Source organism: Streptomyces sp. NPDC048419 (genome assembly GCF_043200415.1).
Lineage (GTDB): Bacteria > Actinomycetota > Actinomycetes > Streptomycetales > Streptomycetaceae > Streptomyces.
Genome location: NZ_JBICXT010000039.1, coordinates 1 through 53545, shown reverse-complemented (window position 1 = coordinate 53545; position 53545 = coordinate 1). Strand labels below are relative to the sequence as shown.

At 68.2% G+C, this 53545-nt stretch carries 52 protein-coding genes and 10 pseudogenes; 25 read left to right on the top strand and 37 right to left on the bottom strand.

The window, feature by feature from the left end:
• Positions 1-351 precede the first annotated feature (351 nt).
• On the top strand, positions 352-1206 hold the full coding sequence (locus tag ACGFYN_RS43205) for an alpha/beta hydrolase (RefSeq protein ID WP_393871497.1): 855 nt from the start codon (positions 352-354) through the stop codon (positions 1204-1206).
• A 270-nt stretch (positions 1207-1476) separates the two neighbouring features.
• On the opposite strand, the gene ACGFYN_RS43200 is transcribed toward ACGFYN_RS43205, so the two are convergent.
• Both ACGFYN_RS43200 and ACGFYN_RS43195 read right to left on the bottom strand, forming a co-directional pair.
• Complete coding sequence (locus tag ACGFYN_RS43200) at positions 1477-1944, bottom strand: ricin-type beta-trefoil lectin domain protein (protein ID WP_393871496.1); 468 nt, start codon at positions 1942-1944, stop codon at positions 1477-1479.
• A 215-nt stretch (positions 1945-2159) separates the two neighbouring features.
• Entirely contained in the window at positions 2160-2357 is a 198-nt protein-coding gene (locus tag ACGFYN_RS43195; protein ID WP_393871495.1) for a hypothetical protein, read from the bottom strand.
• Between the two features lie 433 nt (positions 2358-2790).
• On the opposite strand from ACGFYN_RS43195, the gene ACGFYN_RS43190 reads away from it, so the two are divergent.
• Positions 2791-3642 (top strand): class I SAM-dependent methyltransferase, encoded by an 852-nt coding sequence (locus ACGFYN_RS43190; protein WP_393871494.1) that lies wholly within the window; start codon positions 2791-2793, stop codon positions 3640-3642.
• Positions 3643-3850: 208 nt separating this feature from the next.
• Here ACGFYN_RS43190 and ACGFYN_RS43185 read toward each other — a convergent pair whose 3' ends face one another.
• From ACGFYN_RS43185 to ACGFYN_RS43175, 3 genes and pseudogenes are all read right to left on the bottom strand, one after another.
• Complete coding sequence (locus ACGFYN_RS43185; protein WP_393871493.1) at positions 3851-4234, bottom strand: hypothetical protein; 384 nt, start codon at positions 4232-4234, stop codon at positions 3851-3853.
• Positions 4231-4437 carry a hypothetical protein gene (locus ACGFYN_RS43180; RefSeq protein ID WP_393871492.1) on the bottom strand — a complete coding sequence of 69 codons (207 nt, stop codon included), beginning with the start codon at positions 4435-4437 and terminating at the stop codon, positions 4231-4233. Before ACGFYN_RS43180 ends, ACGFYN_RS43185 begins: the two co-directional genes overlap by 4 nt.
• A 962-nt stretch (positions 4438-5399) precedes the next feature.
• A pseudogene (locus ACGFYN_RS43175) lies at positions 5400-5825 on the bottom strand (RNA-guided endonuclease TnpB family protein); the annotation flags it as partial.
• A 149-nt stretch (positions 5826-5974) separates the two neighbouring features.
• Here ACGFYN_RS43175 and ACGFYN_RS43170 point away from each other — a divergent pair.
• Positions 5975-6508, top strand: coding sequence for a TerD family protein (locus ACGFYN_RS43170; RefSeq protein ID WP_393871491.1), 534 nt, complete (start codon positions 5975-5977; stop codon positions 6506-6508).
• Between the two features lie 327 nt (positions 6509-6835).
• On the opposite strand, the pseudogene ACGFYN_RS43165 reads toward ACGFYN_RS43170, so the two are convergent.
• From ACGFYN_RS43165 to ACGFYN_RS43155, 3 genes and pseudogenes are all read right to left on the bottom strand, one after another.
• Positions 6836-7041, bottom strand: a pseudogene (locus ACGFYN_RS43165) (SDR family NAD(P)-dependent oxidoreductase); the annotation flags it as partial.
• 78 nt (positions 7042-7119) lie between these two features.
• Positions 7120-7878 carry an SDR family NAD(P)-dependent oxidoreductase gene (locus ACGFYN_RS43160; RefSeq protein WP_393871490.1) on the bottom strand — a complete coding sequence of 253 codons (759 nt, stop codon included), beginning with the start codon at positions 7876-7878 and terminating at the stop codon, positions 7120-7122.
• A gap of 122 nt (positions 7879-8000) precedes the next feature.
• Positions 8001-8267 carry an Atu4866 domain-containing protein gene (locus ACGFYN_RS43155; RefSeq protein ID WP_393871489.1) on the bottom strand — a complete coding sequence of 89 codons (267 nt, stop codon included), beginning with the start codon at positions 8265-8267 and terminating at the stop codon, positions 8001-8003.
• Between the two features lie 140 nt (positions 8268-8407).
• Here ACGFYN_RS43155 and ACGFYN_RS43150 point away from each other — a divergent pair, with 140 nt between their 5' ends.
• The gene (locus ACGFYN_RS43150; protein WP_393871488.1) at positions 8408-9256 is read left to right on the top strand and encodes a helix-turn-helix transcriptional regulator; all 849 of its coding nucleotides are present in this window, start codon (positions 8408-8410) and stop codon (positions 9254-9256) included.
• A gap of 52 nt (positions 9257-9308) precedes the next feature.
• On the opposite strand, the gene ACGFYN_RS43145 is transcribed toward ACGFYN_RS43150, so the two are convergent.
• Positions 9309-9680, bottom strand: a complete 372-nt coding sequence (locus ACGFYN_RS43145) for a restriction endonuclease (protein WP_393871499.1) — start codon at positions 9678-9680, stop codon at positions 9309-9311.
• On the opposite strand from ACGFYN_RS43145, the gene ACGFYN_RS43140 reads away from it, so the two are divergent.
• Positions 9668-10096, top strand: coding sequence for a hypothetical protein (locus ACGFYN_RS43140; RefSeq protein WP_393871487.1), 429 nt, complete (start codon positions 9668-9670; stop codon positions 10094-10096). The genes ACGFYN_RS43145 and ACGFYN_RS43140 overlap by 13 nt on opposite strands.
• Positions 10097-10153: 57 nt before the next feature.
• Here ACGFYN_RS43140 and ACGFYN_RS43135 read toward each other — a convergent pair.
• Both ACGFYN_RS43135 and ACGFYN_RS43130 read right to left on the bottom strand, forming a co-directional pair.
• Positions 10154-10544 (bottom strand): annotated as a pseudogene (locus ACGFYN_RS43135) (transposase family protein); the annotation flags it as partial.
• 86 nt (positions 10545-10630) lie between these two features.
• Positions 10631-11074 (bottom strand): hypothetical protein, encoded by a 444-nt coding sequence (locus tag ACGFYN_RS43130; RefSeq protein WP_393871500.1) that lies wholly within the window; start codon positions 11072-11074, stop codon positions 10631-10633.
• On the opposite strand from ACGFYN_RS43130, the gene ACGFYN_RS43125 reads away from it, so the two are divergent.
• On the top strand, positions 10968-11183 hold the full coding sequence (locus tag ACGFYN_RS43125) for a DUF3761 domain-containing protein (RefSeq protein ID WP_393871498.1): 216 nt from the start codon (positions 10968-10970) through the stop codon (positions 11181-11183). The two genes, ACGFYN_RS43130 and ACGFYN_RS43125, sit on opposite strands and share 107 nt — an antisense overlap.
• Before the next feature lie 720 nt (positions 11184-11903).
• Here the strand turns inward: ACGFYN_RS43125 and ACGFYN_RS43120 are convergent.
• The 7 genes from ACGFYN_RS43120 to ACGFYN_RS43090 all read right to left on the bottom strand — a co-directional run bounded on the left by ACGFYN_RS43120 (position 11904) and on the right by ACGFYN_RS43090 (position 20400).
• Positions 11904-12119 (bottom strand): hypothetical protein, encoded by a 216-nt coding sequence (locus ACGFYN_RS43120; protein WP_393871486.1) that lies wholly within the window; start codon positions 12117-12119, stop codon positions 11904-11906.
• A gap of 350 nt (positions 12120-12469) precedes the next feature.
• Positions 12470-15661: a tetratricopeptide repeat protein gene (locus tag ACGFYN_RS43115; protein WP_393871485.1), complete on the bottom strand. Its 3192-nt coding sequence runs from the start codon at positions 15659-15661 to the stop codon at positions 12470-12472.
• Between the two features lie 389 nt (positions 15662-16050).
• On the bottom strand, positions 16051-17685 hold the full coding sequence (locus ACGFYN_RS43110; RefSeq protein ID WP_393871484.1) for an SWIM zinc finger domain-containing protein: 1635 nt from the start codon (positions 17683-17685) through the stop codon (positions 16051-16053).
• A 545-nt stretch (positions 17686-18230) separates the two neighbouring features.
• Complete coding sequence (locus ACGFYN_RS43105) at positions 18231-18827, bottom strand: plastocyanin/azurin family copper-binding protein (protein WP_393871483.1); 597 nt, start codon at positions 18825-18827, stop codon at positions 18231-18233.
• 99 nt (positions 18828-18926) lie between these two features.
• Positions 18927-19445: a hypothetical protein gene (locus tag ACGFYN_RS43100; RefSeq protein ID WP_393871482.1), complete on the bottom strand. Its 519-nt coding sequence runs from the start codon at positions 19443-19445 to the stop codon at positions 18927-18929.
• Positions 19446-19564: 119 nt separating this feature from the next.
• Positions 19565-20140, bottom strand: a complete 576-nt coding sequence (locus ACGFYN_RS43095; RefSeq protein ID WP_393871481.1) for a hypothetical protein — start codon at positions 20138-20140, stop codon at positions 19565-19567.
• Between the two features lie 89 nt (positions 20141-20229).
• The gene (locus tag ACGFYN_RS43090; protein WP_393871480.1) at positions 20230-20400 is read right to left on the bottom strand and encodes a hypothetical protein; all 171 of its coding nucleotides are present in this window, start codon (positions 20398-20400) and stop codon (positions 20230-20232) included.
• Between the two features lie 719 nt (positions 20401-21119).
• Between ACGFYN_RS43090 and ACGFYN_RS43085 the strand changes: the two genes are divergently transcribed.
• The gene (locus tag ACGFYN_RS43085) at positions 21120-22085 is read left to right on the top strand and encodes an alpha/beta hydrolase family protein (protein WP_393871479.1); all 966 of its coding nucleotides are present in this window, start codon (positions 21120-21122) and stop codon (positions 22083-22085) included.
• 427 nt (positions 22086-22512) lie between these two features.
• Here the strand turns inward: ACGFYN_RS43085 and ACGFYN_RS43080 are convergent, their stop codons facing one another.
• A complete protein-coding gene (locus ACGFYN_RS43080) occupies positions 22513-23070 on the bottom strand; it encodes a TetR/AcrR family transcriptional regulator (RefSeq protein ID WP_393871478.1) in 558 nt (185 codons plus the stop codon).
• Positions 23071-23162: 92 nt separating this feature from the next.
• On the opposite strand from ACGFYN_RS43080, the gene ACGFYN_RS43075 reads away from it, so the two are divergent.
• Positions 23163-24212 carry a zinc-binding dehydrogenase gene (locus tag ACGFYN_RS43075; RefSeq protein ID WP_393871477.1) on the top strand — a complete coding sequence of 350 codons (1050 nt, stop codon included), beginning with the start codon at positions 23163-23165 and terminating at the stop codon, positions 24210-24212.
• Positions 24213-24241: 29 nt separating this feature from the next.
• A complete protein-coding gene (locus tag ACGFYN_RS43070) occupies positions 24242-24400 on the top strand; it encodes a hypothetical protein (protein WP_393871476.1) in 159 nt (52 codons plus the stop codon).
• Between the two features lie 193 nt (positions 24401-24593).
• Here ACGFYN_RS43070 and ACGFYN_RS43065 read toward each other — a convergent pair whose 3' ends face one another.
• Both ACGFYN_RS43065 and ACGFYN_RS43060 read right to left on the bottom strand, forming a co-directional pair.
• A complete protein-coding gene (locus ACGFYN_RS43065) occupies positions 24594-25874 on the bottom strand; it encodes a hypothetical protein (RefSeq protein WP_393871475.1) in 1281 nt (426 codons plus the stop codon).
• Positions 25875-26107: 233 nt separating this feature from the next.
• Positions 26108-26357, bottom strand: a pseudogene (locus ACGFYN_RS43060) (DoxX family protein); the annotation flags it as partial.
• A gap of 322 nt (positions 26358-26679) precedes the next feature.
• Between ACGFYN_RS43060 and ACGFYN_RS43055 the strand changes: the two are divergent.
• Positions 26680-27084, top strand: a pseudogene (locus tag ACGFYN_RS43055) (cyclic nucleotide-binding domain-containing protein); the annotation flags it as partial.
• Positions 27085-27630: 546 nt separating this feature from the next.
• Here ACGFYN_RS43055 and ACGFYN_RS43050 read toward each other — a convergent pair.
• Positions 27631-28058: pseudogene (locus ACGFYN_RS43050) on the bottom strand (IS701 family transposase); the annotation flags it as partial.
• 228 nt (positions 28059-28286) lie between these two features.
• Complete coding sequence (locus ACGFYN_RS43045; RefSeq protein WP_393871474.1) at positions 28287-28982, bottom strand: TetR/AcrR family transcriptional regulator; 696 nt, start codon at positions 28980-28982, stop codon at positions 28287-28289.
• 105 nt (positions 28983-29087) lie between these two features.
• Between ACGFYN_RS43045 and ACGFYN_RS43040 the strand changes: the two genes are divergently transcribed.
• The 4 genes from ACGFYN_RS43040 to ACGFYN_RS43025 all read left to right on the top strand — a co-directional run bounded on the left by ACGFYN_RS43040 (position 29088) and on the right by ACGFYN_RS43025 (position 33984).
• Complete coding sequence (locus ACGFYN_RS43040) at positions 29088-30464, top strand: serine hydrolase domain-containing protein (RefSeq protein WP_393871473.1); 1377 nt, start codon at positions 29088-29090, stop codon at positions 30462-30464.
• Between the two features lie 298 nt (positions 30465-30762).
• The gene (locus tag ACGFYN_RS43035; protein WP_393871472.1) at positions 30763-31509 is read left to right on the top strand and encodes a phosphotransferase family protein; all 747 of its coding nucleotides are present in this window, start codon (positions 30763-30765) and stop codon (positions 31507-31509) included.
• A gap of 898 nt (positions 31510-32407) precedes the next feature.
• Positions 32408-32755: a hypothetical protein gene (locus tag ACGFYN_RS43030; RefSeq protein WP_393871471.1), complete on the top strand. Its 348-nt coding sequence runs from the start codon at positions 32408-32410 to the stop codon at positions 32753-32755.
• Complete coding sequence (locus ACGFYN_RS43025; protein ID WP_393871470.1) at positions 32755-33984, top strand: hypothetical protein; 1230 nt, start codon at positions 32755-32757, stop codon at positions 33982-33984. Before ACGFYN_RS43030 ends, ACGFYN_RS43025 begins: the two co-directional genes overlap by 1 nt.
• Before the next feature lie 203 nt (positions 33985-34187).
• On the opposite strand, the gene ACGFYN_RS43020 is transcribed toward ACGFYN_RS43025, so the two are convergent.
• Together ACGFYN_RS43020 and ACGFYN_RS43015 are read right to left on the bottom strand one after the other, a co-directional pair.
• Positions 34188-34559, bottom strand: coding sequence for an ANTAR domain-containing protein (locus ACGFYN_RS43020; protein WP_393871469.1), 372 nt, complete (start codon positions 34557-34559; stop codon positions 34188-34190).
• Complete coding sequence (locus ACGFYN_RS43015; protein WP_393871468.1) at positions 34559-35002, bottom strand: STAS domain-containing protein; 444 nt, start codon at positions 35000-35002, stop codon at positions 34559-34561. The genes ACGFYN_RS43020 and ACGFYN_RS43015 overlap by 1 nt, the downstream gene beginning before the upstream one ends.
• Positions 35003-35129: 127 nt before the next feature.
• Between ACGFYN_RS43015 and ACGFYN_RS43010 the strand changes: the two genes are divergently transcribed.
• The gene (locus tag ACGFYN_RS43010; protein ID WP_393871467.1) at positions 35130-35465 is read left to right on the top strand and encodes a helix-turn-helix transcriptional regulator; all 336 of its coding nucleotides are present in this window, start codon (positions 35130-35132) and stop codon (positions 35463-35465) included.
• 396 nt (positions 35466-35861) lie between these two features.
• On the opposite strand, the gene ACGFYN_RS43005 is transcribed toward ACGFYN_RS43010, so the two are convergent.
• The 3 genes from ACGFYN_RS43005 to ACGFYN_RS42995 all read right to left on the bottom strand — a co-directional run bounded on the left by ACGFYN_RS43005 (position 35862) and on the right by ACGFYN_RS42995 (position 37293).
• Entirely contained in the window at positions 35862-36257 is a 396-nt protein-coding gene (locus ACGFYN_RS43005; protein ID WP_393871466.1) for a DUF2267 domain-containing protein, read from the bottom strand.
• A gap of 108 nt (positions 36258-36365) precedes the next feature.
• On the bottom strand, positions 36366-36761 hold the full coding sequence (locus ACGFYN_RS43000; protein ID WP_393871465.1) for a DUF2267 domain-containing protein: 396 nt from the start codon (positions 36759-36761) through the stop codon (positions 36366-36368).
• Between the two features lie 100 nt (positions 36762-36861).
• The gene (locus ACGFYN_RS42995; RefSeq protein WP_393871464.1) at positions 36862-37293 is read right to left on the bottom strand and encodes an Hsp20/alpha crystallin family protein; all 432 of its coding nucleotides are present in this window, start codon (positions 37291-37293) and stop codon (positions 36862-36864) included.
• A 127-nt stretch (positions 37294-37420) separates the two neighbouring features.
• On the opposite strand from ACGFYN_RS42995, the gene ACGFYN_RS42990 reads away from it, so the two are divergent.
• Both ACGFYN_RS42990 and ACGFYN_RS42985 read left to right on the top strand, forming a co-directional pair.
• Positions 37421-38074: a type III effector protein gene (locus tag ACGFYN_RS42990; RefSeq protein WP_393871463.1), complete on the top strand. Its 654-nt coding sequence runs from the start codon at positions 37421-37423 to the stop codon at positions 38072-38074.
• A 569-nt stretch (positions 38075-38643) separates the two neighbouring features.
• Positions 38644-38988, top strand: a complete 345-nt coding sequence (locus tag ACGFYN_RS42985) for a MerR family transcriptional regulator (protein ID WP_393871462.1) — start codon at positions 38644-38646, stop codon at positions 38986-38988.
• On the opposite strand, the gene ACGFYN_RS42980 is transcribed toward ACGFYN_RS42985, so the two are convergent.
• Complete coding sequence (locus ACGFYN_RS42980; protein WP_393871461.1) at positions 38989-39216, bottom strand: hypothetical protein; 228 nt, start codon at positions 39214-39216, stop codon at positions 38989-38991.
• Between the two features lie 234 nt (positions 39217-39450).
• On the opposite strand from ACGFYN_RS42980, the pseudogene ACGFYN_RS42975 reads away from it, so the two are divergent.
• Positions 39451-40117 (top strand): annotated as a pseudogene (locus ACGFYN_RS42975) (hypothetical protein).
• A 105-nt stretch (positions 40118-40222) separates the two neighbouring features.
• Here the strand turns inward: ACGFYN_RS42975 and ACGFYN_RS42970 are convergent.
• Positions 40223-40390 (bottom strand): hypothetical protein, encoded by a 168-nt coding sequence (locus tag ACGFYN_RS42970; RefSeq protein WP_393871460.1) that lies wholly within the window; start codon positions 40388-40390, stop codon positions 40223-40225.
• 161 nt (positions 40391-40551) lie between these two features.
• On the opposite strand from ACGFYN_RS42970, the pseudogene ACGFYN_RS42965 reads away from it, so the two are divergent.
• The 5 genes and pseudogenes from ACGFYN_RS42965 to ACGFYN_RS42945 form a co-directional block, all read left to right on the top strand.
• Positions 40552-40799, top strand: a pseudogene (locus tag ACGFYN_RS42965) (SDR family oxidoreductase); the annotation flags it as partial.
• Between the two features lie 525 nt (positions 40800-41324).
• A pseudogene (locus ACGFYN_RS42960) lies at positions 41325-41441 on the top strand (electron transfer flavoprotein subunit beta); the annotation flags it as partial.
• Between the two features lie 450 nt (positions 41442-41891).
• Positions 41892-42146, top strand: a complete 255-nt coding sequence (locus ACGFYN_RS42955; RefSeq protein WP_393871459.1) for a hypothetical protein — start codon at positions 41892-41894, stop codon at positions 42144-42146.
• Positions 42147-42849: 703 nt separating this feature from the next.
• Entirely contained in the window at positions 42850-43746 is an 897-nt protein-coding gene (locus ACGFYN_RS42950) for an aminoglycoside phosphotransferase family protein (RefSeq protein ID WP_393871458.1), read from the top strand.
• A 352-nt stretch (positions 43747-44098) separates the two neighbouring features.
• Positions 44099-44872: a TIGR03084 family metal-binding protein gene (locus ACGFYN_RS42945; protein ID WP_393871457.1), complete on the top strand. Its 774-nt coding sequence runs from the start codon at positions 44099-44101 to the stop codon at positions 44870-44872.
• A gap of 126 nt (positions 44873-44998) precedes the next feature.
• Here ACGFYN_RS42945 and ACGFYN_RS42940 read toward each other — a convergent pair whose 3' ends face one another.
• The 5 genes from ACGFYN_RS42940 to ACGFYN_RS42920 all read right to left on the bottom strand — a co-directional run bounded on the left by ACGFYN_RS42940 (position 44999) and on the right by ACGFYN_RS42920 (position 49893).
• Entirely contained in the window at positions 44999-45772 is a 774-nt protein-coding gene (locus ACGFYN_RS42940) for an ATP-binding cassette domain-containing protein (RefSeq protein WP_393871456.1), read from the bottom strand.
• Entirely contained in the window at positions 45769-46821 is a 1053-nt protein-coding gene (locus tag ACGFYN_RS42935) for an ABC transporter permease (RefSeq protein ID WP_393871455.1), read from the bottom strand. The genes ACGFYN_RS42940 and ACGFYN_RS42935 overlap by 4 nt, the downstream gene beginning before the upstream one ends.
• Positions 46818-47957 (bottom strand): sugar ABC transporter substrate-binding protein, encoded by a 1140-nt coding sequence (locus ACGFYN_RS42930; protein WP_393871454.1) that lies wholly within the window; start codon positions 47955-47957, stop codon positions 46818-46820. The genes ACGFYN_RS42935 and ACGFYN_RS42930 overlap by 4 nt, the downstream gene beginning before the upstream one ends.
• 186 nt (positions 47958-48143) lie before the next feature.
• On the bottom strand, positions 48144-49148 hold the full coding sequence (locus ACGFYN_RS42925) for a U32 family peptidase (RefSeq protein ID WP_393871453.1): 1005 nt from the start codon (positions 49146-49148) through the stop codon (positions 48144-48146).
• Between the two features lie 487 nt (positions 49149-49635).
• Positions 49636-49893 (bottom strand): hypothetical protein, encoded by a 258-nt coding sequence (locus ACGFYN_RS42920; RefSeq protein WP_393871452.1) that lies wholly within the window; start codon positions 49891-49893, stop codon positions 49636-49638.
• A gap of 130 nt (positions 49894-50023) precedes the next feature.
• On the opposite strand from ACGFYN_RS42920, the gene ACGFYN_RS42915 reads away from it, so the two are divergent.
• The gene (locus ACGFYN_RS42915; protein WP_393871451.1) at positions 50024-50515 is read left to right on the top strand and encodes a hypothetical protein; all 492 of its coding nucleotides are present in this window, start codon (positions 50024-50026) and stop codon (positions 50513-50515) included.
• Positions 50516-50674: 159 nt separating this feature from the next.
• Here the strand turns inward: ACGFYN_RS42915 and ACGFYN_RS42910 are convergent, their stop codons facing one another.
• Positions 50675-51112: an SSI family serine proteinase inhibitor gene (locus ACGFYN_RS42910; protein WP_393871450.1), complete on the bottom strand. Its 438-nt coding sequence runs from the start codon at positions 51110-51112 to the stop codon at positions 50675-50677.
• Positions 51113-51555: 443 nt separating this feature from the next.
• Between ACGFYN_RS42910 and ACGFYN_RS42905 the strand changes: the two genes are divergently transcribed.
• Positions 51556-51864 (top strand): hypothetical protein, encoded by a 309-nt coding sequence (locus ACGFYN_RS42905; protein WP_393871449.1) that lies wholly within the window; start codon positions 51556-51558, stop codon positions 51862-51864.
• Between the two features lie 1163 nt (positions 51865-53027).
• Here ACGFYN_RS42905 and ACGFYN_RS42900 read toward each other — a convergent pair.
• Positions 53028-53180: pseudogene (locus ACGFYN_RS42900) on the bottom strand (transposase); the annotation flags it as partial.
• Between the last annotated feature and the right edge of the window lie 365 nt (positions 53181-53545).

Sequence of the window (53545 nt, the reverse complement as noted above, 5' to 3'; positions counted from 1 at the left end):
AACGGTTCCAGCTTCGGGCCCCGACGGGGAACTGACGCACCAGCAGCAGAAGTCACACACCTACTAACGATCAACTACTGGCGCAGGACACTAGCGTCGTGCGGGCCGCGGGAACAGGCACAGCAGAAAACGGCTCACGTTCTACAGGCCGGGCTGGTCCGTCGCGACGCCACCCCAGCGTAACGAGCAGCAACCCCGTTTACGGGGTGGGGGAGTCACACGGCCACGCGCGCGATCACCGCTGTCCCCTGTTCGTCGGTGTGTCCAGGCTGCAGCAGGCAGGCTTCCAAGCATCGGTGGCAGTCATAAACCCCGTTGAGGCCGGTCGTGATCTCTCCTAGGTTGAGCCCCGTGTCGATCGAGGTGCCCTACCAGCCGCTTCCGGTTCAACAGTCAGACGTGCGGTATGCCCATGGCCCCGATTCCGCCGTGCAGTCAGGCGTACCGGCCGGCGAGACCATCGAGTTCGACTGGAGCGACAGCGCGATCTACCCGGGAACGTCACGGAAGTTCTGGGTGCATGTGCCCGCGCGATATGACCCCTCGGAGCCGGCGTCGCTGATGGTGTTCCAGGACGGATGGTGGTATCTGGACCCTGAAGGGGAGGTCCGCGGCGCGATCGTTCTGGACAATCTCGTCCACCGCGGTGACGTCCCGGTCATCATCGGCGTGTTCGTCGACCCGGGTGTCTTCCCGGACGCTGAGGATCCGAAGAACCGTAATACCGAGTACGACGCCTACGACGATCGGTACGTCAGCTTTCTCCTGACAGAGATCATTCCTGAGGTCACGAAGCGCTACTCGATTTCCGAGGATCCCGAGCGGTGGGGCATCTGTGGTGGCAGTAGTGGTGGGAACTGCTCCTTCACCGCGGCGTGGCTGCGCCCGGACAAATTCCGCCGGGTGGTCGGGTACTTGTCCAGTTTCACGCAGATACCAGGCGGCAACCCATACCCCGAACTCATCCCCCGTGTCCCTCGCAAGCCGCTGCGCATCTTCATGCAAGCGGGCCATCGTGACCTGCGCTGGAACGAGCCCGAGGCCAACTGGCTCGCCAACAACCTGCGCATCGCGGCCGCGCTCGCGGAGGCCGGCTACGACTTCCGTCTTGTCCTGGGCGATGGCGGCCACAGCCCCAACCACGGCGGTGTCCTGCTTCCTGATGCCCTCCGCTGGCTGTGGCGATCGGAGGATCACGCGGACTGACCGGTGGACTGAGGCGAGGCGACTTCGTAGAGGGCAGCTGCGCCGGATCGGGGCCCACAAGACGTTCGGGCCGCGACCAGAACGGTCGCGAACGAATTCAAGGTGGCCACAGCCACAGACCGTACCGCCCGCACGAGGCGCCGCAGGTATCCCGCGACAGCACTGCCACGACAAGACCGGGTGCGCCTGACGCAACGGCTCGGGCATCGGGAAGGCGTTTCCATGGCACCCGAGCCGTATGGCGTCGTCCCCCGGCGAGGTTCAGATCGCTCAGCCGATGGTCCACCGCTGATATGGGTCATTGCGGTCGCACACCGTCGTCCGGTAGAGGCCGCCGGGGGTTTGGTAGAGGCAGAGGCGGGTGGCGGTGTTCCGGAGCATGACGGCGCTTGCCGGAGCGGGTTGGATGACTTGCCACAGTTGGTTGTTGCCACCGTTGCACCCGATGGTGTAGACGTCGCCGGCCGTGTTGCTGTCGAGGCAGTGGCCCCATGTGTAGTTCTGGAGTGTCGAGGAGGTGTTGGTGGTGCCGGTCCACCGCCAGTACTGGCCGGAATAGCCGATCCCGCAGGGCTGGGACCACAGGTTGTAGTAGTAGTTCTCCTCGATGCACTCCTTTTCGTGGTAGTTCGCGAACCGATCGAGGCTGGTCGCTGCGGTCTCAGCAGAGGTGGCCGTTCCAGCCGTGGCCAGAGTCAGCGGCATGGCGAGGACCACGGCCGACCCGACGACCGCCATGGCGCGTCTGATTCTTGTTCCGAAAGTGGGCATGATGGATGCCTTTCAATCGTCGTCCGGCTCTCCTCTGAGCCGGCACCGGCTGGCTATGTACGTGACTCACGTCGTTTCGGCGTGCGGCTGGGCGTCGCACGTTCGCGCGAATACCGGATGTGTGTGACTTTGGGCGTCACCCTCACGTCGAAGCAGGCATGACGCCGGAAGGGGGGGGCCGCCTACTCGTAGCAGGGAGCCCCGCACAGCACAGTGACCGCCCCTCTCTCGCCGGCCATCGCGGAGGTGTGGTGGGTGACAGCTGTGGGCGTCGTGCTGGTCTCCCACGGCATGGGTGCGGCCATGGCCTGCGGTCCAAGGGCAGTGAAGGCCGCGGTGGCCACGAAGGTGACGGCCAGAGCGCGCTTGCGCAGATCCATCTGAACTCCTTTACGGTCAGGTGGGGTTCGGCCGCTGGACCCGTCCCGGAGCCCGAGGCCGGCTGTCAGTCTCACCGTGCGCCTCGCCCGCAGCCAAGGCCTTCGCCCGGGAGTCGGCACATCTCCCTACGATCGCCGCGATCGGCGGACCGTGTTCCGCGCAGGCTCGGCAACGGCCGTTGTGGCTCCCGCACTTGTCGACGTTGATCACGGGGCGTACCGCGAGGTGACGTCCGAAGTCGTCGACAAACCACTCCCGTTGTCGGCCCGGGTCCACGTCGTGTGGTCGCGTAGACGGGGCGACCGTTGATCTTCGTCTGGCAGTGGTTTCAGTGGTTGTCGTCGATCAGTGCGCGCATGACCGGCGCTGGCCGCGCCTGAAACTGGCTCCACTCATCAAGCCCTCTTGGAATCGATCATCTAGGCTGGCGCGGTGACTGATGAGCAGGAGCGGGTGCAGCCGTCGGGAGTGTGGGCCACGGCAGTGGGGGTGGCCCGAGTACGGGCGTTGGAGAGCGAGCGGGAGAACGCGCTGTTCCGCGACCCGCTGGCACAGGCCTTCGCCGCCGCCGGCGGCCTGTGGCCCTCCTCGCCGCCTCTGCCCGATGACGAGGCCGCCCGACGCCGCTGGCTGGCCGTGTCGTTCTCCATCGTCATCAGAACGAAGTTCCTCGACGACCTGTTGCAGCAGGCCTCCGAGTGCGGGGTCCGGCAGGTCGTGCTGCTCGGCGCAGGCATGGACAGCAGGGCCTTCCGGATCAACTGGCCCGAGGGCACCCGGCTGTTCGAGGTCGACACCGCAGCGCCACTGGACTTCAAGGCTTCGGTGCTGCGCCAGGAGCGGGCCGTCGCGCGCTGCGAGCGGATCACCGTCGCGGTGGATCTGCGTGAGGACTGGCCGGGCGCGCTGGCCGCCGCGGGGCACGACCCGGCCGCGCCGACCGTATGGATCGCCGAAGGGCTGCTGATCTATCTGCCCGAGGACGCGGTGGAGCTGTTGCTGGCGCGGATCAGCAGGCAGTCGGCGGCGGGCAGTTGGATGGGGTTGACGTTGGGCTCGCGCGGCGTGATCGAGCGCTTCGGCGCGGACGCCGTGCCGGGATCGGCGGCGTCCATGTGGGTCTCGGAGATGCCCGACGACCCGGTGGGCTGGCTGGCCGGGCACGGCTGGCAGGCCGAGAGCCACACCCTGCGCGAGCGCGCCGCCGCCTACGGCCGCCCGATCAGCACCCCGCCGCAGCGCGAGGAGCGGCCCGGCGGGCTGATCTCGGCGGTCCGCCGGTAGAGCGCCTCCCGGTTCCCTCGATGATCGATTTCAAGGGGGCCTGATGAGTGGAGCCAGCTCTCTGCGCAGCCGGCCAGTCATGCGCGCACTGACCGCCTACGACCACTGCAGTCCGCCCGAAGAGCGCCAGGGTAGACGGTGGTGTGGTCGACGATCCGTCGCCGTGAACGAGATGCTGCCGCAGTTGGACGAGCTGCTGTTCGCGGTGTCACGCGGCGCGCCAGGACTCCAGGCGCTGAGCGACGGTACGCAGGTCGGCCTCCTGCGAGCGGACATCCTGGGCGAGCGCGTACAGGTCGTCATCCTTGACCTGGAGCGGCTCGCCGGAGACCTGCATGTACTGGCTGGCGCAGGCCCACCCGACGACCAGGTTGTAGTCGGCGAAGGGGCGCAGCAGTAGCGAGGTGTGCAGGAAGGTCGCGGCTCGGGCCGCGGTTTCTTCGTAGTACAGGACACCGCGCTCCCGCTCGAACTGGTGCCGGCCGGCCATGAAGCCGAGGGCTCCCCAGTCCGTGATGGGCACGTTCAGAGGGGAGATCGCCGACTGGATCTGCAAGACCCAGCCGACATCGACCCGGATGATCGGGCTCACCGCTGTCCCGCGGGGAAGTGGGCTTCGATGCCGGGCAGCACCCGGGCGGCTTCCGCGGCTGCCCCGTCCACGAACGCGAGCCGGTCGGCTTCTTCGACCGTGACGTCGTGCACGTGCTGCTTCAGGCTCCGGCCGGCCAGCGTCGCCCTCGCGCGCAGCCGCGCCATCTCAGCCTCGGTGAATTCCACATTGAGTGCAGGCATAGCCAGACAGTACCGCAGCCGGTACCGAGTGCGGTACCTAACGAGGGGAGGCTGTGACGCGCCTCCCGTGCTCGACCTGGGCGGCGCCGTGTCCGCCGTCCCAGAAGCGGGGAGAAGGGCCGTCGAGATCGGCCTGGTGGAGGAGATCGGCGGCGCCGCGGCGGCCCGCCGGCACGCTATCCAACATGTGCCGGGGCCATCCGTCTCGAACCTGCCGCCCCACCAGACCTGTTACGACACTCGCACACAATCCGAGGGACGGGAAAGGCAGCCGCAACCCTCCCTCCCCATCGCAAGCGCCTCGCCGCTGCCCGCCCGACCCACGATTCCGTGACCGCCGGGGAGCAGGGACACGGACTGAGGCACGGACTCACGGGGGTACTGGTCACCCAGGGCCCGGCGCCCGGACGCCGACCGGGGAGCGGGACACAGCCGCCCGACGTTTCCCGGGTACGGGACTCGGCGTGGCGCAGTGCGTGCTGGAGGATCGATCAGGCGGACTCGAAGTGCTCCTCGCGAAAGACGATCGGCCGCGTGCTGGTCAAGCTGCCCGTCGTCGTGGAGGGGCAGCCTCGGAGGGTCGCACCCGCGGGCGAATGCAGCGCGGCTGCGTGGGAGGGGCCCTCGGCATTCGGACAGCAGAGAACTCACATCGGAGCGAGCCGCACCGGCCGAATGGGGAGCGAGCATGCCAGCGGTGATGGTGGAGTTGGAAGTTGAGGCTGGGTACTGGCGGCTTCTTGTGGCCGGGGGCTCGCCAAGGCCATTGCCCTCGCCATGGCACGAGAGGGCGCCAGCCTCGTCGAGGCGGAGATCCAGGAGACGACCCGCTGGCCGGCGCGGCCAAGGAGATCGAGGCGCTGGGCAGCCGGCGCCCGCTCGTCCGCGGCGACGTCTCCTCCGGCGAGCAGGTGGCGCGGATGTTCGCCAAGGTCGGCGAGCGGATCGGCAGCGTCCACATGCTCTTGCTCGTCGCTCGTGGTGGTGGCGTTCGCCCTGACACCCCAGTCGATCCCGATCACACGACCGGTCGCGGGCAGGTGCTCGCTCTCGACCGCGACGGCGAAGGAACCCCACCAGTGACCGACCGCATCCCGGTACACGCGCACGCTGGACGGCGCCTTTGGAATCTCGCGCGACCGCACCGGACGCACCACGATCCCGCCGGGGAGATGCAGCCGCCCGTTCTTGGGACGGAACCCGCGCCGGGTCTAGTTCAGGCAAGGCTGTGCCTCACCCTTCTTCTTGAAGGTCGGCATCCCGGCACGCTGGCGTACCGGCACACGCGCTGATATGTCCTCGCGCGCCTTGGCCCGGGACTTGGCGAAGTCGCGGATTACTTGCCGGCCGATCGCCGCTGCAGCGGAGGGCCGTCCGCCCCAGGGCATGTCGGCCGCGCATGGTGCTGGGGCCGATACCCCGGTCTCGACTCGGCCCGCCTCAAGAAGAATCGAGCTAAGGAGGCATCAAGAGCCAGGTCGCAGCACATACTTGGCCTTGCGGGGGTGTCTCGCGGTGCCTGACGGGGAGTGGCAGGGTGAGCAGTATCGGCGGGGGGCTGGACCGGGCCGAGGTGAAGCTCCGGTGGGACCCGAGTTCGTACGCGGAGCCGCCTCGGCATCTCGACATCATCGCCGCGACCTATTCGGTGGACGATCCCTATGGGCGTCCCGTGTACGTCGTCCACACCGAGAGCCGGTCGCCGGACGGCACGATCAACATGAGCCGGCACAGCGAGACCGGGATGGGCTTGGGGTTCGTCGAGGCGATGGTGCTGGAGTTCGACCGGATGTCGCCCGCTTACGGGCGCGTGGTGGTCGGAGTGGCGATCCACCAGGATGGCGGTCCCCGTACGTTTGCTGACCTGTCGAATGCCGGGGTGGTCGTCGTCGAGGGGTACAAGGAGCTGCTCGTAGACGATTTCGCGCAGGTCGCCGACGCGACTGCGGCGACGGTGGCAGAGTTCGGCAGAGATGCGTCCGGAGCGTGGCGCTTCCGCGCGATGGTCCGGGGGTTCGACGCCGACCCGGTGCTGTTTGCCGCGGAGATGGGCAGCACCCGGCAGCAGTGATGTCGAGACATCGCGGCCCCGCTGCCGAGTCACCGAGCGGGCAAGCGTCGACGGCACCCCGCGACCCAGGTGCCGCCTGCTGCGGACCATGCGCCGCCGCCGGCGGCAGACTCGGCCGATGACCCATCGGCCGGTGCCGGCGTGCCCGCGTCGCACGAGGCCCGCGAGCCATCCGCGCCCGAGCACACCAGCCCGTCCGACGACACGTGCCCTCTACAATGCAGTCTCAGGTGACGCTTGGTCCCGACCTGCCGGCCGAGCGTGCGTAACGCGGCGTCGGACGACCGAAGCCGCCCGTTCTGGACGGCGGCGATTTGGCTATTTCGCGAGTACGCCGGGAAACTCGGCTGGCACAGTCGTGATGTCGGGGCGTAGGTCGACGGCGACGACGCGGGCGCCGCGAGCGTGGAGGAGCGCCACGGTCTCCTTGCCTACGCCGCGCGGGCTCCGGTGACGAGGGCGGTCTTCCCAACGAACTCGTCGGATTGGGATGCCTTTTGAAGCCGTGTGCAGTGGTGCGGTGAACGGGCCAGGTGGGCCAGCTTGTTGACGCGCTCACGGTGGCGCGGCGCTCATGGCAGACCGTGGTGGACGGCGCGCGGCCGGGCTGTTCAGTGCGCGGTGAGCCCGCCGTCGACCACGAGTTCCGAGCCGGTGACGAACGAGGAGTCGTCGCAGGCCAGGAAGAGGATCGCGGGTGCGATCTCGTCGGCGCGGCCGGCTCGGCGCATCGGGGTGCGTTGGATGTCCGGCTGCTGGTCGCCCTGGTCGTCCAGGAGGTCCTGGATCATCGGCGTGGCGATCACCCCGGGATGCACCGAGTTGATCCGTACTCCCTGCCGGGCGTACTCGACCGCGGCGGTCTTGCTCAACAGGCGCACGGCCCCCTTGGACGCTTGGTAGGCCGCAGCCGCACCGCTTCCTACCAGGCCGAGCACCGACGACGTATTGATCACCGACGCGTTGCCGCTCGCACGCAGGAGCGGCATCGCCGCCTTCATACCGAGCCATGTGCCTTTCTGGTTCACGTCGATGACGCGGTCCCAGGCCTCTTCCCGCGTGTCCTCGATACCTGGCCAGTCCAGGATGCCGGCGAGGTTCACGAGCACGTCCAATGTTCCGAACCGGTCGCGTACGCCGTTGATCACTTCGTCCCACTCCCGCGCAGAGGAGACATCGAGGCGGGCAGCGACGACCTCCGCGCCGCGTGCCCCGATCCGGTGCTCCAGGTCCCGCAGGGGGCTCTCGGCGACATCGGTGATCACCAGCCGGGCGCCTTCGCGGGCGAAGAGTTCGGCGGTCGCTGTGCCAAGGCCGCCGGTCGCGCCAGTGATCAGAGCGACCTTGCCGTCAAGGCGTTGTCCTGTCATGGATATGGACCTTGATTCTCGTTGATGCCGGCTGATTGGCTGACTGCTGTGGCGGGGACTTCTTGGTCCGCCGACGGCGGATTCGCTTCCCGGTGACCGGGGCGGCCGCGGCCCGGCCCCCTCTACGACGACTTCCGCTCCCGGTAGAGCACGAGGTGCTCGTGATAGAGCACTCCGTCCCGGATGTCGCCGGTGGCGGTGAACCCGGTGTCGTCGACGTAGTCCAGGTGGCTGCCGGTCACCGTGTACCTGCCGGTGTACGCGCTGCGCCGCTCACCGCGGGCTTCGTCGTAGCGGCCGTCCGGCAGCAGCTCCTGACGGATGTGACCATCCGCGCTTACCCACATCCCGACCACGTCGACGTGCTTGCCCTCAACCATCCCGGCCATGGCGGACTCCTCTCCTCGAAACGGTGCGGTCCTTCCCGCTCCACCGAGTCTGGGCAGGTCAGCGGCCATCAACCAGGACGCGTGCTGCCTGGGTGCGGCACACCCAGGCAGCACACCGCGCCGCCGCCTAGCCTGAACACATGGACGACAACCACCTGGGAGACTTCCTGCGCACACGCCGCGCCGGCCTGCGGCCCGAGGACGTCGGCATGACGAGCTACGGGGCCCGCAGAGTCGCCGGACTGCGCCGCGAGGAGGTCGCCGTCCTGGCCGGAGTGAACGCCGACTACTACACCCGCCTGGAACAAGGCCGCGAGCGCAATCCCTCACCCCAGGTGGTCGACGCGCTCAGCCGCGCGCTGCGCCTCGACGCGGACGTCCGCGCGCACTTGTACCGGCTGGCCGGGGCCGCACCGAACGACCGGCCCTCCCCCCACGCCGCCGAGCGGGTCAGCCCGGCGCTGCGACAGCTGATGGACGGCTACCCGAACACTCCAGCGTTCGTCATGAGCCGGACCCTGGACGTCCTCGCCCTCAACGCCCTGGCCGATGCCCTCTACGCCCCGTTCAAGCCGGCGGACAACTTGGCCCGCATGACCTTCCTCGACCCCGCGGGGTGCAGCTTCTACATGGACTGGGACCGGGCGTCCCAAGCCACCGTCGCCAACCTTCGCGAGGCAACCGGATTCGACCCGGACAACCCACGGCTGCGCGAACTCGTGCGCACCCTCACTGAGGAGAGCGCGGACTTCACCCGCCTCTGGAACGCCCACACCGTGCGCGGCAAGACCCAGGACGCCAAACACCTCCTCCACCCGGACGTCGGCCACCTCACTCTCACCTATCAGGCTTTCGATGTACGCGAAGCGCCCGGCCAGCAACTCGTCATCTACCACGCCGAACCAGGCAGCCCCAGCGCCCAATCCCTCAATCTGCTCGGTTCCATCCACGCCACCCGGCGCCAGCACGACCCCCGACCACACCGCTAATCAGGCGACGGAACATGAAGATGGGCGGCAGCCCGGGCGGAAGGACGGCGATTCACCGTGGGCGCGGGGGGAGTGGTGCGCAGGTGGCGCTGGAGGGGCGGGGGCCGGTGGCCCAGGCGGCGAGGAGGCGCCGGTCGACCAGATGTAGACGCTGTTGATCCGCGATGGCGTGCGCGGGGGTGGTTACGAGGCCGATGGCGACCGGAACGGCGATGTCGGCGCCGTGCATCGGTCGGGTGGTGCCGTTGAGGATCTGCAGGTCCAAGGTGCCGACGGCGGCGTCGGCGTCGCCGTGGCGGCGGTGCTTGCACCGGATGACCCAGCGCCGGCCAAAGGGGTCAGTGGCGGTGACGACGGCGCCGAGGTGAGGCGCTGTGTCACGAAAGACCCCCGGTCGTTGGTCTGCCCTGTATGAAGCCTCGATCCATCAAGAACTGGCTGCGCGGAGGACTGCTCGTCCTGGCCATGCTGCAGACGGTCGTCTCGGTGTGGCAGTACGTCTTCCCCCGCTCGTTCTACGACGACTTCCCGACGGTGAACCTCGATCCCCCGTACAACGAACACCTGGTCTCCGATGTTGGCGGCCTCGGACTGGCGTTGACTGGCATGCTCTACTTCGCCGCCTGCGTGCTCGACAGCAAGGTCGTCATGTCGGCCCTCGTCGGCTACCTGATCTATGCCGCCACGCACTTCGCCTTCCACGTCCGGCACTTCGACCACTTCTCGCTCAGCGAGGCCTTCGGTGTGGGCACTGGGCTCGGCATCGAGGTGGCTCTTGCGCTCGTGCTCCTCTACGTCGGTTGGCGCTTGCACCGGGCGGAGTCCCTCTCAGGTGGCTAAAGGGTGTTGCACAAGGCCGTGATCATGCGGTCTTGAGCGGCAGGATGGCTTGCCGGGTCATGGGGCGAGGGCGAGTTTGTTCATGCGGGCGACGGCTTGGACCGCGTGGTGAAAGCCGTCTCCGCGCTGTCGGCGGGTGCGGAGGATCTTGTAGCTCTTCATGCGGGAGAAGACGTGCTCGACGCGTGCGCGGACTGCGCGGTGGGTTGCGTTGTCCTCTTCTTCGCCGTTCAGTAGTGCTCGTCGGGGCCGTTTGCGGTGCGGGACGGCCAGGCCAGAGTCGCGCCTGGCTCTGGCATTCGCGCTGTTGCCGGGCGCAGGCCGGGCCGTCGCCACGACAAGGCGGGTCTCGGCGTCCACGATGACCTGCACGTTTGCCGTCCACGGTCCACATCCGGTCAGAGGCATCGGCCGAGTAGGAAACCGGCTCGGGAGCGAGCAGCGGTCCCGGTGAACCTGGAGCGGGTCTTGGTAATGAGTCGTCAGAAGTAGACGCCCTGCGAAGGTCACGAATAGGTGACTCATGCACGTAAGTCACCACGTTTTCTTCACAACTGACGCTATGGTCAACGCTTCAACGACCTCTGGGGGACAGATGAGTAACCCGTACACGATGCCGCCACAGCCACCTGTCAGAACGGCCCCGAAATGGGCGCGGAAGCGGTACGTGCTGCCCGCGCTGGGACTCGCCTTCTGCATCGGAATCGGCGCAGGTGCCGGTGACCAGGGCAATGGCAACGATGCGAAACCGGCGGCCCACAGTGTGCAGCCGACCGCCACGGTTACGACGACGGCCACGGCCACCGAGACCGCGACGCCTGCCCCCGCGCCGACGGTGACGGCAACGAAGACGAAGACGGTCAAGGTGAAGGTGACCGTCACCGCGAAGGCGGCCGCCGCGGGTTCGGGCGGCAGTGGGGGTTCATCCGGCGGGTCGTCCGGAAGCGGGAGTTCAGGCTCTTCGGGCGGTTCCAGCAACGCCGGAAGCGGCGCGACAGCTCTCTGCAATGACGGCACGTACTCGTACGCCGCCCATCATCAGGGCGCATGCTCGCACCACGGAGGCGTAGCGGTCTTCTACCGCTAGAGTCTCGGCGACGTCCGCCCTGCGCGTGGCGCCGGGCGGCGGCCAGCCCAACGCGAAGTCGCGGTGACCCCGGTGGTTCGCCGTCGGGGCTCCCGCGGGGCCGGTGTCTGTGAGATGAGCCCTCGACGCTCAACCGGCGGTGGACACGGTCCATGCCCAAGGCCTACGAGCGACACCTGGTGCCGGTCTCGGTCCGTCCCTTCGCCGCCGACCAGGCTGCGCGGACGGCAGTGCTGCGGCCCCGTATGATCCTGGAACTCGCCGCCGGCGCAGGGACGTTGACTCCGGCCTGCTCACCGACGTATGGCCGGCGTCGGTGCGGATGACCGACCTCAGCGAGGTGATGGTCGCCGCCGGAAACGCCACAGGAGCCGGCGCCGTCTGGTGGCAGGCAGACACCTAGGAACTGCCTCTCGAGGACGAGGACTTCGACCTCGCCATGTGCCCCTTCGGGGTGATGTTCGTACCGACGATCCTGCCGCGTACAGCGAGGCGCGCAGGGTCCTGGCCCCCCGGGGGACGGTTCCTGTTCAACGATTCGCTTCCAGCGCATCCTGCGGAGGGTGGTCGAGGACCTTGACCGCTCCCCGGCTCTGTGCGGCGATCGTCTACCGGCTCGCCTTCGGCGTCGACATCATCGAGACCGGCACCGGCTGCTACCTCTCGCCCGCGCTGAAGACCGGCAGGATGCCAGCGCAACGGCCTGACCCGGCAGGCCGGTCAACCCTCGGCCGCCAGCTCGTCGACCGCGTCGAGCAGCGCCTCCACCAGCTGTTGATGACGTTGCCGTTCCACACGCCGTGACGGGCTGGACAGCACGATTTCCTTTGCCTCGCCCAGGGCAGTCGGGCCGGCGCCGAGCAGCTCTCGCGTGACGATGGTCGAGTCCATCACGGCCACGCAGCGCTCACTCAGCAACTGCTGCACAGCGTTCATCCCGGTATCCGAGCCGGCGCGGCGCCGCGTCCCAGCTTCTGCAGACTGTCGTTGACGGAGCGTCCACTCTTTCGGTGCCCCCTTTGCGCTGATGCCCCCTGGTCCTGCTCACCCGCGATCCAGCCCTCATGGGCCGCTGGGGCAACCGGCGTGCGATCACGATCGGCGCTTGGCTTGCCAGTTGGGTCGTGGTGGCGCTCAACGCGGCCTTGTTGGACAGTGTTTTCGCGGGCTGAGGCCCTTCGTCCGTTGCCCAGGAACATCGAAGGATTTTCATCGCCGCACACCTCAACGTCCGCCCGGTTGGGAGCCTTTAGATGTGGGTTCATCAGTGCTGAAGTGTTGGGCCTTCAGCTGTACTTCGCCGTTCGTGGGGATCGGGTTCCCCATGTAGTCCTGTGCCTTAGCAGTGCCTGCTGAGCCGCGTCCTCTAGGCGCTGGCTCAGTTGCTGGATCCGGATCAGGTCCGTGGGGAAGGACGTCTGGAGACCGCAGAGATCGTCCAGTGATTCGTGTATACGGCGAGGGGTGGGGGTGCAGGCCAGGAAGCGCTCCAGTTCCTCGGAGGCCCTGTCCCATTCCTGTGCGGCGCAGTGCACGATCATGAGGTTTCCCTTCACGTTCGCGGCGGTTGGGCCGTCCGCGGGTGCCTCGGCGCAGTACATCTGCGCCGCTGCGCGCAGATGATCGCGGTGTTCCGGGCTGTGCAGGAGGCGCAAGGCGATCCCGTAGTCGAAGCGGTACCAGGCGTTGTTCGGGTCGAGTTCGATGGCGCGGGTGTAGTCGGCGAGGGCGTCGCCGTAGCGGCGCATGGCGCAGTAGGTGTCGCCACGGTTTGCGGTCATCCAGGCGCTGTCGGGGTCGAGTTCGATGGCGCGGTCGTGGTCGGGCAGGGCGTCGTCGTAGCGGCCCAGGGCACGCAGGGCGAGCGCACGCACAGCGAAGGGGAAGGCTTGGTCCGGGATGAGTTCGATGGCGCGGGTGTAGTCGGCGAGGGCGTCGCCGTAGCGGTGTGTACTGCGATGGACACGGCCCCGCCCGAGGATGGCCGAGACTTCGTCCGGGTTGATGCCGATGGCGCGGTCGTAGTCGGCCAGAGCGTCGTCGTAACGGCCCATCTCGTGGTGGGTCCCGGCGCGGTTGGCGAGGTGCCAGGCCTTGTACGGTTCGAGGGCGACGGCGCGGTCGTGGTCGGCGAGGGCGTGGGAGAGCTGCCCCATGGCCTGGTGGATGCGCCCGCGCTGTGAGATGGCGTCGGCGTAGTCCGGTTTGAGCATCAAAGCGCGGTCGTAGTCGGCCAGGGAGTCGACGAGGCGCCCCGACGTCCTAAGCGTCTCGGCGCGGTCGACGACGTACCAGGCGTTGTCCGGTTCGAGGCCGATGGCGCGGTCGTGGTCGGTGAGGGCGTCGTCGTAGCGGCGCATGGTGCGGTACGTCTGGGCGCGGCTGCTGAAGGCCCAGGCGTTCTCGGGGGCGAGTTCGATGGCCCGGTTGTGGTCGGTGAGGGCGTCGTCGTAGCGGCGCATGGTGCGGTACGTCTCGGCGCGGCTGCTGAAGGCCCAGGCGTTCTCGGGGGCGAGTTCGATGGCCCGGTTGTGGTCGGCGAGGGCGTCGTCGTAGCGGCGCATGGCACGGTACGTCTCGGCGCGGCTGCTGAAGGCCCAGGCGTTCTCGGGGGCGAGTTCGATGGCCCGGTTGTGGTCGGCGAGGGCGTCGTCGTAGTGCCCCATCACCTGGTAGGTCAGCCCGCGGCTTTCGACGTACGAGGCATCGTCGGGTGCGAGTTCAACAGCCCGGGCGAGGCTGCCGAGCGCCTCGTTGTAGTACCCCAGAAGGCGGCTGGCCTCGCCATGGCCGTACAGCGCGCGGGTGAACCCGGCGTCCAGGGCCAGCGCCGACGCGTAGTCGCTCAGGGCCTCGGCGTAGCGGCGCGCGTTGCGATGTTCGCGGCCCCGCAGGGTGTACGCGAGCACGCGGCCTGTGTTCCCGAGCGCCGGGGCGGCCAGGAGGAGGGTCAGTGTGGTGACGAGGCCGGTGGCGTCCTGCTGGGACGCGGCGGTCAGCCTGTCGCCCGACCGCGTGAGGTTGTCGTCCGCACAGTCGCGGCCGGCGAGGGCGATCATCTGGGTCCAGCGCCGAAGAACCTCCCTGCCGTGGTCACATGCGAGTACGACATCGTGGAGCGCCTCGGCCAGAGCGGCTCCGGAACCGGCGCACAGGCGGTGATAGATCTCATTGAGCCGGTGCTCCCGCCAGGCGGCGTCGTCCCAGAACCCGCCTGGGGCCAGCGTGTCCTGCGCGGCCTGGCGTCGCTGCCCGTGGATGTCGGCGAGGAGGGTGTGCTGCTGCTGCCAGCGCGTGGGGGACTGAGTCCGCTGCAGGCGGAGCATCGGATCGCGCACGACGTCGTGGTAGCGGCAGCGGCCCGCCTGATACGTGACGAAAGGCAGGCTGCGCAGCCAGTTGTAGTGATCGACCGCCGCCGCGGGCACGACCGCGCGGTAGACGTCCTCGTCCAGCTGGAGCGGCAGCGCGCAGACCAGGGCGGCTTCTTGCTGGTCGGGCTCCTCCACCCGTCTCAAGAAGCGATCCACCGCCGTCTCGGACGGATCGGTGACCTCAGCCGGGTCCTGCGGCCCCCTCAGGGCGAGCATGTCGACCAGAACCGGCAGCCGGCCCGTCAGCTCGAGGACGACCCGGACGACCTCCTCGTCGGTCACACCGCGGCGGGCCAGCAGCTGCCGGGCCTCGTCCTCGGTGAACACTGCCAGCGGGACCTCGGCCACGAGGTCCAGGTGATCACCCCACCAGCGGGCGTCGAGCCGCCCCTGGCCGCAGAGCACCGCCAGGACGTTCATCGGGAGCCCTGGGTAGTCCTCGCCCACCAGGACGTCTCGCAGCCACTCGTCCAGCACCGGGGCGGTCCGCTCGTACACGTCGAAGAACAGCACGACCCATGGGCGACGTTCGGCCACCTCGGCCAAGTCCTCGAGAAAGACCGGCGTCAGTACCTTCACCGGGGACATCACCAGCTGGATGTCGGAGTGGCTGCGCAGCCGGGCACTGAGCGCGACGCGCACTCGGTCGGCGCTCTGCGCCAGCTGCTGCGGATCCATCGCACCAGCGATCGGGCCCAGCCCGGGCAGCAGCCCCAGCCCGGCCAGTCCGGCCTGGGCCGCCACCGTTGCGGCCGGTGACGCCGCAGGCGCCGACCCGTAGCCCGCGCCACCGCCCGCACCGTCGACTCCTCCTGGCAGGGGCGCCTCGGCTTCGTGACGGCGCTGCTGATAGGTGGCCAGCAGCTTCTCGAACCCCTTCAACGGCGCGCCCTGGTGCCTGAGCTGCGCGCTGATCGCCTCCATCGCCTCGACGACGCTGTGCACATCGTCGTCGAGACGGGTGGTCGCCGCGCCCAACTCCCGTGCCGCGTGGTCCCATTGCCGGACCAGCGACGTCTTGCCGACGCCTGCCTGTCCGTGGACGTGGAAGAGGTAGTCAAAGGCCTCGTTCCCGGGCTCCCGCGACAAGTTGTCGCGGAACATACCCAGTTCGCCGTGCCGACCGACGAAGCTGCTTCTCCGTCGGCGCCTGTTCACGTCCTGCCGCGACGGCTTCTTCTCCGGCACTGGCACCACCCCCGTCCCGACCATGATGCCGCTTCACTCGGAGCTCCGCGCACGCAGGTGAGTACTTCAGCGTGCGTTGATCGAGTCCCGTGGCTGCCGAACCGTCAGAAGCCAAGTCCGAGCTCGAGAGCCCGCCGTACTCGTCCGAAGCCTCAATCGCATGGCGGACCGCCCGAACGGGGTTGGAGAGCCGATGTAGTGTCGCGGTCCTTCGGCAGAGCATCGGCGAGGTGTTGTCCCCGCGAGCACCTGGCGGCTGGGCAACCGCCCTGCAGGTCACCGGCATCGGCTGAACGGGTCCGGTGTCACAGGCCGTTCTTATCAAGGATCTTCATCAGCTTGGGCCTGCGCTTGAGTTCGGTACGCAGTGCCGCAAGGTGGCGAGAGAATTGCTCGGGGTTGCCGAGCCGTTCGTGGCACTCGCGGATGCTGCGCAGCAGCCGGGCGACCTCGTGGTACGCCTGATCACCGGTCGACTGCTTCAGCGGCCCCAGTAGGCGCAGGTAGACGCCGAGCGCGTCGGCCGGGCGGTGGTCCCTCATCCGGTCGGCCAGGCTGAGCAGTTGGCGGTCGTCGGCATGTCCCGCGGCGGCCTCCCAGGCTGCGTCGACCTCGCCCTCGTCGAGCAGTACGTCGACGAGTATGCGGGCGGGATGCCCGAGCCCGGGGACGAAGCCGCCCCGGCTGCCGCTTGCCCGCAATAGCTCCAGTGCAGCCGCGCGCTCGTCCTCCCACCGGCCGCAGGCCCGCGCGGCTGACCGCAGAGACCGGTAAGAGGCCAGGGAGGCGTGGGACCGGAAGCGGCCGCGTCGCACGGTGAGGGCGTCGTCGAGCCGCCCGGTCTGCCCGTAGCGCGCGCAGACCCATTCCACCAGCTGGTAGTCCATGTCGCGTCGCTTCCCGGCGGCTTGGAGCCCGCGCTCGGCCCACTCCAGGGCGTCGTCGGCGCGGCCTGCCTCGTCCAGTTCTCGCGCGATCCGCAGGTGGGTGGAGCCGTCCGGGGCGAGATCGGCGGCGTAGGCGGCGATCAGTGCGTCCACGTCGCCCCGCGCCTTCAGCAGCCGTTCCCTCAGGCGTACCGCCTTGTCGGTGGGCTCGCTCCGCCATGCCTCGGCTGCCAGGTCCAGCGCCCGGGCCAGGCCCGCCGGGCCGAGCACGTCGCGGTAATCAACCGGATCGGCTGGTGTCACCTCCCCGAGGGGGCCCAGCAGGTGCCCGACGAGCCAGCGCGCTGTCGGCTCCGGATCCGGGCAAGCCGCCCGGCATGCCCGCAGGTGCACCGCCGCGAGATCATGCACGGGCGAGTCAAGTTCCAGAAGCTCCTCCGCCTCGTCCGCCAGTTCATAGACCTCGCCCATCCGCCACAGCGCCCACCGGGCCCCATCGACCGCCTCCGCGGTCCGGCCCGCCGCCATCAACGTGCGCAGGACCGATACCGCCTGCGTCACCTGCCGGGCGTAGGCGTCGACCTCGTCGGGATCGGCGTACCCGCCGCGGGCCAACGCCCCGGGATCGAGCAGCCCTTTGACTCGGTCACGGACCTGCGTACGGTCGGCCCGCGCGACCTCGGCCCGCAGCAGCAGGCGGTCGCGCAGGTGGGGGTCGGCAGCTACCTCCTCGTCCAGCAGCGCGAACAGGGCGTCCCGGTCCAGCGACTGAAGCCAGGGCGTGATCCAGTCCTGATCAGCGGGCCGCACGGCGCCGGGGGGCGGTGCCGGGATCGCGTCCGCGGACGGCTCCGGGGCGGCCGGGGCGGTCTGCCGCAGGGCCGCCAGGCCCACCGCGACGCAGTGTTTGCAGAAGTGGCCGCCGGCTCCGTACGGGCAGTCGCATGCCCCCGTCAACCCGGCCTGCCGCGTGATGACGAGCTCGACGTGGTACGTCTCCCGACCCGGCACAGTGGCGCGGAGCGTGCCGTCACCGATGTCCAGGTCGCTCACCGCACCCGCGTAATCCTCACCGCGACTGAACGACGTCGGCCCCGCCGCGGCCCTCAAGTCGCTCTCGTCGAAACTTAGTTGGATGTCCGTAATCCGCGCCACCCCTCCATTCAAACCGATTCCGGTACCCGGCGGTGCCGGCGTTGAGCATTGCCTGGGTTGTCCGCAGTCAGTTACCGGCGTCGCCTTTGGCTGTCAGGGGGCCCGGCTAGCCGGCCGAGGCCCGCCGCCTTCAAGCGCAATCTCAGTGGCCCGCGGGTGATCCTTCGATCGCCATCGCCGAGGGGAGGCGCGCGTGGATGGTTTTGCCTCTCCCATGGCCAGGAGTGAGGTTCACCTCGCGGACCACGAGGTGGACCGGCACGACGCGCCGGCGACCCCGGAGGCTCTGCGATCGCCGCGTCGTCACCGGACGAGCGGTCGGTTGATCGCCCAACTCGTGGAATTCTTCGACGCGATGGCAGGCGGTGAAGACCACTTGAAGTGACTGCCCAGGTCGAGATGCCACACCCGGGGCGGCGCGGCCACCGAGCACCGGGGCGTGGTCAATCCGTGGTTGGTTCGTCGTTCCGGGATGGGAAGGCGGCCGAGCGGGAGCCGACCAGCAGCAGGCACAGGACCGCCACACCCGCGATGACGCCGGTGAGGAGAAGGAGCGGGTTGAGGGGGCGGGTGGCGGAGGCGGCGTTCCGGGTGTCCAACGCGGGTTGTGCCGCCCGAGGTGCGGCGGAGGTGGAGGTGGTGGCCGTGGGGGAGGGGGACTGGTCGTCCTTCTTCGACGCTGCGGGCGCGGCGGCTTTGGCGGTGGGGCTCATGCGCATGGACGGAGGCTTTGCCGGGGCGGGTCGGGTCGCGGGCGCGGCGGATGTCGGGTGCTGGTGGGCGGTGTTGGTGGGGGCGGCGGCAGGTTCGACGACAAGCTGGGCCGTCATGTTCGGGTGCACGGTGCAGACGTAGCCGTACGTCTCGGCGGTCGCGAAGGTGTGGCTCCAGGTGCCACCCTTGTCGAGCATCGGGGAGTGGATCGACGCGGGGCCTGAGGTGGTCTTCACGTCGTGGGGTGCTTGGTCCTGGTTGGTCCAGGTGACGGTGTCCCCGGCGTTGATCGTCAGGACGCGGGGGCTGAACGCGTAGCCCGACATGAGGGCTTGGTGGGTGGTGGCCGCCTGGGCCGGGGGCGCGGGCAGGACGGGCGGCGGAGCCGGCCACGAACAAGGTGGCAAGCAGGGCGCGCGGGACGGTCAGGCGGGGCATGTGAACTCCGCGGCGACGAGCAGCCGGATGCGGGCTGCGGGGCGGGTGCGAGGCAGGGTGAAGCCGGTCGTGCGGCGCAGGGCGCGGTAGTGCACACCGAGGGTGCCGAGCACGAGCAGCCGGTCGGCGGTGCGGTCCACGACGCGGAGCGAGAACGTTGATTGGACGGGGGCGTCGCCCAGGGCGAGTTCACCGGCCACGCGCAGGCGGGCGCCGTCGTCCTTGGCCGTGATGGCCGTGCTGACGAAGGTGAGCGATTTGCCGCGCAGAAGTCGGCCGCCCAGCTCCAGGCTCAGTACGCAGTCCTCGGCGGCGGGCGTGACGGTGAGGGTGGCGTCGAGGGGGGTGAGACGGTGGCGCAGGATGGGCAGCGGGCCCAGGTGACCGGTGAGTTCGGTGATGCAGTGGTCGGGCGCGGCGGCGCTGTACGAGCCGAGCTCGGGCAGCCATTCGGGGCCCGGGCGGGGCGTGGGCAGGGTGGCGGTGGGAGGTGTTTCGGTGGTCATCTCGGCACCTCGGTGGGCGAACGAATTGACGGGCGGGGAGAATGAGGCGGGCGGTGGGCCGGCCGAAGGTGACTCGGCCGGCCCGCCGTGTCCTCTGAGGGCAGCGGGCCGGGTCTGGTTCAGGAGGAGTTGGTGACGTAGTCCTCGGTGGGGGCGAGCAGATGCTCGGCCCAGACGGTGTGCATCTTCACGTAGGCCTCGGGGTTGAGGATGTCCGTGACCTGCTGGCCCAGCGACTCCTGAAGGTGCGCGGAGTTGATGTGCTGGAGCAGCACGCTGAGGGTGTCGTCGGAGACGCTGCCGGCGCCGTTCACCGCGGAGGTGAGGATCGACTCCAGCCAGACGTTGTGCATCTTGATGTAGCTGTCGAGCTGGAGCGCGTCTTGGACCTGCTGGCCCGGGGACTCCTCCAGGTGCGCCTTGTCGATGTGCTGCAGGATCGGCAGCAGGACCTGCTGAACGCTGACGCACTGCTCGTCACCGCCGTCGTCCCCGCCGCTGGTGCCGCCGGTGCTGTCGCCCCCACTGGTCGACCCACTGGTCGACCCGCCGGTGGAACCGCTGGTCGAGCCGCCCGTGCTGCCGCCCGTGGTGCCGCCGGCGGACCCTCCGGTCGAGCCGCCCGCGGAGCCGCCGCTGGAACCGCCCGTGCTGCCGCCGCTGTCGTCGGCGACCACGGTGACGGACGCCGTCATGTCCGGGTGGACCGCGCAGTAGTACTCGTACGTACCGGTCTTGGTGAAGACCCTTGCAGGTCGGCGCCCGGCTCCTCGTTGCAGATGCGCTAGGGAATGGCGACCGTCTCGCCCTGTACCTCGACCTGAAACGGCAGCAGCGGCGTGTGCCTGGCACCCGGCACCACGGACAGGACATCACGCACGTCATCGGCGAGGCAGGACGGAAAGGCCGCCGCCAGAACATCCGCGGCGTTCGACGGATCCTGAGGCAACTGCACAAGGCGAGGACAAGCAGCGAACCTTGCGGCCCGTCCGCCTCCACCTCAGCGTTACGGGGCAAGCCTTAATCCGAGGCGTTTGGATTTCGTCCGGCTCGCTGCGTCTGGTACTCACCCCTACCTGCGTGCAAGCTGGTTCCCGCGCCATGGGCAGGACAGACCCTCCGGCGCAGGGTCAACGTGTTCGAGCACCGATTCGGTTCCCGCGTGACCTAGGCGATTACGGAGCGAGGGATTCAGTCCGCCGAAGCGCACGCCATGCGCACCGATACGTCTAACCCTTGTCGAAGGTGACAGTGGTGTGAGGGGGTGCTACGTCTTGTCCGCTGCCCCGAGCGGCTGCATCGGGTCGCGGATCAGCCGGGCCTGGCATGCACCGCTGCACGACGCGCCAACTCGTCTGCAGGACTGCGGCGCCGACGGCTGTGGAAGCCCGCGCCCGCTCCCAACTGCGAGCGTCCCGGCGCGCTGTGCCACCACTGATGCGTCGGGCTGTAGTCGCAACAGCAGGATGCCGAGCCGGCATTGGTCACGGAGGCGTGGTCTACCGAGTCCGAGGGCGCGCTACGAACTCGCAACCGGTTGACGAAGTGGAACGTCGCTCCGTATGTTAACCGGAACGATGTTCCGGATATTGCCAGGCGGAACAGCTACGCCCTCCTGCCCGCTGCCCACCTCACGTGGCCCCTGGTAGACCCAACCGAAAAGGCAAACGCATCATGAGTGTCTCGACCCGCACGCCGGCCCCTTCCAGCTCAACGACCCCCGTCTTCTCGGTCAGTCCGTTAGTGCTTCCGACTCCCGGCCGCGCCGTGGACCTGCAGCTGCGGGTTTCCGCACCCATGTCCGGTGACGATCTCCCGATCCTCCTTCTCTCGCACGGCCACGGCAACTCGAACGACCTCTCCTCGCTGAACGGCTACGCGCCGCTGGCCAACTTCTGGGCGGCCCATGGGTTTGTCGTGATCCAGCCCACCCATCTGAGCTCCAAGTCGCTGAGCCAGATCCTGGACCACGGCACTCCTGAAGCGCCTCTCTACTGGCGATCACGGGCCACGGACATGAAGCTGATCCTGGATCAACTCGATGACATCGAGGCCGCCGTGCCCCAACTCCTCGGTCGCCTGGACCGCACCAGGGTCGCCGTGGCGGGCCATTCCATGGGCGGCCACACGGCGAGTTTGCTGCTGGGCGCCCGGCTCACCGATCCGTACGACGGAATGGAAGTCGACCTGGCCGAGTCCCGGATCAAGGCGGGCGTGCTGCTTGCCTCGCCCGGCAGGGGCGGCGATGCCCTTACCGAGACGGTGGCCCAGACCTATCCATTCTTCCTGACCACGGATTTTTCTACGATGGCTACACCCACCCTCGTAGTCGTTGGCGACAAGGACGCTTCCCCGCACCTCACGGTTCGCGGGCCCGCATGGCACGCTGACCCGTACTACCTCTCACCGGGGCCCAAGTCCCTGCTCACACTGTTCAATGCGGAGCACGGACTCGGTGGAGTCTCTGGATACGATGCCGCCGAAACAACGGACGAAAGCCCCGAGCGACTCGCGGCAGTCCAGCACCTCACCTGCGCCTACCTCCGAACCACCCTCTACCCCGGCGATTCCGCATGGGCCAAGGCGCGGAACGTACTGTCGGCGAGCGTCAATCCACTTGGACAGGTCGAAGACAAGTAGCTGCTGTCGGTGTAGCCGACCAGTAGCGCGAGGGCGGGTGTCCACCACCAGGAGAGGACGGGACCTGACTATGCGTTGCACAAGGCATGTGCGGCCGCAGTTACACCCCCCACCCGAGTAGGCCGACCCGGCAACGGCCTGCAGTGGTGGTCACCCCCACCGGTCGCCTCACTCACCCGGGCTCAATCCAGTGGTATGCGGCCCGATGACGCCTCAAAAGAGCGCCTGGTCCATGAGTTGGAACGCCGGGAGCCTCCATCACGGCACGGGGTGCCCTTGTCCGCCCGTCGTCGTCGTACACCGCGGCGGTCGAATGGCATCTCGTCGGCGCGGGCTTCGCGCTCCGCGGGGATCTGGCCGGATCTCGTGGACGACGTGGGCCGGGCGCCGCCCGGCGTGGCCGAACAGCAGCACCTTCGAAAACGCTCTAGTGGCGGGGCGACGTGCTGGCTTGAACCAGGACTCGTGCCAGGTCGGTGCTCTCCGGAAGGCTGTCGAGCGGGAGGGGTTGCGTGGCGACAACACCCTCGTGCAGCACGAGGAGTTGGGTGGCGAGGGCAGCCGGGTGCGAGCAGCCCGCTGTGGTGGCGAGTTCCTTGAACAGGTTCAGCAGCCAGAGCTTCTGGTTCGCGGCGATGCGGTGCGCTGGATGCGAGGGGTCCGGGATTTCGGCGAGTGCGTTGATGAAGGCGCATCCGCGGGTGTTGGTTTGGGTCCAGGTCCGCAGTGCCTCGAAGGGGGCGGTGACGGCCTCGGTGGGAGTGTTGCTGGCGTCGACAGCAGCACGGACGAGGGAGCGCCATCGCTGGTCGCGGCCCGCGAGATAAGTCGCCACGAGGTGGTCTTTCGAACCGAACTGGTTGTACAGGGTCCGCTTGGTCACTCCTGAGTGCTCAGCGATCAGATCCACGCCGACCGCTGTGATTCCGCGGTTGTAGAACAAGTCCTCTGCGGCCGCCACGATGCGGCGGCCGGCCGGCGTCATAGGCCGCGCTTCCTGCACTGCGGGTCCCTTCACTGATCGGTGTACGGTGAGAGATGTTCACAGATCAGTATACCTACGAGGAGGTGCAAGCGATGAGCGCGTACCAGTCCATGCGAGCGGTGCGAATCACAGGGCACGGAGGGCCGGAGGTTCTTGAGCTGACGGAGGTCGCCGTCCCCGCCCCGCGGGCGGGAGAGGTACTGGTCCAGGTCAGCGCAGTAGCGCTGAACAACACCGACCTGTGGACCCGGGAGGGCGCCTACGGCCGTCCGGGAGCCCCGAAGGCGATGTCGGGCTGGCGCGGCCCGATCGACTTCCCGCGTATCCAGGGCGCCGACGTGGCCGGCAGCGTCGTGGCCGTCGGGACCGGAGTGGAGGGGGGCCTCGTCGGACGCCGAGTGGTCGTCGACCCCGCGATCTACGACACCGAAGGGCCGGACGCCCACCCGGTGGGCCTAATGGGGAGCGAACGCGACGGGGGATACGCCGAGTACGTGACGGCGCCGGTGGAGCGTGTACATGACGTGACTGCATCGCCGCTCACGGACGACCAGCTCGCGACGCTGCCGACCGCCTACGGCACGGCGCTGGGCATGATCGAGCGAGGCCGGCTGCAGGAGGGGGAAACCGCCCTGGTCTCGGGAGCGTCCGGCGGCGTCGGCCTCGCGCTGGTGCAGATCGCCTGTGCGCGTGGCGCAAGGGTGCTCGCCATCAGTAGCGGACCCAAGATCGATGCGGTGCGCGAAGCAGGCGCGCACGAAGTCATCGACCGCGCAGGAGACGTCGCCGAGCAGATCCGCACTGCCGCCCCGGAGGGCATCGACGTCGCACTCGACGTCGTGGCCGGCGAACTGGTCAGCGAGGGGCTGCCGCTGCTGCGCGAAGGGGGCCGGTGGGTCATCGCCGGCGCACTCGGTGGCTACGACGTGGCCTTTGACGTGCGCCGCCTCTACCTGCACAACGCCCAGGTCATCGGATCCGCGATGCACACGCCCACACACTTCGACCTCCTCATGGACCTGGCTCGTCGGGCAGAGGTCCAGCCCGTCGTCTCGGCGACCTTCTCCCTGGACCAGGCCGCTCAGGCCCAGGAAGAACTCTCCCGCAGGGAGCATGTGGGAAAGATCGTCATGCACCCCTGAGTTCCATCCGACGGATCACGGGCAGAGCCATGAGCGGCCCACCCCGTACTTGGCAGATCTGGCAGCACGGCGGACGGATCCTGCGCATCATCGTCGGCGAGCGCCTGATCCGTCCGCTGACCGCCGGCGACGCCGTCCGGAAGGACATGGAGGCCAGGTTCACGGTCTCGATGCCTCTCATGCGCTAACCAGCCGACCCAACAGGTAGCCCGGCATCATGCGGCCCCGGGCTACCCCTTGCTCACGGCGTCCGCGACGAGCGAGCACACCGCCCGCGTGCACCTCCTCGTTGTTGCGCCCTTGCGCATGACGTTCGCCAACTACAGCGGACCTTCGCCAGATCATCAGAGACCGGACAGTGGGGCGGCAAATGGCTCCGCCTTAGGTGGGTTTTCCTGCGGCGCTCGTGGTCCTGCCGGCGGATCGCATGTACGCGGACCAGCCGCCGGGCGGGGTCTGGCCGACCTCGAGGGCACGCAGCTTGGCGAGGACGGCGGGGTCCTGGGCGTCGAGCCAGTCGACGAACTGACGGAACGACACGAGGCGTACATCCTTCTTGTCGGCGATCCGTTTGAGGGTCTCTTCGACAGCGTCCATGTAGATGCCGCCGTTCCATTCCTCGAAGTGGTTGCCGATGTACATCGGCGCGCGGTTGGTCTCGTAGGCGCGCTGGAAGCCGGCCAGGTAGGAATGCGTGGCCTGGGTGCGCCAGGCCGGGTAGTTGTACGAGGGGGCGCGGGTGGAGTTGTACGACTGGTTGGCGAGGATGTTGTAGTCCATCGACAGGACCTCGAAGCGGTGGCCGGGGAACGGGATGCCCTGCAGGGGCAGGTCCCACACGCCGTGCTTCTTCGAGGGCCAGCGCTGGACGCCCCCGGGCGAGGAGGCGTCGTAGCGCCAGCCGAGCTCGCGGGCGACCGGCAGCAGGTTGTCCTGGCCGAGCAGGCACGGGGTGCGGCCGCCGATGAGCTCCGTGTCGTAGTCGAAGGGAAGCGACGGGTGGTCGTGCCAACCGGTGTTGGTGCGCCAGGTCTTGACGAACGTACGGGCCTGTTCGATTTCGCTGCGCCACTGGGCGGGCGTCCAGTTCGCCACGGATCCGGAGCCTGCGCAGAAGTGGCCGTTGAAGTGGGTGCCGATCTCGTGCCCGTCCGTCCATGCCTGGTGGACGTACGTGAGCGTCTCCTTGAGGTGGGCGTTGGTCAGGTAGCCGATCTCGGAGGCGCCCCGGGGGTTGTTCGGCGGGTTGTAGAGCCGCTTTCGTTCTTCGGGGAGGAGGTACAGGCCGGAGAGGAAGAACGTCATGGAGGCGTGGTGCTGGCGTGCCAGTTCGAGGAAGCGCGGGAACAGGCCGGTGCCGACCTCACCGGCACCGTCCCAGGAGAAGATCACGAACTGCGGTGGTTGCTGGCCCGTCTCCAGACGCGCGGGCGCGGCGGGCTGCCTGGGCTGCCGGCCGGTGTGCGCGGTGGAGCCGTCGCCGATCAACCGGGGCAGGGCCTGGTCGGCGCCTCCTGCGGGCGGTTCGGGGTGGCGGCCGGGGTTTGCCGGGGTCCGGCTGTGGGGCTCGCCGTGCCCGCATCCGGCGAGCGTCGTGGCGGCGGCGCCGAGGCCGACGCCCAGGCCGAGGCGTGCCGCGTCTCGGCGGCTCAGGTCACTCATGGGCATCCCAACCCGCGCCGTGCGAGGGCGCGTTGTGCGTCCCCCCACGGACAATTGGAACTATTGCACCATAAGATAGATAAAATGATTAACGTCATATTTCTGACGGCGTGGCACGCAAAGGGCTGCTCAAGAGCGTGTGTGGTTCCGGCATGGGCGCGCTGGGGCGGGGGAGGGCCGAGGCCCCTCGAGGACCAAGGCGGTGTCGTCAGGGACGGGGCTGATGTGTCAAGCCGGTCCCCTCGGGGCAGGTGGACCGGCGCTCGCGCCGACTGCAGGATCACGAAGCCGGTGGTCGCGGCCAGGGCCAGCCAGGGAGCGATGCCACTCAGCGGCAGGGAGCAGCCCGTCCGCGCTGAGCACGTCGACCAGTCCGATGGCCCTGACGGCCGGCATCGGCATGCTGTCCATCCAGGCCATCATCGGCCGGAGCCGGTCACGACTGCGGTCCAGCTTCACCCAGCCACCGTAGACATGGAAGAGCTGTCCTCGTGAGCGCCGGTGTGCCCGGGCTGAGCGTCATCTTCGACGCCGAGTTCCTGACTGCCACCAGCGGCGGCATGTCGGCCTTCGGTATCACTGGCTGCGCTCGCCGCCTGAGGACGGTCGCTCAGCTTGTACTCAGACGCCCTTGACGCGTCTCGTCGAGGTGCGTGGGCCGCCGTCCCGGTGATTGGCTAGATTGGGATACGGGCGAGCAAGGACCGATGCCTTGGGCGTCAGAACCGCCCATGGGCTCCGGCGCAGTTGTAGCGCCTGCACCTTCCCTCACCCTTGTGCGGCGAGAGAGCGGCAGGCAGCAGTGATGCACGACGGGCCGATGCCAGTCGGGTTGCTCCCGCCCAGGCGAAACGAGGTACCCCATGGACGAGCGTGCACGGGGGAAGACGGCGGAGTGGGCGCCGGTATCGCTGCTGTCCGGCGATCAGCTCGAGAGGCTGGCGGCTGTCGGATCGGAGTATCCGGTGCCCCCGGCGAGGTTCTCTTTCTGGCAGGTGACGCGTTCTACGACTTCTTTGTCGTGCTGGAAGGCACCGCGGAGATCATCGATCGGCACGGCCAGCCGGAGGAGCGGCTCGTCGCGTCGTACGGCCCCGCGGAATTCCTGGGTGAGATAGGCATGCTGACGGGCGAACGCTCACGCTTTGCCGGCGTGATGAAGACTCCGGGCCGACTGTTGCGGGTGCCGTTGGAGCAGATCCAGACGATCGTCGCGCAGGACGGTGATCTCAGCGAGTACATCCTGCGGACGTTCCTCGTGCGGCGGGCGAACCTGCTGAGGAGGGGCGCAGGGGTCACGCTCATCGGCTCCCGATATGACGAGCGATGCCGAGTCCTGTTGCACTCGTTCTCGCGCAGCAGGACGGCCGTGGAGTGGCTGGACCTTGAGGATCAGCCGCAGGCGGAAGTGATCCTTCGGAGGCTCGAGATATCCACGACCGACCTCCCCATCATCCTCATCCCCGGCCGGCCGCTGATGCGCAACCCGCAGCCGGCCGACATCGCTGCGGAGTTCGGCGAACCGCCCGATGCAGTCGACGGTCAAGAGATTTCCGAGCTGCTCGTCGTCGGTGGCGGCCCGGGCGGGTTGGCGGCCGCGGTGTACGGCGCGTCCGAAGGGCTTCAGACCGCCCTCCTGGATGCGGACGCCTTTGGCGGTCAAGCCGCCACCTCATCAAGAATTGAGAACTACCTGGGATTTCCGGCCGGTCTGCCCGGCGCCGAATTGGCGGCCCGAGGGACTGTTCAGGCGGCGGGTGACGTGGTGGTGCCAGCCGGGCCAGGAACGGCCTTCGAAGTGGTCCAGGCCCAGGCCGCAGGTTGGACAGCCAGTAGTCGGTGGGAAGCTCGACGCCTTCGGGCCATTCGACCAGCAGTCAGCAGTCAGCAGTCAGCAGTCAGCAGTCGGGCAGGATCCCGTCCCACCAAGCCCCGTTCGGCCGAGGCGGCGGCCTTGACGAGGCGCTCAACGGCTCTGCCTGCCAGGCGGACACGCGCGGGGGCGAAGCGGGATCGTAACTCTCCTCGCGAGCCCGGCCGCCAGGTGGTGAAGGCGTCGTGCTCGAGTCCCGCAGCCAGGGCCGACACTGAGCGTGCCCGGTGGCGATGTTGTGGCTGGGGCCAGCAGCCGACCGTCCCGTTGCGGGCGGGCGGGCGGGCGGGCGGGCGGGTGGAGGAGACGTGTGTCTGCTGGAGGCTACAGACGCGACGGGCCGCCGCCGCGGCAGTGTCCAAAACGGAACGGGACCTGCTGTCGGCGTGCTCCTTTGAATGCTCCACCAAGTAGACAGTCATGTGCACCACGGCTCAGGCCACGTCAGTGCCCCGCTGGACGGCTCGCGGTGAGCGAAGAGGGCCGTGCGAAGCCGAGAAGAGGTCATGGCCTGGTCGGGCGGCTGTTGTCGGGGGAGGTCACTCGCTCGGCCTGGTGCGGTCGGCGGCGAGGCGGGCCTCGAAGCCGTCGAGGATGGACTGGAGGCCGAATTCGAAAGTGTTGTCGGGCGCTGCGACGTACTGCGAGGCGGCGGGGGTGCCAAGGCGTGCGCGCAGCCGCGGGTATTGCTGGGCGGTCTCCGTAGCCCGTGCCATGGCGTCGGTCATCAATTGCTCCGCATCTGCGCCGTTCTTGCTCAGCCGGCGCTTCAGCGACACCTCCGCGGCGGGGCCGAGCGCGCTGCCGAGTACGAAGGTGAGCACGGTGGCGGCGGCCCGGTCCGCGTCGGCGGCGGTGAAGCCCGCCTTTTCGTAGATGGCGAGGCTGAGATCGTCATGGCGGGCCTGGCCGGGTCCGTGCATGAGATGGCTACCGAACGCCTGGCCGAGCCAGGGGTGCCGGGTGAGCATCGCCTGCATGCCGGCGGCCTGGATGGTAGCGGCCGTGCGCCAGTCGGTGGCCTCGAGATCGGGCTGCTCGATCTCGTACCAGATCGCATCGCTGGCGAGCCGGACCAGCTCGTCCTTGGTCTTGATGTGCCAGTAGACGGCCGTGGCGGCCGAGCCGAGCCGTTTCGCCAGGCTGCGCATGTTGAGACCGTCCAGCCCCTCGCCGTCCAGCAGCTCGATGGCCGCGTGGACGATCCGGTCTGCGGTCAGCGTGTCTCTCGGCATGGGCGACACCTTAGTTGAACTTAGTTCACGCGAAGGCTTGCACTTTGTTCAAGTGGCGGCCTACGCTCCTCCTCGTACTTAGTTCAAGTCGGTGGAGGGGGAGCAATGCCACAGGAGAAACTGTCGGACTTCGTCGAGGCGCAGGCCAAGGAGTTCGGAGTTCCCGGTGTCGCCGTCGGGGTGCTTCTGGACGATCAGGAAATCCACGTTTCGCACGGGGTGACGAGCCTCGCCAACCCGCTCCCGGTCGATGAGAACACGCTGTTCCATCTGGCATCCGTGTCCAAGACCTTCACGGCGACCGCGCTGATGCGACTGGCCGCGGAGGGCAAGGTGGACCTGGACGCGCCGGTGCGGCACTACGTCCCCGAGCTCAAGCTCGCCGACGAGCAAGCCGCGGCACAGATCACCCTCCTGAACCTGCTCAACCACACCGCGGGCCTGGACTGGAACCTGATCGACGACGGCAAGGGCGACCGCTCTCTGGCCGGACTCGTGGCGAAGCTGCCCGAGCTGCCGCTGATCGCGCCGCCCGGCGCCCGCCCCTCGTACAGCCAGGCCGGATACAACCTGGCCGGACGGGTCATCGAGAAGGTCACGGGCCTGCCCTTCGAGCAGGCCATGGCCTCGCTCATCCTGGAGCCGGTGGGTCTATCCGGCACCGTGTACGGCCTGGCCGAGGTGATGGTCCGTAAGTTCGCGGTGGGCTACAACCGCAGCGAGAACGGCGAACTGCACCCCGCCCGGCCGTGGGGGGCATTCAAGGAGGGCGCGCGCGCCGACAACCCCGGCGGCGGCCTCGCTTCCTCGGCGAGCGATGTGCTGCGTTGGGCGCGATTCCAACTCGGTGACGGAGACGGCGTGTTGCCCGCAGCAGTGCTGCACCGCATGCGGGAGCAGACCGTCAAACTGCGTGCCAGCTCGCTCGGGGACGGCTTGGGCATCTGCTGGTTCCTGCACGACCTGGACGGCATTCTCGGGATGGGACACGGCGGGTCGGGCAACGGCCAGTTCGCCGAGCTGCTCATCGTGCCGGAGCGCAACTTCGCGGTGGTGTGCCTGGCCAACGCCGGGCCGGACGGCTACCACTTCAATCAGTCCGTCGTGCAGTGGACGCTGGAGCACTACCTCGGCGTCGTCGAGCGGGAGGCGGAGCCGGTCCCGTCCGACCAGGAGCAGGCTCAGGAAGTCGTCGGCCGCTACGAGATCGACGCCATGACCCTCGACATCGCCGCCGATGGCAGCCGCCTTACCCTGGCCGTCGATATCAAGCCGGAGATCCGTGAGGCATCGGACGAGGAGATGCCGCCAGGCTACCCGGCCGCAGCCATCGGTTTCCTTGCCGGCGACGGCGACGAGTACGTCGTCACCGAAGGCGGCCTCAAGGGACAGCACGGCTACTTCTCCCGCGACGACAACGGCGCGGTCGTCGGTGCCGATCTCGCTGGCCGGCTCTTCAACCGGGTCGTGCAAGCACCCTGATGCAGCTGGTTCGGGGCGGTCCCGAGCGGCCGCCCCTGTGGCCGCCCGACCGACGACAGCAGGCCGGACGCATTCCGCTGGATCTCCTCGGTAGCCTCGCTGCTACCACCACGGTGGCCGCTGGGACTTGGGTCTTCCGCGCCGTTCGCTCGCGCCGGCTTTTGGCACGCAGCGCCACCCACAGGCCCGTGGGTCAGCGGTCGGTGGTGTGCACGAGGCCTCCGGGCAGCGGGACGCGGCCAGCGCAGCGCGATAAACGCGGAGACGTCGATGGGCTTCGCCGGGATACTGGGCGCCCATGGATGAGGTCGAGGTCGTTGTCGCCCATTCCGAGCGCGCGACCCTGCGCGTCGGCGACGTGTTCCTGAAGGTGGACGCCGATCAGGCGCGCATCGACGTAGAGGTCGAGGCGATGGCCCTGGCGCCGGTGCCGACTCCGGAGGTCTTGTGGCGCAAGCCGCCCGTGCTCGCACTCGCCGCGGTCCCCGGGAGGGCGCTGGGCCGGCTCGGCGAGCCGTCGACCGCGTCGCCGACGGCGTGGGCCGCGGCGGGTGCCGTCATCCGGACGTTGCACGACGCGCCGCGGCCCGCCCGGCGCGGCCGGGCCGGCCGGGGCCTGGAGGAGTTGGCGACGGATCTCGACGGCGAGTGTGAGTGGCTCGTGGCGAACGGCGTGCTGCCCGCCGGCCTGGTCACCCGCAACCGCCAGGTCGCCGAGGCCGCGCTCCGGCCGTGGACTGCCGTGTTCACGCACGGCGACCTGCAGATCACTCACGTATTCGTCGACGACGACGAGGTCACCGGCATCATCGACTGGTCCGAGGCAGGTTCCGGTGATGCCCTGTTCGATCTTGCCATCTTGACGCTCGGACACGAGGAGCACCTCGGCGACGTCATCGCCGGCTACGGCACCGACGTCGACCTCGACGTGATCCGCGCGTGGTGGTCGCTGCGCAGCCTGCTGGCGGTGCGCTGGCTGGCCGGGCACGGCTTCGACCCGTTCGCGCCGGGCTGCGAGGTCGACGTGCTCAGATCCCGAATGTGAGGCTGTGTGGGCGGCTACCCGTCGCATGCCGGTCGGCAGCGGCCGGCGGCGGGCGGACCGGCTGGGCACCGCGCTCACCGAGGCGCTCGCTCCCGGCGAGCGGGCCGGCACGCGCGACGGCGCTGTCCCTGCCGACCCGCCTGGACGCGCACTTGAAGGTCATGTAGGCGCGGGCCCAGGTCAACACCGGCCCCGCGAGCGGCAGATGCCCCACGAGGCGGCCGCCGGAGCCCTGGCGACGCCGTCATTCCCTGGCACACCCGACAGGGTGGGGTGGGCTCGAGTGGGCTGCGCCGCGGCACAGGCTGTGGCACGGTGGGGGCTGGCCGGCCCGTCGCTTCCCCCCGTAGCGGTGGGCCGGCCGTCGTGCCCGGCGGGTCAGCGGGTGAGGGTGACGGTGATGGGGGTGTTGTGGCAGGCGTCCAACTCGCCGGCGAGGGCCGCCTGTTCGGTGGGATCGATGGTCAGCTGGTGCCGGGTTCTTGGTCGGTGATCCGGTCGATCGGGCAGCCCGTGCCCGGGGCGACCGTCAGCGGCAGAGCTACGATGTCCGGCCCTGGCAGGGCACCGAGCCACCACATCCACGCCCCGGAGAGCCCTTCCGGCTCGCGTGCAGCCAGAGCTCAAGCCCCTCATCAGCGGTCCGTCGATGCCTCCGGGGCCTGGTGACACCCCCCGGATCATCAACGACAGGAGGGGGAAGTCATGCCGGACCCGAAGGCCGGAGGCCCCATTGCGGAGCCACGAAGGGGGTGACGGGGGGTCAGACAGGCGGATGCACTGTCGCGTTCCGTTCACGCGCACGGATCAAGCCTGTCAGGCTGTGGGGATGGTGGCGGAGGGCTTGGTGTTTCATGTTCTGCCTGATGGTGGGGACCCTCGGGGCAGCAGCTTCACGTTGCCTGCCACCTGGCTCGCGGCAGAAGGCGGCGGGCAGGTCGACGTGCACGTGACCACGCTGGTGCCCGGTGCTGTGCGAGGCAATCACTTCCACGTGCGGCGGCGGGAGTTGCTGCTCGTCGTGCACCAGGAGGCCTGGTCCGCCCACTGGGACGAGGCCGGCGACGGCACGCCCGTGCACAGCCGGACGTTCGGCGGACAGGGCGCCGTGCTCGTCGAGGTACCGCGGCTGGTCTCGCACGCCGTGCGTAACGACGGTTCCCTCCCGCTCCAGATCACCGGGTTCAGCGACGGCATATACGATCCCGCGTCACCCGACGCGTTTGCCAGGAGAGTGGTGGCCTGATGAGTGCACCGCCGGTGCGATTCGCGACGTTCTGTCACATCAGCGAGCTGGGCGCGCCCGGGTACCAGGAACTGCACCGGATGGTCGCGGCCAGCAGACCACTCACCCTGTGGGCACCCTCCAGCGCGCTGCTGAAGGACCCCGAGTGCCGCATCGCGCCCGAGCAATTCGTGAAACACGTTGAGAACGGGCACATCCGGATCGTCGCCCGCCGACGATGGCTGATCGACCGCGAGGCACGGGACACGCACCCCTGGGCGGGGGCCCGTTGGGACCCGGCAGTTGACGGCGCGATCCGCAGCATCATGGAAGAGGATCTCGGGATCGCAGATCGTAGCCTGCGCCGCGTGGTGGCGGCCGAGGACGAGCAGGGCTGGCAGTTCGCCGAAGAGGCCGTCGAGCTGGATCCGGAAGGTACGCGCGCCTGGGAGGCGCTGCTCGCTTCCGACGAGGCCGAGCAGGTCATCCCGCCCGGCACGCTGGAGACCGCCCGCCGCCACGGTGGCGACGACCTGCGCCTGCAGGTCGTCGCGATCCTCCGAGACGCGTTCAACCACGGCAACGCGGTGCGGGAGTCGGATGCCGAGATCCCGTTCCTCATGCGTAGGACGGACCGGGCCTTCGTTCAACGGATTGCGGCGATGCCCGCCCCGGTGCTCACTGCCCGGGTGCCGCGGTCCACGCCGTCCACGGACAACGGGGCGGTTGCCGTCGATCTCGCCGAGGTCACCGGGCAACTACTGGACGTTCTGCGCAGCTTGGAGACTCCGCGGACCGACGTCGCCAGGTTCGTCGGCAGCCCCGGCCATGCGGCTCTCGTGGCTTGGGTGGCCGCGGTCTGCGAGCGCATTAGATCCGGCGGCGTCGGCGCGGCGAATGTGGACGTCGCCCGGGAACTGGCCGCACAGCTCGCGCAGGGCGGCTTCCCTGGGCTCAGCCTGTCCGAGCTGGGACGCCGCTGGACAGCAGGAGAGTCACTGGCGGCGGCAGTCGGGACGCTGGACCTGTGGATCACCGCCAGCCCCTTCGCCACCGGGAGCCCGGGCGTCAACGACGTTCTAGGTCTGCTCACCGCGGCGTTTCCCGTGGGACGTGGGCTGTGCCGACGCGTCGGCCTGATCCCCGGTCACTTCGACGGCGAGCAGTGGCCCTTCCTCTATGCGGGCAGATCAGCGACCAGACGTTCGGTGCCTGCGCTGCTGCAGCAGTTGGAGGACCGGTCCGACTGAATGCCGGTTCGGTACGGGGGCGCGGGGCCGCCCCATCAGAGGGCGATCCCGTGCCGTTCCTTGCCGCCGTCACGGCGGGCTACTCGATGTTGATCTTCAAGGTGCTGGTCGTGTTGCGGACGTCCTGGGCGTTGCCGCTCATGCGCAGGTTGCCGTGTCCTGCCCACGCGGAGGGCCGTGGGCGAAGCCGTCCGTCGACTGGGTCATCGGCTTCGCCTGTTGGTGACGAGCCGGAATGCCCTGGCCGTGTCACGGGTCGTTCGCTGGCTCAGCTTCTTCGATAGTACGTTCTCGATCTCCGCAGGCAGCTGGCCGGAGTGGACCCAGGTGATGAGCGATTCGGCTACCCGGCGCAGCTTGATGTTGGTGTGCATGGATGTCTCGCGGATGATGTCCCAGGCTTCGTCGGGCGTCACTCCGCCCAACGCGACGATCACACCCAGCGCCTGGTCGATGACCTCGTGGGAGTGCACCGCCTCCCGAAGCTGCGCGATCTCGGCCTGCAGTTGGAGGATGGCTTCGGAGCGGGTCGCCGGCGTCTGGGGCGCGTCGGCCGGCTGGTTGGGGCCACGCATCACCGAGGGCTCCGCTGTGGGGGGCACGTCGCCGTCGCCGCTTGCGTGAGGTGGGGGAGGGTGCCGGTGAGGGTGAGCAGGCGGTGCACGGCGGGGCTGGTGGCGCGCACGACGAATGACTTGGCCATCTTCTGGGCGCGGTGGTGCATGTGGAGCAGGACGTTGAGGGCGGCGCAGTCGCAGAAGCCGACGCCGGAGAGGTCCAGTTCCACGCCGCCGGTGGCGCGGGTGAGCGCCTCAGCCAGCGCCTGCTGCAGGATCGGGTTGCCCTCCAGGTCGAGTTCGCCGCAGACCAGGACCACGCTCCGGTCGCCGACGGCCTCGACACTGATGGTGAGCGGCGCCGGCAGGGCCGCCGACGCCGGTAGCGGCGGGCGCTGGAGTTCGGTGCCGCAGGCCGTGCAGGGCACGTCTTCCCGGGGGAAGGCCGCGTGAGGGGACATCGGTGCTCCCGGCGCAGATTGTGGTCGGCCGCTTCCAGCATCACCTCACCACCCGTTCACGTCAAGAAAACCATGAAATGCGGTACGTCCTTTTGAATGCGTGAATCAGGGACCGTATCCTGGGGGGATGGAGCGAGCGCCGGAACCTCACGCAGGCTGGACCTTTTTGACCAATCACTCCCGGGTGTTGGCGGCCATCGCCGAGGACCACACCACCCGGGTCCGCGACATCGCGGCCCGTTGCCGGCTCACCGAACGGGCCGTACAGAAGATCATCGCGGACCTGGAGGAGGGCGGATACCTCACCCACAGCCGGGAAGGCCGCTCCAACGTCTACCGGATCGCCCCCGACCGGGTCCTGCGCCATCCCGCCGATGCCCCGGCCACCGTCGCCGAACTGCTCTCGGTCCTGATGAGCCACGAGGCCGGGCATACCGCCGCCACCGCAGACCACGACGCCTGAGCTGAGCACACGGTCCGGGTGGCAACTGCCTTGAGGAGCCTCGTTCCTCGAGTCGGCGGTGGCCGTGGCTCCTGCCGCCGAGCTGACGGCGGTGTTTGCCTGAAGACCTGCCGCCTGGAGATCCCCTGCATCCCCCGCTAGGACGCGAGGGCATGTCCCTTACATGAGCGCATCAAGGCCAACGTCCTCGGCTACGTCGACGGGTGGTGCAGCGCCGGCGCAGGGTGCCGTTGCCGCAGTTGGTAGCTGAGTGCGGCGAAACGGCGATCAGGTGGTGCGTACGCGCCCAACCTTCCCGGCCCCCACCCGGCTTGCTGCGCCGGTGGGCGGACGGCTCCAGGCCGTGATCCCGGGCGGGGCCAGGACCTGGAGCGAAGGCCAGAGGGCGTGGGCCGGCTATGCGGCTGGGGTGAGTTCGGCGCGGCCGAACAGCAGGGCGTGGCCGGAGGGGAGCTGGCGCAGCATGCGGGTGAGCAGGTCGGGACCGGCCAAGGCTGCCACGACACCGAGGACGGAGCCGGTGTCCCAACGGGTGGGGCCCACAGGGGCGCCGGTGCGGGCGGCGAGGTCCTGGACGAAGGCCCACCCGGTCAGGGGGCGGGGGTCCGGGATCTGAGAGGTGAAGATGCGTGCGGCCTCAAAGGGCAGACGCGCGGCCAGCTCGACGCGTTCGTCGCCGGTGATCTGGCGTCCGAGGCCTGCGACGACGAGACGGACGGCTTCCTCGGCCCGTTCCCGGGTGGGGTAGGCGCCGTCGTAGCGAACCTTGTCCAGCATCTGCTCGTAGGTCATCACGGGCGGGTGCTGGCACGATGCACGCCGGTCGGACATCACGGGGGTCGTTGCCTTTCTGCTGCGGAGGTGCCCGCGCCCGCAGGGGCCTATGGACACCAAGGGGGGTCAGGTGGGCTGTGGGTGGCCGAAGAGCAGGTCGTAGCCGGCGGGGAGCTGGAGCAGGATCTGCCCCAGCAGCTCGTCGCCGGCAGCATCGGCGACCGTGCTGAGGACGGCGCTGACGTCCCAGGTGGCGGTCTGGTCGGTGGCTCCCTCGATCCAGGCGGCCGTCGCCCGCACGAACCGCTCCGGTGAGAGAGGTTCGGCGGATTGCAGCGGGTTGAGCAGGATCAGGGCGAAGCCTTCCGGCAGCCGAGCGGCCAACTGCGCGCGCACCTCGCCGACCAGGTGCGCGCCCAGCAGGGCGAGCACCACGCGGGCCGCGCGTTCTGCCTCCTGCTGGCTTCCGTACTCGGCGCGTTCTGCCACCTGGTCGAGGAACGCTTCCCGCCGCAGGGTCATACCGGCCGCCACCCTTCTTCACTGCGGTGGTGCGGAGGACGGGGTGAGGGGGGAGATCAGGTGCCCGTCCTCCGCCGTTGTTCGGGACTCGTGGTCCGGCTCAGCCGGAGATTTCCCTGCGGTCGGATGTGCCGCCGATGGCGATCTTGCGGGGCTTGGCGCGTTCGGCGATCGGGATGCGCAGGGTGAGCACGCCGGCGTCGTAGTCGGCCTTGATGTGCTCGGTGTCCAGCGTGTCGGCCAGCACGATCTGGCGGGAGAAGACGCCCAGCGGCCGCTCGGACAGTTCCATCTGCACGCTGTCGGTCTTCGCCGCGGGCCGGCGCTCGGCCCTGACGGTCAGCATGTTGCGTTCCACGTCGATGTCGATCGCGTCCGCGCTGACGCCGGGGAGGTCGAAGGCCACGACGTACTCGTCGCCTTCGCGGTAGGCGTCCATCGCCATCGCGGCCGGCTTGGACCAGGTGCCCGGGCCGATCAGCTGCTGCGTCAGCCGGTCGAGCTCACGGAAGGGGTCGGTGCGCATCAACATGGTGAAACACCTCCACAAGGTTCGGGCAGTTGCTGCCAATGCGCTGCACTGAAACCGTTGTAGCATGTCATCCAATGGATGACAAACAAGGTTGTCGTCCAAAGGGTGACACCTAAGGGAGGTGCCCATGACCGCAGCCGACCGGCCGGCCACACCCAGCGCCGACGCCCACAACCCGGCCTCGTTCCTCGCCGCCGCGGCCGCCCTGCACGCCATAGACGACGCCCTGCGCGCCGCCCGGCACGAAACCCCCGGCGCCCCCGATACGCCCGACGCCGGCCCGGAACAGGCGCTGGCCTCCCTGCTGCTGCGGCAAGTACGTGAGCGGCTCGCCGGCTGGGAGACCGGCCTGATCGAAACGGCCCGGCACGCGGGCGCCGGCTGGGCCGACCTCGCCCACCCCCTGGGGGTCGCCAGCCGCCAGGCCGCCGAACGCCGCTACCTGCGAGGCCGGCCCGGTCCCGCCGGAACCACCGGCGAACAACGCGTCCAGGCCACCCGCGAACGCCGCGCCGCCGACCGCACCAGCACCGCCTGGGCCCGCCGCAACGCCGCCGGCCTGCGCCGCATCGCCGGCCAGATCACCGCCCTCACCGATCTTCCCGCCGCCGCCCACCGCCCCCTCGGTCAACTTGACGCGGCCCTCGCCCAAGATGACCCCGCCGCCCTCATCCGCCCCCTCAACGCGACCCGCGCCCACCTGACAGTCGGCCACCCCGACCTCGCCGCCCAGCTCGACACCCTCACGCTCCCCGCCGCGGCTCCGGACGCCGTCGATTGACGCATGCACAGCGATCTGTACGACGTCGGATCCCGCGCGGCAGAACCGGGCCGGTCGGCCCCGCCCAGCTGGGGCAGGCAACCCGTCACGACACTCTTTCGAGTCTGAGCATCATGGGAGACCACTCGCGAGGCGTTGAGAAAACCTGTCATGGCGGTGGTAGACATTGATTCGTCGCGGGGTTACTCTTCTCTCGTAACCCAGGAAGTCGAAGAGGGCGTGGCAGACAAGAACTGCCATGCAAGCAGGTCCAGCAGGACGCGGCCCGCAGTGGCCGTGCGCAGTACCCGCGGTATCCAGCAGTGCTACCGAGTAACCGAAGGAAAAGGAGCGAGACGCCATCAGGATCGCCCGGGCGAGGAAGGATGCTCGCCCCGGGTACGCAAGGCCCCGGATTGGAAGGTGGTCCCCGGTCACGCATACGAGATCCCCGCACCCCCGCCCTCCCAGGCGAAGTGTGCGGACACACAAGCCCGGCATCGTTGGCCGGTAGATGGTGTTGCAAGCTCGGGGCCCGGGCGCCAGGACGGCGCCCGGGCCCCCCGACGCGTCCCCGGAAGAAGAGGTCTATGCCCCCTGTCAGTCCCCGCCCCGCCGATAACTTCGACGACGACGACTACCCCGCCTACACCATGGGCCGGGCCGCCGAAATGCTCGCCACCACCCCCGCCTTCCTCCGCGCCCTGGGCGAACACCGCCTGATCACCCCGCTGCGCTCCGACGGCGGCCACCGCCGCTACTCCCGCTACCAATTGCGCATCGCCGCGCGCGCCCGCGAACTCGTCGACGAGGGCACCCCCATCGAGGCCGCTTGCCGCATCATCATCCTCGAGGACCAGCTCGAAGAAGCCCAGCGCATCAACGAGCAACTGCGCGCCCAAGGCGACGGGACGCAGCCGAAGACCTCGGCCTGATCAGGGCACCGGATACGAGCTGAACACCGACCGCGGGCAGGCAGAGCCCGCCCAGCGGTCGATGGGATGCGTGTGGTCATGCCGCCGGTCGCGGTGCATGGCGAACTGCCCTTGGCCGAACGACTCGCCAGCCTGGACGGGAAGTACGACATCCTCGAGTACGGCGACAGGACACAGGCACAGGTCGACGCCCACGTTGTGGCCGAGGCTCTTGGGCTCACTCAGCATCGTCGTGTTAACCCGAACCCACGAATCCACTGTCCTGTAGCACGCCGGCGGACCCTTGGGCTCGCGCTGAGGGACTTGGGTTTCTGTGAACCCACGGGGCTCTCGACCTCGATACTGGTGGGCTCGCCCATTCAACTGTCGCGTGTTGGCCTATCAGGCTCTGGAGCTGCTGCTGACCGTGACGACTGGCAGGGGGCCGGGGCTGGTGTCAGAGGGATCCGGTTGGATGAGCCCGTGACTGTCCATGACGTAGCCAGCCGGCTTCCCACCATCGCCACCCTGCGGGACCTGTGCCGCTCGCTTGCGATGCTCGACGATCCTGAGCCCGGACTGGGACAGCCGGTACTCCTCCTTCAACGCCACTTGGGCTGAAGGCGAGGAGATGGCCTCGATGCGCAACGGGTCGGGAGACGAGTATTCCATCGTGTTCTCGGCGCCCGGGGTCTACGTCCGCGGCTTCGGCCACGAATCGCCGATGAGCCCATATGGCCATGATGGCGAGCCCTGGCCGGGAGTGATCGACGATGTTCCCGATGTTTTCAAGCCCTTCGTCGACGAGGCCGCGTTCACCGACGAGGACGGTGTGCCCGTCGTGACGGCCTGCTTGTGGCGGGAGATGACGGATGATCAGTGGCACCACGGCACGATCGACTTCCCCTTGGATCGCACCGACCCTGATGGGGCGACGGGCCTGTTCCAACTATTGGTCGATCGCTCACCCGAAGCATTCCAGCGCTTCGCCGAGGACTATTACGAAGTCTCCGTGGAGCTGGAAGCGGTGCGTGACCTGTATGCCCTGCGGCCGCTGAACCAGGAACTCGTGTCGTCGTTGAACGTAGAGGTCACCCTGGCGGACCTGGCCCAAGACATCTCCGAAATCGGGTATGCGCAGACCCACTGAGAGTCAATCCGTCTGCCCACTGGCACGTTATTGCTGAATGGGCCTTCGTATTTAGCGGTCGCTGGTTCCCCGAGGGGTCCAGCCCGCTGGCGATCTTGCGTGGTCTCAGGCGGCGTATCGGTCCCATGTCCCGCTGATCTCGTGGCGGAGCCTGGTGGTGGGCTTGTCGTGGTAGCCGAGAGCATCCGCGACAACAGAGGGCAGGAAGTTCGAGGAGTTGCTGGCGGATGGCGGCGCGTGGTGCAGCGGCGGCAGGGCCCCGACTTCGTTCAAGAGCGCGGGCAGGTGATCCGGGCGGGTCGGCTGGTCGGCCCGGCGGCCCGGGAAGAGTCATCGGGATGCGGGGTCGGTGGCGGTGTTCATGTTGTCGCGGTTCCCGAGGTGCTCCAGCAACGGGGCAGCGACCGGCGCATGGACGGGCGAGGCCGCCGAAGGCCGATCGCTGCATCCGAGTCAACGCCCTCACTCCTGGCCCCGTCGAAGCTCCTGGTGGCGAAGAGTTGCGCGCCGCCTTCCCGCGCGAGGGTCGCTCGGACGCGGCCGATCCAGTGGCACCTACCCCGCTGGGACGCCCCGGGCGTCGCGGAGAGTCGCCGCAACCGAGCTGTACCTGGCATCGAACCAGAGCGCCTGCACCACCGGCGCCGAACTGCTCGTCGACGGCGGCGCCACCCAGCTCTGAAAGCCAAGGTGCCGCGGTGGCGGCGCCTTTCACTGCGTTCTTCGCTCACCGAAAGGAGCCCAAATGTACCCAACTTCCCCGGCCGGCAAGCTGCAGGGACCATCAGTCACATCCTTGCCCTGCTGGCAGCCTGAGACGCTGATGGTCTGTCCGACGTGTTCGCCGACGACATCGACCGGTTCGTCCCGGCGACAGCGGCCTTCCCTGGACCGGCGCCCGCTCCTGTCGCGAAGAGGTCTCCACATACTTCCGCACCCTGTGGCCGGTCTTCGTCGAGGGTGCGAGTGAATCAGAGATCGGCTAGATCATCGTGGACGGCGACGAGGCGGCCCTCTTCGGACGGTTCACGCACACGGTCAAATCGACCGGACGGCGCTTCACGACCCCCGTCGCCTTTCCACCTCACAATCCGCGACGGGCACATCGAACGCCTTTACCTGTTCGAAGACACTCTCGCCGTCGCACAGGCAATGGCCCCCGTGGATTGCACGGTTTCTATCCCTACGACGACGGAGGAGACAAGCGGTGAGCTTGAAGATCATCGTCACGGTGACGCGCGCACCCGACGCGGCGGGGGACAGGTGCTACGCCGAGGACACGACCATCGACCGGGACTCGGTTGACGGGCTGCTGCCGGAACTGGTCCACGGGCGCTGACCCTCCTTCGCAGGTGCCGGACCGGATTACGGGACGAGTCTGCATAGGGCTGTTGTTATTCGAGGTGGCTGCGGACGGGTGGGGAAGCTTCGGCCAGCTTGAGTGATCCAAGTTCACGCTGGTGGACGGCCGGGCCTCCGTTCGCAGGCGCGCGTGCGACGCCGACGCGTCTCGCGTCGGTTCATGAATCGATGCTAACCATCTCAAAAGGTGTCCTTGATCTAAATTACCGGCCAAAGCGACATTCCGGCTGTAGACATAGACGTGTCCGACCAGGCAGGCGCATCAGGCGCCTGCCATGAAAGGAGCACGGAATGCGGGTTTCCCGTCTTGCCGCCGCGCTGGGCGTCGCAGCCACCGTCCTGATGGGCGGCGCCACTGGCGCCAGCGCCGCAGCCTATGCGCCCTCGGTGGTATCTCATGCCACGTACGACCGTGATCACGAGCACGGTCACCACGGGCGGGGCGACCGTGACGACCGCTGGGGCAAGCACGACCGTGACGACCACCGGGGTCACCACAACCGTGATGACCGCTGGGGTCGCCACGACCGTGATGACCGCTGGGGTCGCCACGACCGTGACGACCGCCGGGGTCACCACGTCCGTGACGACCGCTGGCGCAACCACGACCGTGATGACCGCCGGGGTCACGGCGGCTGAAACCACCGGCCACTACGGTCTCCGCTGACCGGCCTCGGGGGTGCCCTCCACTGTTGAGGAGGGCACCCCTTTCCGATCCGTTCCGATCGCAGCGTCGCCCTGGACTACCCCGACGTCTCACCGGGCGCGGGATGGCACCGAGTTGCTGAAGGAAGCCGACGAGGTCCCTGTCCGACCGCTATTCGGCCAGCTTGCCGTTCTCGATGCGGTGAATCACTGTCGCGGTCATCGTGACTGGCTTTGCAGTGGAACACGTACACGACGCCGCCCCTCAAGGACGCCAACTGGCAGGCCGTCCGCGCCTGTTACCGCCTTGTGCGTCAGGTCGTCACCCAGGCCGACGGCCGCCTTCAAGTCATTGCCACCGACCGTGCGCAACTTGTCTCCACCCCATGGTCCGCGACGCCGTTGTGGCCAACTGGCGCGACGGAGACGCCCTCATTCCGGCTCACCGGCTTGCCCATTGCCCCCTCCCGGGAGCTGTGCGCCGGCCGCCGGCGGTGGCCTGAGGAGAGGCGGCCCACCAGACGGACGCTTCGGACCTGTCCCGTCTCAACTGATCTGGTCCGAAGCCGCGGCTGTGACCTGCGGCGACCAGAACGGTTGAGACACCGGGGCGGCTGAGAATCTCAGTTGATCTGGACCCTGGCGTATGAATACTGGCTGTTGACTCAGTTGTTCTGGTCTGCTTCCGGCGTTTCGAGTTGGACTAGTGGAAGAGCGTGCGAGAGATGATCATGCACGATGACCAGGTGGACGTGACCGCCGAAACGGTTGCGACGTTGATCCAGGAGCAGTTCCCTCAGTGGAGCGGCAAGGCGATCCGGCTCCTGCCGTCGACGGGGACGGTCAACGCCATCTTCCGCATCGGGAACGATCTCTCGGCGCGTTTCCCACTGCGTCTGGCCGATGCCGCCGAGACGCTGGCGTTTCTGGAACAGGAAGCCCAGGCGAGCGCGGAGCTGGCGCAGGTGTCTCGGTTCCCCGCCCCGGAACCCGTCGTCTTGGGAAAGCCTGGAGCGGGATACCCCATGCCGTGGTCGGTCCAGACATGGCTGCCGGGAACGGTCGCCTCGGATGCCGACCCGAGTGGGTCGGACGCTTTTGCCGAGGACCTTGCGGTCTTCATCGCAGCCCTCCGGGAGGCCGAGACACGGGGGTGGCTCTTCGACGGCGAGGGGCGTGGCGGCGTTCTCGCTCACCACGACGATTGGATGGCGAAGTGCTGCGCGGAGAGTGAGGGGCTGCTCGACGTGCCCCGGCTGCGCCAGGTGTGGAGTCACTTTCGGGCGTTGCCACGCACGGGTGCCGACGTGATGAGCCATCGTGACTTGATCCCCGGCAATGTCCTGGTCGCGGGAGGCCGGCTCAGCGGCGTACTCGACACTGGCGGCTTCGGCGCGGCCGACCCCGCGCTGGATCTGGTCAGTGCCTGGCACCTGTTGCAGCCGGGTCCGCGGAAAGTGCTGCGGCGGACACTGGACTGTGGCGATCTGGAGTGGGAGCGCGGCAAGGCATGGGCGTTCGAGCAGGCGATGGGTGTTGTCTGGTACTACGTCGAGACCAATCCGACGATGAGCAGAATGGGGCGCCGGACACTCGACCGCATTCTGGAGTCGACGGAGTGATGCGGCCCGGGTCATGGGCGGTGATAGAGACGATCGCTTGCCGCGCCCACTCACAGCAAAGTAGCCACACCGGACGACTTGGTCGTCGAACAGTGGACTCGTGCTCGTAGCGGATGCAGTCGGAGATCAAACAGGCGGCCGCCCGCCCTGACCCCCTTCGGCAACAGTGGCCTACAGCACCGGCCTCTGCTCGCCCGTGAGATCTCCCCGCCCCGTGAATCGTGATTATTCACAGCCCGAGGTCCACTTCGATACACGGCCTGATAGAGGGCCCATAGCCTGGCCGCACCAGATCAACTATCCGGGCCCCACGGGGTGAGCCCATCGCTAGAACTGGATGAAGGTGACTCTGATGTTGAACTACGGACTCGACATGACCGGCGTGGAGCACGGCCTTGCTCTGCCTGATTTGGTGGCTGAAGGAGATGAACTCGACGCCTTGGTGTCAGGTCAGGCTGACTGGACCAAGCCCACACCCGCCGCGGGGTGGACGATAGCTCACCAGCTCGCTCATCTCGCTTCGGCTGATGCGAACGTTCTCATCGCCATACGGACCCCGGACGCCTTCGGCGCGGTCTTGGAGCAGGCGGAGGCCTTAGGCAGTCAGTCCGCCGATCTCGACGCTGCCGTGGGAGCCGCCAAGCCGCGATCGGCGTTGCTGGAACAATGGCGCGCCGGCCGGACCGAGGTGGCAGCGGCGCTACGTGGCATCTCACTGGACCACGGGTTTCCGTGGTACGGCTCGCAGTTGACCGCGGCGCTCATGGTGCCGCTTCGACTCATGGAAACGTGGGCTCACGGGCAGGACATCTTCGATGCACTGGGTGTCTCGCGTCGTCCCACGGGTCGGCTCCACCATGTTGCCTCCTTGGGAGTGGTAGGGCGGGAGTTGTCGTTCTATGCTGCCCAGTTGCCTGTTCCGGCGGAGGCGTTTCGAGTCGAGTTGACTGCTCCCGACGGCCAGGACTGGGCATGGGGCCCGGAAGGTGCCGTGCAGCGGGTTCAGGGCAGCGCCCTCGACTTCTGTCTTCGAGTCACCCAGCGCCGGCCTCGAGCGGAAACTGACCTCACGGCGGTCGGCAAGGATGCGCAGAGGTGGCTTGATATTGCTCGCGTTTTCCTCTGAAGGGCTCCCGTGGCGTGCCCGTACGCGTGGTACTGGCCCTTCAGGGCTTTCGCCAGCCCTGGCCTGACAAGCCGGAACGAGGATCCTCCGGCGCGGTCGCCGCTGTGTGGCTGTGCCCGAAGACGTCTATTGGGTCCGCGACCTCCGGTACTCCTCGACCACCAGGTCGGTCAGCTCGGCCACCGATGTCTCCGACGTGCGCTTGTCGAAGGTGATCTCGCCGTGCTGAAGGAGGTTGACCCGGTCGCAGACCTCGAAGACCTGGGCGTAGTTGTGGGCGATGATGATGACGGAGACCTCACCGCGGGCTTTGAGGTCGTTGACCAGGTCGAGGATGAGTGCGCCTTCCTTGGCGCCCATTGCGGCCAGGGGCTCGTCGAGAAGGAGGACCCTGGCCTCGGAATAGACCGAGCGGGCCACAGCGATGGCCTGGCGCTGGCCGCCGGAGAGCTTGGCGACCTCGACATCGACCGAGGGGATGTTCACCCCCATCTCGTCCAGGTGCTCCTGGGCGATCTTGCGCATCGCGCGGTTGTTCAGCAGCCGGGTGGGGCGGATCTTCTCGCGGTTCAGGAACATGTTGTGGTAGACCGTCAGCTCGTTCACCAGCGCCAGGTCCTGGTACACCGCGTCGATGCCGAGCGAGCGGGCATGGTCGACCGACTTGAGCGTCACCTCCTCGCCGTTGAGGAGGATGCGGCCGGCGTCGGGCCGGTGGAAGCCGCAGAGGATCTTCAACAGGGTTGACTTTCCAGCGCCGTTGTCACCGACAAGGGCGAGTACCTCACCCTTGTGCAGGCGCAGGTTCACGTCCCGCAGCGCCGTGACCGCACCGAAGCCCTTGGCCATGTGCTCCACGGAGAGCGCCGGTGATGGTGTCTGCCCGGTCATCGCGCTCATCGGCGGCCTGCCCTTCGCAGTCTGGTCAGGTACACGTTGAGCACCATGGAGAGGATGATCGCCGCACCGAGGATGATGTTGAACGGGTTGGCGTTGATGCCGATGAGGTTGAATCCGTTGCGCAGCTCCGCGAGGACGAGCGCGCCGAGCAGCGCGCCGACGACCGTCCCTGAGCCGCCGGCCAGCGCCGTACCGCCGATGACCGCGGCGGAGACGGCGGTGAACATCGGGGACGCGCCATCCGCACCCGCAGAAGTCGGGTCGATCGAGTCGACGCGGAATGCCTCGAGGATGCCGGCGAAGGCCCCGAGGGCGCTGGTGACCATGAAGTTGCCGAACTTGATGCGGCCGGTCCTGATGCCGGCCTCGCTCGCGCCGAGCGGGTTGCCGCCAGTGGCGATCGTGTACAGGCCCCAGCGTGAACGGGTGAGGACCACGTGGAAGTACGCGACGATGATCAGGCACCAGATCAGTTCCGACCAGTCCGACTGCCCGAACCAGCCTCGCACCCCGTGTGCCGCCTCGGGGATCTGTGCCGGGTACGCGTGCGACGTGGTCAGCATGATGCCCAGGATGAAGAAGAGCATGCCGAGCGTGGCGACGAACGACGGTACCTTGAGCACGACCACCACGAAGCCGTTGACGAGACCGATGACGGCGCCGGCCAGTATCGAGCCGATGATCGCGACGATCGGGTACGTGCCGTAGTAGTCGATCATGTAGTGCATCAGGAACGGCGACAGCGCGAAGACGGCGCCCACCGACAGATCGATCTCCCCGCTGACCAGCAGCAGCACCATGCCCGCAGCAATGATCGCGTACGGTGCCGTCTGCTGGGAGAGGTTGACCAGGTTGTTGCGGGCCAGGAAGTCCGAGTTGTTGGACCAGAAGTACAGCAGCAGGCCCACCGCGACGATGAAGATGGTGGCCTCGCGGCGGATGACGAATGCCTCGAAGGCCAGGCGCAGCGGGCCGTGCCGCCTCACCGGCGGGGTGCCGGCTGTGGTGGTCTTCGCGTCGGTCGCGTCCTGCACGGCCCGCTCGCTCATGCGTGTGCGATGGGGCGGGAGCGCTTGACCAGTTGCTGTTTCGTGCTGGAGCCCTCGTACCGGGTCTTGGTCTGCAGATAGGGGTCGACGTTGTCCTTGGTCACGAAGAGCAGGCCGGTGTCGGTGACACTCGGGATCACCAGTCCGCCGGACAGCTTGTACATCCACAGGTAGAGCACGCTCAAAAAGCCCTGCAGATAGGGTTGTTGGTCGATGGTGAAGTCGAGGTCACCCGCTTTGATCGCGGTGAGGGTGTTCGGGTTCAGGTCGAAGCCGCCCGCGACCACGCCCTTCTGTTTGAGGCCGTACTTTTTCACGACCTTGCCGACGCTCTCCGTCGAACCCGCGTCGACCGCGAACAGGCCCTTGAGGTCCTTGTGTCCGCTGACATACGCGTCGATGGTCGACAGTTCCTGAGGAAGCTCCGCGCCGCTGGCGACCGACTTGAAGTTGATCGACTTGCCGGATGCCTTGATCGCGTCGGTGGCCCCGTCGATGCGTGGCTGGATGTTGAGCGCGCCCGGGGTGGCGATGAACCCGACCGCGTCCCCGCCGGAAGGCATCAGCGAGGCGATGCGGCGGCCCAGCTCGACCCCGGACTGGTAGAGGTCCTGCCCGACGTAACAGAGCCGGCTCGTCCCCGGATTCCCTTTCGCCCCGTCCGCGTTGTACGAGAGGGTCGGGATTCCGGCGTTCAGGGCTTTGTCGACGGGCGACGTGAAGGCGTTCTTGTCGACGACCGCTATGGCGATGCCGTCGGCCTTCGCGGAGACGGCTGAGGACATGGCGCTGACCATTTCCGGGACGCTCGAGTCCTTCGAGCCGGTCCACTGGAACGAGGCGCCCAGGAGCGCGCAGGCGTCCGCTGCGCCGTATTGCGTCGGAGTGAAGAACGGGTTCGTCGTGACGTGGTTGACGAACACGAACTTCCATGTCGGCGTCTTCGGGAAGTCGCCGACGCCGTCGCCCGATTTGTTGTCGCTGCTCTTGTTGTCCGCTGAGCAGGCGGACAGCAAGGCCGCCGCGGCGGCCGAGGCGCTCAGCATGCCGGCGCCGGTCAGCAGTCGCCGCCTGGCCAGCCCGTTCAGGCTGAGCGTGTCGACGGCCTCTTCCACCTGTGGATCGATCTTCTTCATGATCACTCCGGTGCGCTCGGCTCATGCTGCCCGGTATTTCGAACGGCGTTCGGCACTTTTGGTGGAGCTGAACGTAGAACCGGCCTGATATGTCGTCAAGGCCCTGAGCGGGCTACGGTTTCGCCAAGATTTGTACGTAGATCGCCGGCCCCGCCATGCCTACGTCGGCGGCTACGTCGTCATCGGTCAAGGGCTGGCTTCGGCCTCCGGATAGTGCCGGCGGAGCACGGAAAGACCGATCGCCGCCCGCCGTACGCGCTCGCGCGCGGTCGCCACGGCCACGTCGGCAAGGTGCGCTCCGGAGGGATACAGCGACGGCGCGTTCCGTACCGTGAACTTGAGGTGGACGGGAGCCGCTACGCGCACGAGGGCCGGCATCTCGTAGTAGCGGACCACGCCGCCGAATTCGTCGGCGCTCTCCACGTAGACGTCCAGAGGCGCGTCGACCGCGCTCCGGATCGCCGCCATCTGGGCGAGGGTGAGATCGATCGGCAGGTTGATCGTGGTGACCCCGAGGTCCTCAAGGACCCGTGCGGCCGCGGGATTGGCCGTCGGCATCGATATCGACGCCTTGATTTCCAGGTCAGGCGGCAGGTCGCCGGACTGCCGCATACGGCCGAGGACCCACAGTTGGCCGATGTCGGCCACGAGCACACTGCGCACGCCGAGGTCGCAGCCGCGGATGACGTCCTCGACCCCGTACGCGAGCTGATCGGCGCCGCGCAGCACCGCCGCCGCACCGACACCCGCGGCCGACGCGGCCTGGACGCCGATGTCCCAACCGCCGCGTGGTCCGACGAAGAGGCAGACCTCCACGTCGTGTTCGCGGCCAAGTGCCACCATCTGCTCGATCTCCGAGTCGGCGAGGAGCATCATTCCGCTGCCCTGGCTGATGCGGTGAATCCGGATCCCGTGCCGCTCGGCCTCATCCGTCACCGCTTGGAACGGCCCTGGGCCTTCGACCGACGGGATCTCCACCCGGTACTGCCCGCCGTCCGGGAAGCGCTTGTCCGAGTCGGGCAGTTCCCCGAGGTCCCGCTCTGGCAGCCCGAGCGCGGACAGCGACCGCCGTGACCGTTCCATGCCGTCCATACGGACCTTCTTCCGATCGATATCTCGAACTTTGTTCGGCCTCGCTGCGCTTGGACGGTAGGCAGCCAACGACGAGCCGTCAACGGTCTGCGAAGCCACTGCGGGGCGGACCTCCGGCTATGTCTTGTCTCGCGCGCCGGCTGCTCCGATATCGGCCGGGCCCTATGGATTTGGACAGTGAGTTCATTCCAACCCAGCGATATAGTCCGTCAGTTGGGCGGCTCTGCGGCGCGGTGAAGCTGCGCGCCAACGGGCCAGTCTCCGCCGGGAGACCGGCAAACGATGGCGGCGACTGACTGCCGGCCGCGGGGGACGGCCATTGCCCTGAGCTGGGGAACTCAGGTCGGACGATCGCCTTAAGCACCGCTCACGAGATGAGTGACGGGGCGAGTGGGCTCACTTGGCGTGAGTCAGAGTGGTTCGCAAGCGGCCGCATTCTGCCGAGAGGTTGGCCAGAGCGGAGTGGTCTGGTTTGTTCGGGATGACGAGGGAAGTCCGGATGGCTCCCTCTCCGCGGACGGCATGCGGAGTCTTCCCTACTGGTCGACCGCGGCCCGCGCTCAGTCACGGCAGCTGTAGTTCTTGATCACGGTTGGTCGTGACGGTGGTGTCGTTGCTGGTGGCAGGCGGTCGCGACGGCTTGGTGATGGCGTCGCCAGGCGGTCCAGTGCTGGACGTGCTCGCGGTCGCGGACGGGTGGCGGGAGCACGAGGGCTCGCAGGAGCCGGATGAGTTCGGGGCGGCTCAGCGGGACGAGCGCCGGCTTGTCGGCGGCGTCGTGGACGGCGGTTGCCGTGAGGGCAAGAACGGCGGCGGCGATCAGGGAGAACAGTGACCAGCGCATCCAAGAGTTCCAGCAGGCCAAGTGGCCCTGGTCGAGTCCGGTGAAGACCTAGGTGAGTTGGAAGGTTTGTTCCGCAGGAACAAACCCACTCTCTCCCGCTTTCCGTGCCGTAGGCACGCAAGCTTATGGAATGGCCGGAGACCAATTCCATAACCACCCGCCGGAGGCGGGCAATTCGCGCGGGGGACGCGCGAAACGAGCATGCGAGTATTCGGCCGCCGGAGACAGCGGTTACGTCATCGCGTCCATGCGGCAGCTGGCGGACGAATCGCACATGAAGATGACCGCAGCCAAATCGAACAAGCAGAAGCTGGTCCAACGCGGCCTGCTGACGTCGAGTGAGCGGTTCAGCCCGAGGAACGGTGCCCGGATCGCCGACTTGTACCGGGTGCACCTGGACCTGCTGGCAGGCATGAAGCGGGAGCGCTCTGACTACGGGCCGACCCTTGTGGAAGAGGTGACCTTCAACATCCCTCAGGAAAACCGCAGGGACCGCATCGGGGCCCGCCGCGGCACACAGGCAACATCGCCAAGGCCGCCGCGGCCCGCAAGCTGCTCACCTTGGCCTACTACGAACTGCGCGACGGCGAGGTCCGCTGCCTGCCCGCAGGACCAGGCGTGAGCATCCGGAACCCACAGCCGATGAGAGACCGTCCCGAAGTCTCGCCCCCGCACGCGAGGCCGTTTTCATTGATTCCGCGCTCTTTGCAGAGGTTGATCCGGGTGTCGGTGAGCCGGGTGGCCGCTGGGCTGCCAGCGGCCACCGAAGGCTTGGTGCGGTTCAGAAGGTGAGGGCCAGTGCTGCCTGAGTGTCCTTGATGCACGCATTGGCGAAGGTGTGCTCGTAGTTCACGCGAGTCCCGCGCCATACGCCCTGCACGGTGACGACCACAGGCCGGTACTCCATCGTGCACCGGGAGTCTGCCGCATTGGCGCGAAGTGTGGCCAGGCGGTCGAGGTTCCCGTTCACACGGTCTAAGTCGGCGCAGGCCTGCCGCGGGTCGGGGTGGGTCCCGGTGGTGGTGTAGGCGCAGTTCACCGTGACCGCGCGTTCCGGCACTGCGGTGCCGGCGTTCTCGCCGTGGCCGGTGGTCATGACCAGGGCCGAGGGGGCATACAGCGAGGCGGGGGCGCTGTGGGCGGGCAGGCTCAGCGGGCCCACCAGGGCTGTCGCGAGCACCGCTCCTCCTGCCACGGCCCGGCGTATCACTGATCGCATGATGCAACTCCCATCTGGTTGAGGTGCTCAGGGCCCCGAAGTACCCGCTCTACTGCTCCCGTCCCAGGAGGAAGAAGCCGAACCGTTCCGCACCGCTGCTATCAGGACCTGGTCAGCCGTTCAACCAGCGGCCCGACCGGCTAGGCCGTCGCCGCAGCCAAAGAGGTGAGCGGCCGGTCATCGCGCCCCGCCTGCCACAAGAAGCGGCCGGTCGACCCTGACATCAAACGACCTGAACCGTACGGGCGTGAGCGCTCGCTTCGGAGCCCGGGACTCTGGACGTCCGGGCCACGTCGTGACGCGGCTGCTGACAGCGGCCGCACAGGGACCCATTGCAGGTTCCGGGGCCGCGGCCTGCGCGAACGGAGTCTTCCGGAGTGCGGTGCACCGTGAAGCACTGTGTGCTGACGAGGGGGCCGGTCCGCTTGGAGAACGGGAATGTGATGAAAAAGGCCGTGGTGATGACGATGCGCTGGGACGGCGTCACGCCGGAGCAGTACGAGATGATCCGTAATATGGTCCGCTGGGAGGAGAACACGCCGGACGGCGCGTGCCTGCACGTCGCCTCTTTCGAGGGCGGCGCGCTGCATGTGACGGATGTGTGGGAGTCGCAGGCGGCATTCGAACCTTTCTTCGGTGATCGGCTGGCTGTCGCGGTCAAGGAGGCCGGGATCGAGGGTGAGCCGCGGACGGACTTCCGGCCGCTGCACCGCCGCTTCATCGCCCCGGGCGTGACCGGCGCCGCCGGCTGAAGACTTCACAGAACCGGAAGTTCACACAAGACGCCGACTCTGGACACACGTGATCAGGGCCCCGTCCCGGACGCAGCCGGTACGGGGCCTTGATCTGCGCACACAGCCCCCGGAGTGCCGGGGCGGCCGGGCGGCCGTCGCTTCGTGGTCGGCGAGGGGCGACGGCCGCCGTGTGCGAGAACGCGCGTCGTCCCCTGACGCTTGTCCCCGCGCGGGGATGTCCGTGCGGCCAGGGGCGTTTGGGAGCGCGCACCGCTGAGATCAGTCGCAGTGACGAGGCCCAGGACCTGGGACCTTCGTCTGGCGGGCTCCGGCCCACGGTAAGGACGCTTGTCGTCCGACGCAGTGTCTGGGCGTCTGTGGACCGGGCCATGCATCGGCGCGGGGGACGATCAGCATCTGCGCACAAATGGAGAACGATCACGGGCCATGGCAGGTCACGGTAAGGCGTGGTCCGGAGGCGTCTGCGTTCGTCTCCGGACCACGCCGTGAGCCTATCTGGCTTGCTGGCACGGTGGTTCGAGGGTGGCCAAAGATGCTGGGTGGCGGCGTTGTCGGCAAGGGCTGAAATGAGAGCTAAGGTCAGCGGATCCAATCAGGGCCAGTGGGTGGGTCTCGTGATCAGCGGTGCTGGAGTCGAGCGAGCCGGTGCTCCGTAAGCTGCTGAAGCAGACACCGACGATGCCGGTAACCGTGATCGCGGAGCGGATCGGCTGGGAACGCGGCCTGACTGTCCTACGTGAACGGGTGAGGGAACTAAAAACGCGACGTCCCCGTGATACTGGGTGCGCAGGCGAACTCGGCTGTCTTACTGAGGAGTTGGGAAGGGGGCACGGACGAGCAGCTGTGAGGGGAGAGAGGGCCGTAACCCCGGCGTGGCTGGTGGCGGGCGGCCACGTGCGGGACGTGCGTCGTCCCCTGACACCCGTCCCGCACCGACCACCGGCCCCCGGTGCGTTGCGAAAGCCCTGCCCAGTCTTCGAACCCGGTAGTCCCGCTGGCTGGCGACCGCTTCCCGGAACGTTCGGAACAGGCCAATGGGAATGGAACTGTCGGCATCGTTTCGGGTCGGCCCGGGTGCGGGCGGCCTGGCGGCTGGGAGAATGGGGGCTGCGGCCGCCCCAGGGATCGGCGTGTGGCCGTGTGCGAGGACGCGTGGCAGGCATCGACCGCCACTTAATGCCATTGTCGACCAGGTACCGGATCGCATCGAGCATTACGCGGTGGCAGTTTCCCTCCGGCCGGCCGCCCCGCCCGCGCATCCAGCCCGGTACCGGCAGCAGCGGCCGGACCTCAGCCCACTCCGCGCTCGTCATGTCCGCCGGGTACCGGCGCTGCCGCTCGGGCCAGTCACCGGCGTTGCCGCACACGTGCGCGTGGCAATCACACGGTGGAGCGGCCGAGTTGGACTGCCCGGCCATCGACACGGAAGACTGCGGCGCCAGGGCCTTCCTGTTGCTCTATGGATTGGACACCCACGAGGTGTTCAGGAGGTCCTGTCGTTATGCCCTCGCCAGGGAGGACCACCCGGCCGGGAACCCGCGTTCGACCGCCACCACTCAAGGTCGAAAAAACAACAGCTACTTAGAAGTCATCTCATTTGGTTCGGTAGGCTGTCGGTCGTGGTTTCGATCGTTGAGCGGCTGGTGCCGGATGAGTTGTGGGAGCTGTTCCAGCGGGT

Bases quoted from the DNA above. Each gene is read 5' to 3' on its own strand.
- ACGFYN_RS42995 (WP_393871464.1), bottom strand. From the start codon at position 37,293: ATGTTGATGCGCACCGACCCCTTCCGTGAGCTCGACCGGCTGACGCAG.
- ACGFYN_RS43015 (WP_393871468.1), bottom strand. From the start codon at position 35,002: ATGTCCCCTCACGCGGCCTTCCCCCGGGAAGACGTGCCCTGCACGGCC.
- ACGFYN_RS43115 (WP_393871485.1), bottom strand. From the start codon at position 15,661: ATGTTCCGCGACAACTTGTCGCGGGAGCCCGGGAACGAGGCCTTTGAC.
- ACGFYN_RS42910 (WP_393871450.1), bottom strand. From the start codon at position 51,112: ATGCGATCAGTGATACGCCGGGCCGTGGCAGGAGGAGCGGTGCTCGCG.
- ACGFYN_RS43120 (WP_393871486.1), bottom strand. From the start codon at position 12,119: ATGAACGCTGTGCAGCAGTTGCTGAGTGAGCGCTGCGTGGCCGTGATG.
- ACGFYN_RS43100 (WP_393871482.1), bottom strand. From the start codon at position 19,445: ATGACCACCGAAACACCTCCCACCGCCACCCTGCCCACGCCCCGCCCG.
- ACGFYN_RS43150 (WP_393871488.1), top strand. From the start codon at position 8,408: ATGGACGACAACCACCTGGGAGACTTCCTGCGCACACGCCGCGCCGGC.
- ACGFYN_RS43140 (WP_393871487.1), top strand. From the start codon at position 9,668: ATGAAGCCTCGATCCATCAAGAACTGGCTGCGCGGAGGACTGCTCGTC.
- ACGFYN_RS43010 (WP_393871467.1), top strand. From the start codon at position 35,130: ATGGAGCGAGCGCCGGAACCTCACGCAGGCTGGACCTTTTTGACCAAT.
- ACGFYN_RS43070 (WP_393871476.1), top strand. From the start codon at position 24,242: ATGAGCGGCCCACCCCGTACTTGGCAGATCTGGCAGCACGGCGGACGG.
- ACGFYN_RS43025 (WP_393871470.1), top strand. From the start codon at position 32,755: ATGAGTGCACCGCCGGTGCGATTCGCGACGTTCTGTCACATCAGCGAG.
- ACGFYN_RS42905 (WP_393871449.1), top strand. From the start codon at position 51,556: ATGAAAAAGGCCGTGGTGATGACGATGCGCTGGGACGGCGTCACGCCG.
- ACGFYN_RS43080 (WP_393871478.1), bottom strand. From the start codon at position 23,070: ATGACGCCGGCCGGCCGCCGCATCGTGGCGGCCGCAGAGGACTTGTTC.
- ACGFYN_RS42935 (WP_393871455.1), bottom strand. From the start codon at position 46,821: ATGAGCGAGCGGGCCGTGCAGGACGCGACCGACGCGAAGACCACCACA.
- ACGFYN_RS43085 (WP_393871479.1), top strand. From the start codon at position 21,120: ATGAGTGTCTCGACCCGCACGCCGGCCCCTTCCAGCTCAACGACCCCC.
- ACGFYN_RS43065 (WP_393871475.1), bottom strand. From the start codon at position 25,874: ATGAGTGACCTGAGCCGCCGAGACGCGGCACGCCTCGGCCTGGGCGTC.
- ACGFYN_RS43045 (WP_393871474.1), bottom strand. From the start codon at position 28,982: ATGCCGAGAGACACGCTGACCGCAGACCGGATCGTCCACGCGGCCATC.
- ACGFYN_RS43040 (WP_393871473.1), top strand. From the start codon at position 29,088: ATGCCACAGGAGAAACTGTCGGACTTCGTCGAGGCGCAGGCCAAGGAG.
- ACGFYN_RS43160 (WP_393871490.1), bottom strand. From the start codon at position 7,878: ATGACAGGACAACGCCTTGACGGCAAGGTCGCTCTGATCACTGGCGCG.
- ACGFYN_RS43155 (WP_393871489.1), bottom strand. From the start codon at position 8,267: ATGGCCGGGATGGTTGAGGGCAAGCACGTCGACGTGGTCGGGATGTGG.
- ACGFYN_RS42945 (WP_393871457.1), top strand. From the start codon at position 44,099: ATGTTGAACTACGGACTCGACATGACCGGCGTGGAGCACGGCCTTGCT.
- ACGFYN_RS43075 (WP_393871477.1), top strand. From the start codon at position 23,163: ATGAGCGCGTACCAGTCCATGCGAGCGGTGCGAATCACAGGGCACGGA.
- ACGFYN_RS42950 (WP_393871458.1), top strand. From the start codon at position 42,850: ATGATCATGCACGATGACCAGGTGGACGTGACCGCCGAAACGGTTGCG.
- ACGFYN_RS43105 (WP_393871483.1), bottom strand. From the start codon at position 18,827: ATGTCGGGCTACGCGTTCAGCCCCCGCGTCCTGACGATCAACGCCGGG.
- ACGFYN_RS43200 (WP_393871496.1), bottom strand. From the start codon at position 1,944: ATGGCGGTCGTCGGGTCGGCCGTGGTCCTCGCCATGCCGCTGACTCTG.
- ACGFYN_RS43000 (WP_393871465.1), bottom strand. From the start codon at position 36,761: ATGACCCTGCGGCGGGAAGCGTTCCTCGACCAGGTGGCAGAACGCGCC.
- ACGFYN_RS42985 (WP_393871462.1), top strand. From the start codon at position 38,644: ATGCCCCCTGTCAGTCCCCGCCCCGCCGATAACTTCGACGACGACGAC.
- ACGFYN_RS42915 (WP_393871451.1), top strand. From the start codon at position 50,024: ATGGCCGGAGACCAATTCCATAACCACCCGCCGGAGGCGGGCAATTCG.
- ACGFYN_RS43020 (WP_393871469.1), bottom strand. From the start codon at position 34,559: ATGCGTGGCCCCAACCAGCCGGCCGACGCGCCCCAGACGCCGGCGACC.
- ACGFYN_RS43095 (WP_393871481.1), bottom strand. From the start codon at position 20,140: ATGACGGCGTCCGTCACCGTGGTCGCCGACGACAGCGGCGGCAGCACG.
- ACGFYN_RS42990 (WP_393871463.1), top strand. From the start codon at position 37,421: ATGACCGCAGCCGACCGGCCGGCCACACCCAGCGCCGACGCCCACAAC.
- ACGFYN_RS42980 (WP_393871461.1), bottom strand. From the start codon at position 39,216: ATGCTGAGTGAGCCCAAGAGCCTCGGCCACAACGTGGGCGTCGACCTG.
- ACGFYN_RS43005 (WP_393871466.1), bottom strand. From the start codon at position 36,257: ATGACCTACGAGCAGATGCTGGACAAGGTTCGCTACGACGGCGCCTAC.
- ACGFYN_RS43195 (WP_393871495.1), bottom strand. From the start codon at position 2,357: ATGGATCTGCGCAAGCGCGCTCTGGCCGTCACCTTCGTGGCCACCGCG.
- ACGFYN_RS42920 (WP_393871452.1), bottom strand. From the start codon at position 49,893: ATGCGCTGGTCACTGTTCTCCCTGATCGCCGCCGCCGTTCTTGCCCTC.
- ACGFYN_RS42930 (WP_393871454.1), bottom strand. From the start codon at position 47,957: ATGAAGAAGATCGATCCACAGGTGGAAGAGGCCGTCGACACGCTCAGC.
- ACGFYN_RS43035 (WP_393871472.1), top strand. From the start codon at position 30,763: ATGGATGAGGTCGAGGTCGTTGTCGCCCATTCCGAGCGCGCGACCCTG.
- ACGFYN_RS42940 (WP_393871456.1), bottom strand. From the start codon at position 45,772: ATGAGCGCGATGACCGGGCAGACACCATCACCGGCGCTCTCCGTGGAG.
- ACGFYN_RS43180 (WP_393871492.1), bottom strand. From the start codon at position 4,437: ATGCCTGCACTCAATGTGGAATTCACCGAGGCTGAGATGGCGCGGCTG.